The 53,776-nt window shown below is 73.3% G+C and carries 58 protein-coding genes and 1 tRNA gene (2 of these 59 cut by a window edge); 33 read left to right on the top strand and 26 right to left on the bottom strand.

Annotated elements, in window-relative coordinates:
* Positions 1–1,838 carry the 3' portion of a DNA topoisomerase IV subunit A gene (gene parC / locus BLW43_RS12945; RefSeq protein ID WP_093254063.1) on the top strand. The gene continues 394 nt to the left of window position 1, outside the view, so 1,838 of the gene's 2,232 nt are visible here — the last part of the coding sequence; the start codon falls outside the window, past its left edge; its stop codon occupies positions 1,836–1,838.
* A 132-nt stretch (positions 1,839–1,970) separates the two neighbouring features.
* On the opposite strand, the gene BLW43_RS12940 is transcribed toward parC, so the two are convergent.
* The 3 genes from BLW43_RS12940 to BLW43_RS12930 form a co-directional block, all read right to left on the bottom strand.
* The gene (locus BLW43_RS12940) at positions 1,971–2,159 is read right to left on the bottom strand and encodes a hypothetical protein (protein ID WP_093254061.1); all 189 of its coding nucleotides are present in this window, start codon (positions 2,157–2,159) and stop codon (positions 1,971–1,973) included.
* Positions 2,160–2,435: 276 nt separating this feature from the next.
* On the bottom strand, positions 2,436–4,067 hold the full coding sequence (locus tag BLW43_RS12935) for a caspase family protein (protein ID WP_175478886.1): 1,632 nt from the start codon (positions 4,065–4,067) through the stop codon (positions 2,436–2,438).
* 153 nt (positions 4,068–4,220) lie between these two features.
* A tRNA-Lys gene (locus BLW43_RS12930) sits at positions 4,221–4,296 on the bottom strand.
* 159 nt (positions 4,297–4,455) lie between these two features.
* On the opposite strand from BLW43_RS12930, the gene BLW43_RS12925 reads away from it, so the two are divergent.
* The 13 genes from BLW43_RS12925 to BLW43_RS12865 all read left to right on the top strand — a co-directional run bounded on the left by BLW43_RS12925 (position 4,456) and on the right by BLW43_RS12865 (position 16,541).
* Positions 4,456–4,641, top strand: coding sequence for a Flp family type IVb pilin (locus BLW43_RS12925; RefSeq protein ID WP_093254057.1), 186 nt, complete (start codon positions 4,456–4,458; stop codon positions 4,639–4,641).
* Positions 4,642–4,737: 96 nt separating this feature from the next.
* Complete coding sequence (locus BLW43_RS12920; RefSeq protein WP_093254055.1) at positions 4,738–5,211, top strand: prepilin peptidase; 474 nt, start codon at positions 4,738–4,740, stop codon at positions 5,209–5,211.
* Positions 5,211–6,077, top strand: coding sequence for a Flp pilus assembly protein CpaB (gene cpaB / locus BLW43_RS12915; protein WP_093254053.1), 867 nt, complete (start codon positions 5,211–5,213; stop codon positions 6,075–6,077). The genes BLW43_RS12920 and cpaB overlap by 1 nt, the downstream gene beginning before the upstream one ends.
* Positions 6,074–7,414: a type II and III secretion system protein family protein gene (locus tag BLW43_RS12910; protein WP_093254051.1), complete on the top strand. Its 1,341-nt coding sequence runs from the start codon at positions 6,074–6,076 to the stop codon at positions 7,412–7,414. Before cpaB ends, BLW43_RS12910 begins: the two co-directional genes overlap by 4 nt.
* A complete protein-coding gene (locus tag BLW43_RS12905; protein WP_093254049.1) occupies positions 7,411–7,869 on the top strand; it encodes a hypothetical protein in 459 nt (152 codons plus the stop codon). Before BLW43_RS12910 ends, BLW43_RS12905 begins: the two co-directional genes overlap by 4 nt.
* Before the next feature lie 31 nt (positions 7,870–7,900).
* On the top strand, positions 7,901–9,172 hold the full coding sequence (locus BLW43_RS12900; protein ID WP_093254047.1) for a CpaE/TadZ family protein: 1,272 nt from the start codon (positions 7,901–7,903) through the stop codon (positions 9,170–9,172).
* Positions 9,169–10,635, top strand: a complete 1,467-nt coding sequence (locus tag BLW43_RS12895; protein ID WP_093254046.1) for a TadA family conjugal transfer-associated ATPase — start codon at positions 9,169–9,171, stop codon at positions 10,633–10,635. The genes BLW43_RS12900 and BLW43_RS12895 overlap by 4 nt, the downstream gene beginning before the upstream one ends.
* Positions 10,636–10,637: 2 nt before the next feature.
* On the top strand, positions 10,638–11,639 hold the full coding sequence (locus BLW43_RS12890) for a type II secretion system F family protein (protein ID WP_093254044.1): 1,002 nt from the start codon (positions 10,638–10,640) through the stop codon (positions 11,637–11,639).
* On the top strand, positions 11,636–12,592 hold the full coding sequence (locus BLW43_RS12885) for a type II secretion system F family protein (protein ID WP_093254042.1): 957 nt from the start codon (positions 11,636–11,638) through the stop codon (positions 12,590–12,592). Before BLW43_RS12890 ends, BLW43_RS12885 begins: the two co-directional genes overlap by 4 nt.
* Before the next feature lie 59 nt (positions 12,593–12,651).
* Complete coding sequence (locus tag BLW43_RS12880; protein ID WP_093254040.1) at positions 12,652–13,473, top strand: tetratricopeptide repeat protein; 822 nt, start codon at positions 12,652–12,654, stop codon at positions 13,471–13,473.
* Positions 13,470–14,117 carry a hypothetical protein gene (locus BLW43_RS12875; protein WP_093254038.1) on the top strand — a complete coding sequence of 216 codons (648 nt, stop codon included), beginning with the start codon at positions 13,470–13,472 and terminating at the stop codon, positions 14,115–14,117. The genes BLW43_RS12880 and BLW43_RS12875 overlap by 4 nt, the downstream gene beginning before the upstream one ends.
* Complete coding sequence (locus tag BLW43_RS12870) at positions 14,104–14,712, top strand: TadE/TadG family type IV pilus assembly protein (RefSeq protein ID WP_139284050.1); 609 nt, start codon at positions 14,104–14,106, stop codon at positions 14,710–14,712. The genes BLW43_RS12875 and BLW43_RS12870 overlap by 14 nt, the downstream gene beginning before the upstream one ends.
* Positions 14,709–16,541, top strand: coding sequence for a vWA domain-containing protein (locus BLW43_RS12865; RefSeq protein ID WP_093254036.1), 1,833 nt, complete (start codon positions 14,709–14,711; stop codon positions 16,539–16,541). The genes BLW43_RS12870 and BLW43_RS12865 overlap by 4 nt, the downstream gene beginning before the upstream one ends.
* A gap of 11 nt (positions 16,542–16,552) precedes the next feature.
* On the opposite strand, the gene BLW43_RS12860 is transcribed toward BLW43_RS12865, so the two are convergent.
* Positions 16,553–17,098 (bottom strand): hypothetical protein, encoded by a 546-nt coding sequence (locus BLW43_RS12860; protein ID WP_093254034.1) that lies wholly within the window; start codon positions 17,096–17,098, stop codon positions 16,553–16,555.
* Positions 17,099–17,253: 155 nt separating this feature from the next.
* Here BLW43_RS12860 and dctP point away from each other — a divergent pair, with 155 nt between their 5' ends.
* The 4 genes from dctP (at position 17,254) to BLW43_RS12840 (ending at position 21,131) form a co-directional block, all read left to right on the top strand.
* On the top strand, positions 17,254–18,228 hold the full coding sequence (gene dctP, locus BLW43_RS12855) for a TRAP transporter substrate-binding protein DctP (RefSeq protein WP_093254033.1): 975 nt from the start codon (positions 17,254–17,256) through the stop codon (positions 18,226–18,228).
* A 232-nt stretch (positions 18,229–18,460) separates the two neighbouring features.
* On the top strand, positions 18,461–18,961 hold the full coding sequence (locus BLW43_RS12850; RefSeq protein WP_093254031.1) for a TRAP transporter small permease: 501 nt from the start codon (positions 18,461–18,463) through the stop codon (positions 18,959–18,961).
* Between the two features lie 5 nt (positions 18,962–18,966).
* The gene (locus BLW43_RS12845) at positions 18,967–20,241 is read left to right on the top strand and encodes a TRAP transporter large permease (protein ID WP_093254030.1); all 1,275 of its coding nucleotides are present in this window, start codon (positions 18,967–18,969) and stop codon (positions 20,239–20,241) included.
* The gene (locus BLW43_RS12840) at positions 20,238–21,131 is read left to right on the top strand and encodes an isocitrate lyase/PEP mutase family protein (protein ID WP_093254029.1); all 894 of its coding nucleotides are present in this window, start codon (positions 20,238–20,240) and stop codon (positions 21,129–21,131) included. Before BLW43_RS12845 ends, BLW43_RS12840 begins: the two co-directional genes overlap by 4 nt.
* A 120-nt stretch (positions 21,132–21,251) precedes the next feature.
* Here BLW43_RS12840 and BLW43_RS12835 read toward each other — a convergent pair whose 3' ends face one another.
* From BLW43_RS12835 to BLW43_RS12825, 3 genes are all read right to left on the bottom strand, one after another.
* Positions 21,252–21,881: an NrsF family protein gene (locus tag BLW43_RS12835; RefSeq protein ID WP_093254027.1), complete on the bottom strand. Its 630-nt coding sequence runs from the start codon at positions 21,879–21,881 to the stop codon at positions 21,252–21,254.
* Positions 21,878–22,543 (bottom strand): sigma-70 family RNA polymerase sigma factor, encoded by a 666-nt coding sequence (locus BLW43_RS12830; protein ID WP_093254026.1) that lies wholly within the window; start codon positions 22,541–22,543, stop codon positions 21,878–21,880. The genes BLW43_RS12835 and BLW43_RS12830 overlap by 4 nt, the downstream gene beginning before the upstream one ends.
* Before the next feature lie 224 nt (positions 22,544–22,767).
* Positions 22,768–23,559, bottom strand: a complete 792-nt coding sequence (locus BLW43_RS12825) for an IclR family transcriptional regulator (RefSeq protein WP_093254025.1) — start codon at positions 23,557–23,559, stop codon at positions 22,768–22,770.
* 151 nt (positions 23,560–23,710) lie between these two features.
* On the opposite strand from BLW43_RS12825, the gene BLW43_RS12820 reads away from it, so the two are divergent.
* A complete protein-coding gene (locus BLW43_RS12820; RefSeq protein WP_093254024.1) occupies positions 23,711–24,655 on the top strand; it encodes a hydroxymethylglutaryl-CoA lyase in 945 nt (314 codons plus the stop codon).
* Complete coding sequence (locus tag BLW43_RS12815; RefSeq protein WP_217632172.1) at positions 24,652–25,875, top strand: CaiB/BaiF CoA transferase family protein; 1,224 nt, start codon at positions 24,652–24,654, stop codon at positions 25,873–25,875. The genes BLW43_RS12820 and BLW43_RS12815 overlap by 4 nt, the downstream gene beginning before the upstream one ends.
* 25 nt (positions 25,876–25,900) lie before the next feature.
* On the opposite strand, the gene BLW43_RS12810 is transcribed toward BLW43_RS12815, so the two are convergent.
* Together BLW43_RS12810 and BLW43_RS12805 are read right to left on the bottom strand one after the other, a co-directional pair.
* On the bottom strand, positions 25,901–28,534 hold the full coding sequence (locus BLW43_RS12810) for an AAA family ATPase (protein ID WP_093254022.1): 2,634 nt from the start codon (positions 28,532–28,534) through the stop codon (positions 25,901–25,903).
* Positions 28,535–28,568: 34 nt separating this feature from the next.
* Complete coding sequence (locus tag BLW43_RS12805) at positions 28,569–29,696, bottom strand: metallophosphoesterase family protein (protein WP_093254021.1); 1,128 nt, start codon at positions 29,694–29,696, stop codon at positions 28,569–28,571.
* Positions 29,697–29,836: 140 nt separating this feature from the next.
* Here BLW43_RS12805 and BLW43_RS12800 point away from each other — a divergent pair, with 140 nt between their 5' ends.
* Positions 29,837–31,090, top strand: a complete 1,254-nt coding sequence (locus tag BLW43_RS12800) for a HAMP domain-containing protein (protein WP_093254020.1) — start codon at positions 29,837–29,839, stop codon at positions 31,088–31,090.
* Between the two features lie 219 nt (positions 31,091–31,309).
* A complete protein-coding gene (locus tag BLW43_RS12795; RefSeq protein WP_175478885.1) occupies positions 31,310–32,074 on the top strand; it encodes a Crp/Fnr family transcriptional regulator in 765 nt (254 codons plus the stop codon).
* Between the two features lie 51 nt (positions 32,075–32,125).
* On the opposite strand, the gene BLW43_RS12790 is transcribed toward BLW43_RS12795, so the two are convergent.
* The 5 genes from BLW43_RS12790 to BLW43_RS23560 all read right to left on the bottom strand — a co-directional run bounded on the left by BLW43_RS12790 (position 32,126) and on the right by BLW43_RS23560 (position 35,687).
* Positions 32,126–32,302, bottom strand: coding sequence for a DUF1328 domain-containing protein (locus BLW43_RS12790; RefSeq protein ID WP_093254018.1), 177 nt, complete (start codon positions 32,300–32,302; stop codon positions 32,126–32,128).
* 72 nt (positions 32,303–32,374) lie between these two features.
* Positions 32,375–32,983, bottom strand: a complete 609-nt coding sequence (locus tag BLW43_RS12785; RefSeq protein WP_093254016.1) for an exopolysaccharide biosynthesis protein — start codon at positions 32,981–32,983, stop codon at positions 32,375–32,377.
* Between the two features lie 117 nt (positions 32,984–33,100).
* Positions 33,101–34,897, bottom strand: a complete 1,797-nt coding sequence (locus BLW43_RS12780; RefSeq protein ID WP_093254015.1) for a sensor histidine kinase — start codon at positions 34,895–34,897, stop codon at positions 33,101–33,103.
* A gap of 44 nt (positions 34,898–34,941) precedes the next feature.
* Positions 34,942–35,502, bottom strand: a complete 561-nt coding sequence (locus BLW43_RS12775) for a sigma-70 family RNA polymerase sigma factor (RefSeq protein WP_093254014.1) — start codon at positions 35,500–35,502, stop codon at positions 34,942–34,944.
* Positions 35,499–35,687, bottom strand: a complete 189-nt coding sequence (locus BLW43_RS23560; RefSeq protein ID WP_245731041.1) for a NepR family anti-sigma factor — start codon at positions 35,685–35,687, stop codon at positions 35,499–35,501. Before BLW43_RS23560 ends, BLW43_RS12775 begins: the two co-directional genes overlap by 4 nt.
* A 186-nt stretch (positions 35,688–35,873) precedes the next feature.
* Here BLW43_RS23560 and BLW43_RS12765 point away from each other — a divergent pair, with 186 nt between their 5' ends.
* Positions 35,874–36,695 (top strand): response regulator, encoded by an 822-nt coding sequence (locus BLW43_RS12765; RefSeq protein WP_425441181.1) that lies wholly within the window; start codon positions 35,874–35,876, stop codon positions 36,693–36,695.
* A gap of 323 nt (positions 36,696–37,018) precedes the next feature.
* Entirely contained in the window at positions 37,019–38,137 is a 1,119-nt protein-coding gene (locus tag BLW43_RS12760) for an AI-2E family transporter (protein WP_093254012.1), read from the top strand.
* 84 nt (positions 38,138–38,221) lie between these two features.
* Here the strand turns inward: BLW43_RS12760 and BLW43_RS12755 are convergent, their stop codons facing one another.
* Positions 38,222–38,419, bottom strand: coding sequence for a CsbD family protein (locus tag BLW43_RS12755; protein WP_093254011.1), 198 nt, complete (start codon positions 38,417–38,419; stop codon positions 38,222–38,224).
* A gap of 179 nt (positions 38,420–38,598) precedes the next feature.
* Between BLW43_RS12755 and BLW43_RS23555 the strand changes: the two genes are divergently transcribed.
* The 3 genes from BLW43_RS23555 to BLW43_RS12745 all read left to right on the top strand — a co-directional run bounded on the left by BLW43_RS23555 (position 38,599) and on the right by BLW43_RS12745 (position 40,028).
* Positions 38,599–38,754: a hypothetical protein gene (locus tag BLW43_RS23555; protein WP_175478884.1), complete on the top strand. Its 156-nt coding sequence runs from the start codon at positions 38,599–38,601 to the stop codon at positions 38,752–38,754.
* On the top strand, positions 38,751–39,047 hold the full coding sequence (locus BLW43_RS12750; RefSeq protein ID WP_093254010.1) for a hypothetical protein: 297 nt from the start codon (positions 38,751–38,753) through the stop codon (positions 39,045–39,047). Before BLW43_RS23555 ends, BLW43_RS12750 begins: the two co-directional genes overlap by 4 nt.
* Before the next feature lie 195 nt (positions 39,048–39,242).
* Positions 39,243–40,028: a PRC-barrel domain-containing protein gene (locus tag BLW43_RS12745; RefSeq protein WP_093254008.1), complete on the top strand. Its 786-nt coding sequence runs from the start codon at positions 39,243–39,245 to the stop codon at positions 40,026–40,028.
* Positions 40,029–40,191: 163 nt separating this feature from the next.
* Here BLW43_RS12745 and BLW43_RS12740 read toward each other — a convergent pair whose 3' ends face one another.
* Positions 40,192–40,368, bottom strand: a complete 177-nt coding sequence (locus tag BLW43_RS12740; protein WP_093254007.1) for a DUF1328 domain-containing protein — start codon at positions 40,366–40,368, stop codon at positions 40,192–40,194.
* Between the two features lie 151 nt (positions 40,369–40,519).
* Between BLW43_RS12740 and BLW43_RS12735 the strand changes: the two genes are divergently transcribed.
* The gene (locus BLW43_RS12735; protein ID WP_093254006.1) at positions 40,520–41,032 is read left to right on the top strand and encodes a Dps family protein; all 513 of its coding nucleotides are present in this window, start codon (positions 40,520–40,522) and stop codon (positions 41,030–41,032) included.
* Between the two features lie 99 nt (positions 41,033–41,131).
* Here BLW43_RS12735 and BLW43_RS12730 read toward each other — a convergent pair whose 3' ends face one another.
* From BLW43_RS12730 to BLW43_RS12720, 3 genes are read right to left on the bottom strand one after another with little or no spacing between them, the layout of a single operon-like run.
* The gene (locus BLW43_RS12730; protein ID WP_093254005.1) at positions 41,132–41,518 is read right to left on the bottom strand and encodes a hypothetical protein; all 387 of its coding nucleotides are present in this window, start codon (positions 41,516–41,518) and stop codon (positions 41,132–41,134) included.
* Positions 41,519–41,521: 3 nt separating this feature from the next.
* Positions 41,522–41,827 carry an ElaB/YgaM/YqjD family protein gene (locus BLW43_RS23550; RefSeq protein ID WP_093254003.1) on the bottom strand — a complete coding sequence of 102 codons (306 nt, stop codon included), beginning with the start codon at positions 41,825–41,827 and terminating at the stop codon, positions 41,522–41,524.
* Between the two features lie 29 nt (positions 41,828–41,856).
* On the bottom strand, positions 41,857–42,006 hold the full coding sequence (locus tag BLW43_RS12720; RefSeq protein ID WP_093254002.1) for an entericidin A/B family lipoprotein: 150 nt from the start codon (positions 42,004–42,006) through the stop codon (positions 41,857–41,859).
* A gap of 266 nt (positions 42,007–42,272) precedes the next feature.
* Here BLW43_RS12720 and BLW43_RS12715 point away from each other — a divergent pair, with 266 nt between their 5' ends.
* Positions 42,273–42,461, top strand: a complete 189-nt coding sequence (locus tag BLW43_RS12715) for a hypothetical protein (protein ID WP_093254000.1) — start codon at positions 42,273–42,275, stop codon at positions 42,459–42,461.
* A 16-nt stretch (positions 42,462–42,477) separates the two neighbouring features.
* Here the strand turns inward: BLW43_RS12715 and BLW43_RS12710 are convergent, their stop codons facing one another.
* Both BLW43_RS12710 and BLW43_RS12705 read right to left on the bottom strand, forming a co-directional pair.
* On the bottom strand, positions 42,478–43,080 hold the full coding sequence (locus BLW43_RS12710; protein WP_093253998.1) for a hypothetical protein: 603 nt from the start codon (positions 43,078–43,080) through the stop codon (positions 42,478–42,480).
* A complete protein-coding gene (locus BLW43_RS12705; protein ID WP_093253997.1) occupies positions 43,059–43,511 on the bottom strand; it encodes a hypothetical protein in 453 nt (150 codons plus the stop codon). Before BLW43_RS12705 ends, BLW43_RS12710 begins: the two co-directional genes overlap by 22 nt.
* Positions 43,512–43,763: 252 nt before the next feature.
* Between BLW43_RS12705 and BLW43_RS12700 the strand changes: the two genes are divergently transcribed.
* Positions 43,764–44,633, top strand: a complete 870-nt coding sequence (locus tag BLW43_RS12700; RefSeq protein ID WP_093254141.1) for an AAA family ATPase — start codon at positions 43,764–43,766, stop codon at positions 44,631–44,633.
* A 352-nt stretch (positions 44,634–44,985) separates the two neighbouring features.
* Here BLW43_RS12700 and BLW43_RS12695 read toward each other — a convergent pair whose 3' ends face one another.
* Genes BLW43_RS12695 through BLW43_RS12685 form a run of 3 tightly spaced genes read right to left on the bottom strand, consistent with a single transcriptional unit; the run spans position 44,986 to position 49,004 of the window.
* Positions 44,986–46,188 (bottom strand): cytochrome P450, encoded by a 1,203-nt coding sequence (locus BLW43_RS12695; RefSeq protein WP_093253996.1) that lies wholly within the window; start codon positions 46,186–46,188, stop codon positions 44,986–44,988.
* Positions 46,189–46,215: 27 nt separating this feature from the next.
* Entirely contained in the window at positions 46,216–47,682 is a 1,467-nt protein-coding gene (locus tag BLW43_RS12690; RefSeq protein WP_093253994.1) for a glutamine synthetase family protein, read from the bottom strand.
* Entirely contained in the window at positions 47,682–49,004 is a 1,323-nt protein-coding gene (locus BLW43_RS12685; RefSeq protein WP_175478883.1) for a type I glutamate--ammonia ligase, read from the bottom strand. Before BLW43_RS12685 ends, BLW43_RS12690 begins: the two co-directional genes overlap by 1 nt.
* Positions 49,005–49,340: 336 nt before the next feature.
* Here BLW43_RS12685 and BLW43_RS12680 point away from each other — a divergent pair, with 336 nt between their 5' ends.
* From BLW43_RS12680 to BLW43_RS12675, 3 genes are all read left to right on the top strand, one after another.
* Complete coding sequence (locus BLW43_RS12680) at positions 49,341–50,690, top strand: ammonium transporter (protein WP_093253992.1); 1,350 nt, start codon at positions 49,341–49,343, stop codon at positions 50,688–50,690.
* A gap of 105 nt (positions 50,691–50,795) precedes the next feature.
* Complete coding sequence (locus BLW43_RS23545; RefSeq protein WP_175478882.1) at positions 50,796–50,963, top strand: hypothetical protein; 168 nt, start codon at positions 50,796–50,798, stop codon at positions 50,961–50,963.
* A 216-nt stretch (positions 50,964–51,179) separates the two neighbouring features.
* Positions 51,180–53,072 (top strand): sensor histidine kinase, encoded by a 1,893-nt coding sequence (locus tag BLW43_RS12675; RefSeq protein WP_093253991.1) that lies wholly within the window; start codon positions 51,180–51,182, stop codon positions 53,070–53,072.
* Between the two features lie 37 nt (positions 53,073–53,109).
* Here the strand turns inward: BLW43_RS12675 and BLW43_RS12670 are convergent, their stop codons facing one another.
* Entirely contained in the window at positions 53,110–53,529 is a 420-nt protein-coding gene (locus tag BLW43_RS12670; protein ID WP_093253989.1) for a hypothetical protein, read from the bottom strand.
* A gap of 125 nt (positions 53,530–53,654) precedes the next feature.
* Positions 53,655–53,776, bottom strand: the final stretch of a protein-coding gene (locus BLW43_RS12665; RefSeq protein ID WP_093253988.1) for a GlxA family transcriptional regulator. The gene runs 835 nt beyond the window's last position; 122 of the gene's 957 nt are visible here — the last part of the coding sequence; the start codon falls outside the window, past its right edge; it ends in the stop codon at positions 53,655–53,657.

Genomic DNA, 53,776 nt, shown 5'->3' with positions numbered 1-53,776 from the left:
TGGCGGCGGCGATGCTCGACGGGCTCGACGCCGACGCGGTGGACATGCGCCCGACCTATGACGGCTCCGAGGAGGAGCCGGTCGTGCTGCCGGCGGCCTTCCCGAACCTGCTGGCGAACGGGGCGAGCGGCATCGCGGTCGGCATGGCCACCTCTATCCCGCCGCACAACGCGGGCGAGCTGTGCGCGGCGCTGCTGATGCTGCTCGACAACCCCGAGGCTGGCGACGACGCGCTGGCGCTGAAGGTGCAGGGGCCGGACTTCCCGACCGGCGGCGTGCTGGTCGAGCCGCCGGAGGCCATCGCGCAGGCCTATGCGACGGGGCGCGGCGGCTTCCGGCTCAGGGCGCGCTGGCAGGTGGAGGACCTCGGGCGCGGCGTCTACCAGATCGTCGTCACCGAAATCCCCTATCAGGTGCAGAAGTCGAAGCTCGTGGAGCGGCTGGCCGAACTCGTCACCACCCGCAAGGTTCCGCTGCTGGCCGACGTGCGCGACGAGAGCGCCGAGGACGTGCGGCTGGTGCTGGAGCCGCGCGCCCGCACGGTGGACGCCGCGGTGCTGATGGAGACGCTGTTCCGCCTCAGCGACCTGGAGCTGCGCTTCCCGCTCAACATGAACGCGCTGATCGACGGGCGGACGCCCAAGGTCTGCTCGCTCAAGGAGCTGCTGCGCGCCTATCTCGACCACCGGCGCGAGGTGCTGCGGCGGCGCTCGCGGCATCGGCTGGCGAAGATCATGGCGCGGCTGGAGGTGCTGGACGGCTACATCATCGCCTTCCTCAACCTCGACCGCGTCATCGAGATCATCCGCACCGAGGATGAGCCCAAGCCGGTGATGATGGCCGAGTTCGGGCTTACGGACGTGCAGGCCGAGGCGGTGCTGAACCTGCGGCTGCGCGCGCTGCGGCGGCTGGAGGAGATGGCGCTCAGGCGCGAGCGCGACGAGCTGACCGCCGAGCGCGGGGCGCTTGAGGCGCTGCTCGGCTCCGACGAAGCGCAGTGGCGCGCCATCGCCGACGAGATCCGCGAGACCGACCGCCGCTTCGGCCGCGACGCGCCCGGCGGGGCGCGGCGCACGGCGCTGGCGGAGGCGCCGAGCGTGGAGGCGGCGAGCCCGGAGGCGATGATCGACCGCGAGCCGGTGACGGTGATCTGCTCGCAGAACGGCTGGATACGCGCGCTGCGCGGTCATCAGCCGCTCGATGCGGAACAGAAGTTTCGGGACGGCGACGGGCCCCGCTTCGCGCTCCACGCCGAGACGACGGACAAGCTGCTGGCCCTGTCGGCTTCGGGGCGCGTGTTCACGCTGTCGGCGCATCTTCTGCCCGGCGGGCGCGGCATGGGCGAGCCGCTGCGGCTGATCGTCGATCTGGCGCAGGACGACGACATCGTGGCGCTCGTGAAGCACCAGCCGGGGGAGAAGCGGCTGCTGGCCTCCTCCGCCGGGGACGGCTTCGTGGCGGCGGAGGTCGATCTCGTGGCGCAGACGCGCGCGGGCAGGCAGGCGCTGAACCTCGGCCCCGGCGCGACGGCGCGGGTGTTCGCGCCGGTGGCGGGCGATGCGGTGGCGGTGGTGGGCGAGAACCGCCGGCTGCTGGTGTTCGCGCTGGAGGAACTGCCGGAGATGACGCGCGGCAAGGGCGTGCGGCTGCAGAAATACAAGGACGCCGCCCTGAGCGACGCCGTGGTGATCGACATGGCGGCGGGCCTGAGCTGGAAGGAGAACGGCGGGCGCACCCGCACCGTCGCCGGCGACGACCTCGCGGAATATGTCGGCAAGCGCGGCTCGGCGGGGCGGATGGCGCCGCGCGGCTTCCCGCGCGACAACCGCTTCGGCTGACGCCGGCTCAGGGGAGCCCGACGGCCAGCGCGTCGCAGTGGCCGTCGATCAGGTCGACGCGCCGGCGCAGCACCTCGGGATGGCCCCGGTTGACGCGGCGGCGGCCATGGACGGCATTCCTGACCACGCCCGTCAGTCGCGCCTTTTCAGGAGCTTGAAGGCGCAGATGCGGACGAGCGCATGGCCCTGCGCCGGCAGCGCCTCCGGCGCGGCGCGTTCGCCCGGCGCGGCGCTCTCCGCCTCCAGCCGGGCGAGGAGCAGGGCGGCGCCGTCGGCGAGGCCGGGGGACGTCGCTGGCGCCTCTGCAGGGATTTCTGTCATGGCCTGCGGCGACCCCGACGCGCGGCCCGCCGGCGGACGAGGGGACGCCGGGCATCGCGAGGAACGCCTGGAGTTGGCCTTATCGGCCGAGGCGTCGCCTCCGCCTGCGGGAACGGCGGCGATCCGGGTCGGGCAAGGCCCTGACGGCCCGCCGAAACCACCGGCGCAGCGTGCGCCGACGCGCTGGCGCGCGCATCGACCTGCTTCGCGACGCATTCCGGGCGCGCTGGGCGGCTGCGGGGCTTCGCCGGGGCGGCCCGCGCCCCGGCGAAGCCGTCAGCGCGTGGGCGTGGGCTTGATCAGGTCGCCCACGTCTCCGAGGAATCGCTCGATCAGCGTGCCGCCCCTCGGGTTCGACGCTTCCTCGGTGGTCGCGCTCGGCGCGACGGCGCGCTGGTAGGTCTTCTGCGGGGTCTGGCGGGCCTGGCGTGCGGCGCGCGCGCGCCAGGCGTCGAAGGCCGGCTGGCTCTCGCTGAGAAGGTGCGCGTGCTGCTGCGCGCCCAGCACGCCGGTGGCCGCGTAGCCGCGCGCGCCCTGCCACGCCGAGATGGCGGCGTAGGTGTTCGCGCCGAACACGCCGTCGACCCCGCGCGGGTCGAAGCCGACGAGGTCGAGCCGCCGCTGCACGTCGAGCCTGTCGGACCGGTTCAGACCTTCCTGGTAGGCGAGCGCGGCGGCCTCCGGCGACGCCTGAACCTGGGGCGGCGCCGGGACGGCGAACTGCTGCGGCGCGAGCTGCGGGGGAGCCGCGCCGCCAGGCGGGGCGCGGTCCTGCGGCTGGGTCAGGGCCGCCATGTCGAAGAGCGTTGGATGCAGGGCGGCCGCCTTGCGCTCGGCCGTCGTGACAGCGGCGGCGCCGGACACTTCGGCAGCCGCCATCGACGCGACGCTGGCTTCGGCGAGCGCGCAGCCATGGCCGCCGGGGCAGTGCGTGGCGATGTAGGCGCGGAAGGCGGCGGCGGTGTTCATCTGCGTCGCAAGCCGCCAGTCGAGCAGGTCGGTGTCCACCGGAGACGGCGCCGGCTGCGCGCCGGCGGCCGCCCGGTCCTGGCCGTCGCCGCCGAGGGCGGCGAAAAGCTGTGGGGCGGCGGGCTCGGCGGCCGGCGCCGGCCCGGCGAGCTGGATGACCTCGCGCAGCGACGAGTTCATCCATGGGATCTGCGCGCCGCCGGTCGCGTCCTGCACCGCGGCGTTCACCCGCGTCATCGCGTCTGTCAGGCTGACGCCCCGCGCGCCCAGATGCGTCAGAAGCGCGGCGGTGTAGGGGCTGTGCTCGCCGGCGCCGTCGCTCGCGACCGCGCCCGGCGAGGTGGCGTAGCCGAGCAGCGAGCCGGTCTCGACCTGGTCGATCTGCGCGAGGCCGCGGCCGATGCCGCGCGTGCCCTGCGACACGGTCATGCGCGCGGCCAGCGGGTTGTCGCGGCAGGCGTCGAGCAGGACGATGCGGGTGGACGCGACGGAGGCGAATCGCATCATGGTGTCGAGATCGACGGCCTCAAGCGGCAGGTCGAGCTCATCCTGGAGCCTCGCGTCGACGGGCAGCAGGTAGTTGACTCCGCCGACCTCGAGACCGTGGCCGGCGTAGAACACCGCGGCGATCTCGGACCCGCGGGCCTGCCGCCCGAAGAGCGCCAGGGCGCGGTTCATGCCCGCGAGGTCGAGATCGACGAGGCCGGGACCGTCGGGCCCGGTGTTGACGACCTCGAATCCCATCCCCTCCAGCAGCGCCGCCATCGCCCGCGCGTCGTTAGCGGGGTTGGCGAGACCGGGGCTGTAGGCGTAGGCGCCGTTGCCGATCACGAGCGCGACGCGCCTACCGGCGTCTCCGGGCGCGGCGGCGGCGGCTAGCGCCAGGGTCAGAAACGCGGCTGTCGAAAGAACGACGCCGAGACAACGCGCAAAAAACATGGGCGACCCGCCGACTGCTGGAACAAAGCGGCATTCTCCGCCGATCGGCCGTCGCACGCAACGATTCGGGTCCGTGCCCGACACGCCGCGCATGGAGGCGCGCCTCGCGGGAGCGGGCCCCATTGCTCTGAAGCCTCAGGGTTTCCGCGGTCGTGGTGAGCCGGGTGGGACTCGAACCCACGGCCGTTCGATTAAAAGTCGAATGCTCTACCAACTGAGCTACCGGCTCGACCGACGCGGGGAGTACGCCGCGCGCCGCGACGGGTCAAGCGCGGCGGCGGGCGGCGGCTGTCAAGTCGTCCAGGGCGCAAGGCGCCGCAGTGAAACCAAAACTTCACGCCTTGTCGGCTAGGACGACTGCAGATCTTTTGAATCGGAGCGTCGAACCATGAACATCCTGATCCGGCTGCACGCGCTGCTTTGCGACCGTCGCGGCATCTCCGCCGTCGAGTATGCGATCCTGATCGGCGTCGTCGGCGTCGGCCTCGCCGCTACGCTCGGCAGCGTCGACGACAGCATCGGCACCTTCGTGCAGGCCCAGATCACCGCGCTGACCGCCGCAACAGCGGAGTAGCCCGGGCTGGCGCCCGCTCGCCGAGAACAGAAGCGGCCGCGGCGCGCGACGCCGCGGCCCATGGCTGGGTAGTACGCCCGACAAAGGACGACCGACTTGGAGCAACCGTCGATCATCGCGCTTGGTCTACTCGCCGCCGCCGCCGCGTGCGACGCGGCGCGCCGGCTGATCCCCGACGCTGTGAGCGTCGCGCTGGCGATCTCGGGCGCGGCGTGGAGCGTGTGGCACATGGGGCCTGCGGGCTTCGGCGCGACCGCACTTGCGGCGGCGGCGGTGTTCGCCGGCGGCGCGGCTCTGTTCTTCGTTGGGGCGATGGGCGGCGGCGACGTCAAGCTGGCCGCGGCGGCGACGCTGTGGCTGCCGGTCGCGGCCGTCCCCGATTTCCTGCTGCTCACGAGCCTGTTCGGAGCGGCGCTGGCGCTCGCCTACGGGGCGGCGCGCTTCGCCGCCGCGCTGGCGGGCGGCGCGCCGGGCGGGGCTGCGCTAGTCCTCGCGCGCCGCGCGCAGGCGCCCTACGGCGTCGCCATCGCCGGCGCGGGCGCGCTCATCATCTCGGCGGGAGCGGTCTGATGGGCGCGCTCTCCCGCATTCTGATCCTCCTGCTGCTGATCGCGGCGGCGGGCGTCGTTTACGTCGCCTATGGGCCGCGCCAGGCTGCCGAGGCGATCGAGGCGCCCCGCGCGCGGGTGCGCGTCGCCGCCGAGCCGCTGGTGGTGGGCACCTTCCTGACTGACGCGCGGGCCCCCTTCGCGCCGATCGAACCGGCGCTCGTCGAGGACGACTGGATCGTGGAGGGAGAGTCGGACCCGCTGGGCGCCGTCATCATCGCCCCCGTGCCAGCAGGCGTTCCGGCGCCTCGGTCCGCGCTGCTGGCGCCCGGCCAGGACGGCTTTCTCGCCGCTGTGCTGCGGCCGGGCTACCGCGCCGTGGCGCTGGCGGTGAACGAGGTGACCGGCGCGGCGGGACTGATCTTCCCCGGAGACCGGGTCGATCTGCTGCTGACGCAGGAGATCGAGGTCGGCGCCGACGTGGCGCCGGGGCGGCGCTGGGCCAGCGAGACCATCCTGCGCGACGCCCGCGTGATCGCGGTCGACCAGCGGCTCGGCGGGGCCCTCGCCGCCCGCAACCGGGAGGACGAGCGCGAGGCGGCGCCGCGGACCATCACGCTGGAGGTCACGTCGGCGGGCGCGGAGCGGATCGCCGTGGCGCGCAACCTCGGCTCGCTGTCGCTGACGCTGCGCTCGCTCATCGTCGAGGGCGAGGCCGCGCCCGACCCAGACGACGAGAGCGGGCCGACCTGGGCGCAGGACGTCTCCGCCGCGACGCGCGCGGCTTCGGGGCGGGCGGCGCCGGCCGACGACGGGCCGGCGCCCCCGGCCATCAGCCCGCGGGTCACGGTGATGCGCGGCGGGCGCAACGAGGAGATCGCGCAATGAAGTTGGTCATGGCCGCGGCCGCAGTCCCGGCGGTGGCGCTGGCGCTGGTTGCGACGCAGGCGGCGGCGCAGGTTCGCGGCGCGCTGACGCTCACGGTCGGCGAGGCGGAGCTGGTCTCGCTGGCCGCGCCGGCGGCGACCGTCTTCATCGCGCATCCCGACGTGGCGGACATCCAGATCGCCGGGCCGCAGTCCGTCTTCGTGTTCGGCCAGAGGCCCGGCCGTACGACGCTCTTCGCGCTCGACGAGGCGGGCGCGCCGATCGCGGTGCGCGACGTGCGCGTGGAGGTGGAGCTGACGCAGCTGCGCGCGCTGCTGGCGGCGCGGTTTCCGCGCACGCCCGTGCGCCTCTCCTCCGCGCCGGGTTCGGTGATGATCGAGGGCGACGCCGCCGACCCGCTGGAGGCCGAGGCGGTCGCCGCGACCGTCGCCGGCGCACTTGGCGAAGGGCTTTCGGTGATCAACCGCATGACCGTCAGCGCGCCGACGCAGGTGAACCTGCGGGTGCGGGTGGCGGAGGTGACGCGCGACCTCGACCGCCGGCTCGGGATCAACTGGCAGGGCGTTCTGAACGTCGGCGCCGTGACCTTCGGCATCGCCACGGGGACCGGGCTGGCCGTGCCGCTCACGGCGACCGCGGGCGCCTACGGCCTGATCTCCGGCGGCGTCTCGACGGACTATCTCGACCTCAACGCGCTGCTCGACGCGCTCGACCGCGAGGGGCTGGCGCGCACGCTGGCGGAGCCGAACCTCACCGCGCTCTCGGGCGAGACGGCGAGCTTCACCGCAGGCGGGGAGTTCCCGATCCCGGTCGCGCAGGACGGCAACCGCACCACCATCGAATTCAAGCCCTTCGGCGTGATCCTCGACTTCACGCCCACCGTGCTCTCGCCCGACCGCATCAGCCTGCGGGTGCGCCCGGAGGTGAGCGACATCACCTCCAACGGCGCGATCGAGGCGGAGGGCTTCGAGATACCCGCGCTCATCGTGCGCCGCGTCGACACGACGGTGGAGCTGGCGAGCGGCCAGAGCCTCGTGATCGGCGGGCTGCTGCAGCAGAACACGCGCGACGTGGTCGAGAAGCTGCCGGGACTCGGCGACCTGCCCGTGCTCGGCGCGCTGTTCACCTCGACGCGCTACCAGAAGGCGGAGACGGAGCTGATCGTGACGGTGACGCCCTATGTGGTGCGGCCGACCCGGCCCGACGCGCTGCCGACGCCGGTCGGCGGGCCCGCGGCGGGGCAGTCGCTGGAGGCGCTGCTGGCGCGGCGCGCCCGCGGCGGCGGCGCGGGCGCGACGGCGGGGCGTCTGCACGGCCAGGTGGGGTTCGTGTTTTGAGCGCGCGCGCGGCATCGGCCGGCGCGGCGGCGCTGGCGCTGGCGGCTCTTTCGGGGTGCGTCGCGCCGCCGTTCCCGGATCGCGCGCCCTACGCTTATGGCTGGGCGCCGAAGATCGCCGAGGCGCGCGCGGCGGCGGAGGCGGCCGGCGACCTCGATCGTCTCGAGGCGCTGGACCATGTCGACGCCTCGATCTGCCCCTCATGGGACGACGTGCGGATGGATCACCCGTTCGACGCCGCGCTCGGCAACCCGTCGCCGGCCGACGGCCGGACGCTGGGCTGCCACACCGAGCGGGCGCTCGACGCCATGATCGCACGCCGCGAGGATCTCGCGCCCCGACCGCGCGCGGAGAGCCCGGCGCCAGCGGCGGCGCTGGCGCGCTCGGTGACGCGCCATCGCGAGACCGGTCCCGCGCCGCTGCCGGAACGGACCGCGACAGTGGAGGGCCTGTGATGGCCGCGCCGCACGGGTCGGGGAGGCCGTCGTGACGGAGGGAGCGAGCGACGCCAAGGCCCCGGGCGAGGCCGCGGGGCGGCCGGCTCCGGCGAGCCGCGCGACCGCGCCGCGCAAGGGCGCCGGTCCGCGTCACGAGGTGCTCGCCGCCGTCGCCGACCCCGCGACCGCAGCGATGCTGTCGGACTATCTCGCGGCGGCGGTCGGCCCAGGGCGGGCGCTGGCGTTCCGCGGCGGCGTCGACCGGCTGATCGATCAGCTGGAGAAGGCCGACGCGCCGCCCCGGCTGGTTATCGTCGATCTCAGCGGCATCGACACGCCTCTCAGCGAGATGGATCGGCTCGCCGAGGCCTGTGACCCGGGTGTGACCGTGCTGGCCATCGGCGACCGCGACTCGGTCTATCTCTTCCGCGAGCTGGTGCGGGCCGGGGTCGCCGACTACCTGCTGAAGCCGGTCTCGCCCGAGCTTCTGGCGCCCTATGTCGAAAGTGTCCAGCCGGCGCTGCGCGAGGCGGGCCTCGGCGCGCGCCGAGGACGGCTGATCGCCTTCGCCGGCGCGCGCGGCGGCGTCGGGACGACGACGCTGGCCGTGGCGACGGCGTGGCGGCTCTCCGCCGTGCGCAAGCGCCGCGTGGCGCTTGTCGACCTCGACCTGCATGGCGGCGCGGCGGGCGCGCAGCTCGGCGTGCAGACCGGCGGGCTGATCGACGCGCTGGCCAACGCGCAGCGCCTCGACGCCGTCTATCTTGAGCAGGCGATGGCGCAGGCGGGACCGCGGCTGTCGCTGCTGGCCGACGAGGCGCCGCTCGGCGCCGCCGCGGCCATCGACCCCGACGCGCTGGAGACGGTGCTGGAGCGCGTGGCGGAGCAGTTCCATTTCGTGGTCGTCGACATGCCGAGACGCTTCGGGCCGGTGTTCGCCGGCCTTTTCGGCCGGGCGCGCAACCGGGTGATCGTGACGGACCGGACGCTGGCCGGCCTGCGCGACGGCGCGCGCCTGCTCGAGCTTGCGAAGTCGGGCACCGGCGGCTCGATGCTGGCGCTGAACGACCACCATCCGGGCCTGCGCGGCGCCGTCGACGAGGCGCTGACGGCGGAGGCGCTGGGCCGCGCGCCCGACCTCGAGATCGCCTACGACCGCACGGCCGCCCAGCGCGGCGACAATCTCGGCGAGCCGCTGGCGGCCGGGGGCGGGCCGATCGCGCTGGCCGCCGAGCGCATCGTCGCGGGCATCTCGGGGCTTGCGCCGAGCCGGCCGACCGGCGTGCGGCGGTTGATCGCCAGCGTGCTGGGACGGCGATGAGCTTCGGCCGCCGTCAGCCGCGGCGCGTCGAGCCGCCGGAGGCCCCGCCGGCCGTCGCCGCGCCCGGCGGCCACGGCGGCGACGCCGACGGCGCGGCGGCGCGTCCGGCCCAGCAACACGCTGTGTCGGCGGCCCCGGCGGCCCCGGCTGGGTCGGCGGCGCCGCGCGCGGATCGCGCGCCGCTCCCGATCGAGGAGGGCGCCGTCAGCGACGCCGCCTATGGCGCGGTGCGCGCGGCCATGATGGCGCGCATCAACGTCTCCGCCGCGGTGCTGGGCGGGCGCGACGCGATGGAGCGCGAGCTGCGCCCGCTGGTGGGCGAGATCGTCGTCGACCAGCGCCTGCGCCTCAGCCGCGCCGACCAGGACGCGCTCGCCAAGCGCCTGCTCGACGACATGTTCGGCCTCGGCCCGATCGAGCCGCTGCTGGCCGATCCGACGATCACCGACATCATGATCAACGGCCCCAAGCAGGTCTATGTCGAACGCGCAGGCAAGCTGACGCTGACCGACGTGACCTTCGCCGACAACGCCCAGCTCACCAACATCGCCCAGCGCATCGCGGCCTCGGTGGGCCGGCGGGTGGACGAGGCGAGCCCGCTGGTGGACGCCCGGCTCGCCGACGGCAGCCGCGTCAATATCGTCACGGCGCCGCTGGCGATCGACGGCACGGCGGTCTCGATCCGCAAGTTCGCCAAGAATCGCATCTCGCTGGCGCAGATGGCGCGGCAGGGCAACCTCTCGCACCAGATGGCGCATGTGCTGGAGATCGCCTCGCGCATCCGCCTCAACGTGATCATCTCGGGCGGCACCGGCTCGGGCAAGACCACGCTGCTGAACGCGCTCTCGGGCTTCATCGGCGCGGGTGAGCGCGTCGTCACCATCGAGGACGCCGCGGAACTGCAGCTGCACCAGCCCCATGTCGTGCGGCTGGAGACGCGGCCGATCAACATCGAGGGCAAGGGCGGCATCGACCAGCGGCAACTGGTGGTCAACGCGCTGCGGATGCGGCCCGACCGCATCATCCTCGGCGAGACGCGCGGGCCGGAGGCCTTCGACGTGCTGCAGGCCATGAACACCGGCCACGACGGCTCGATGACGACGATCCACGCCAACACCGCGCGCGACGCGCTGGTGCGGCTGGAGAACATGGTGATTTCCGGCAACCCGAACCTGCCGCTGCGCTTCGTGCGCGCGCAGATCGTCTCGGCCGTGCATCTGGTGGCGCAGGTCAGCCGGATGCGCGACGGCGTGCGGCGCGTGACCGAGATCGTGGAGATCAGCGGCGCCGAGGGCGAGGTCGTCACGACGCAGCAGCTGTTCCGCTTCGTCAACGAGGGCGGTGCGCCGGGCGAGGGGATTCGGGGCCATTTCGCGTTCACGGGCATCCGCCCCGCCTTCGCGCGCCGCGCGTCCGACTACGGGCTCGACGCCGAGCTCGAATCGCTGATGCAGGCGGACTGAGCATGGCGGTCGAGGCGCTGCGCACCGTCGCCGAGCAGCTCGCGCTGAGGCCCATGCCGGCGCTCGGCGCGATGATGGTCTGCGCGCTGGCGCTGGCGCTCTGGAGCGAGGTGCGGCGGCGCGCGGGGCCTCGGGCGCGCATGCGTGCGCGGCTCGCGGCGCTCGCGCTGCGGCGCGCCGGGAGGGGGCCGTCGAACTCGGCGCTGGCCGAAGAGTGGCGCATGTTCGAGAACCGCGCGAGCGGCTTCGGCGGCGCGGCGCTGCAGCGGATCGAGGCGTTGGCGGCCGGCGTCGGCGGCGTCAGGCCCTTCGCCTGGCTCTGCGGCGGCGCCGCCTTCGCCGGGCTGGCGGCCGGAGGCGTATCGTTCGCGCTGGGGCTGCCCGGTTTCCACGACGCCCTCATCGCGCTGGGCGCCGCTTTGGCGGCGGGCTGGATCGGCCATGGCGAGCTGCGCCGGCGCTGGGCGGTCGCCTTCCTCGACCAGCTGGTGGAGGCGGTCGAACTGCTCGGGCGCGCCGTGCGCGCCGGCAACCCGGCCAGCGGCGCGGTTCGGCTGGCGGGGCGCGAGCTCGAAGCGCCGGTCGGTCCGGTCTTCACGCGCATCGCCGATCTCGACGACCTCGGCGTGGACCTGCGCCGGGCGCTGCGGCGCGCCGCCTACGAGGTGAACCTGCCCGACTTCACCTTCCTCGCCATCGCGCTCGTCATCCAGCGCGAGACCGGCGGCCAGATCTCCGACAGCCTCGACAACCTCCACACCGTGCTGCGCAAGCGCAAGGAGACGCGGCTCAAGGCCCGCGCGCTGACCGCCGAGGGGCGGATGTCGGCCACCATCGTCGGGCTGATCCCGCTGGTCGCCGGCGTCGCGGTCTATCTGCTCGACCCGGCGCAGTTCGGCCTGCTGCTGGCGGAGGGACCGGGGCGAACGATGCTGATGGCCGCCGTCGGACTGCTCGCGGTCGGGATGCTGATCGTGCGCGCGATCGTGACGGCGCGGCCATGACGGACGCGGCGACGACGGACGCGGCGACGACGATCGCCCTGATCGGCGGGCTGGCGGCGCTGGCGGCGGTGGCGATGCTGGTCGATCGGCGCGCCGCGCGGCGCAGGCGGGTCGCGGCGCGGATGGCGCTGGCGCTGCGCAGCGCGGACGCCGACCCCGCCGCCGACCTGCGCGGCGCGCTGGCGCGCGCGGCGCAGGACGCGCTCGGGCCGCTCGGCGCGATGCTGTCGCGCGCCTTCTTCCCGCGGGAGAGGGAGCGGGCGGAGATCGCGGCGCTGCTGGTCTCGGCGGGTTTCCGCGACCCCGGCGCGCTGCGCTGGCTGGCCGCGGCGAAGTTCGTCGTCGCCGGGCTCGGGGCGGTCGCCGGCTATGCGGCCACGCGCCATGCGCTGTTCGAAGCGCCCTCGACGATCCTGATCGCCGCCGGGGCAGGCTTCGGGATGATCGTCGGCGCGATCCTGCCGGAGCTGGCGCTGCGCCGCCGGCGCGAGGCGCGGCGGCGGCGGCTGCGCGACGCGCTGCCCGACGTGATCGACCTGATGGTGATCGCCTCCTACGCGGGGCAGAGCCTCGACATGGCGCTCGACCGCATCGCGCGAGAACTCGCCGCCTTCTCGCCGGACATGGCCGGTGAGATCGCGGTGACGACCGCCGAGCTGCAGGCGCTGCCCGAGCGCGCCGACGCGCTGAGCAACTTCGCCGCCCGTCTCGACATGCCGGAGGCGCGCGCCTTCGCCATGACGCTGACGCAGACCATCCGCTACGGCTCCCCATTCTCGCAGTCGCTGCGCGCGCTGGGCGCCGACCTGCGGCAGGCGCGGATCATCGCGCTGGAGGAGCGCGGCGCGAAGATGCCGGCGCTGCTCACGCTGCCGCTGATCGTCTTCATCATGCCCGCGGTCTTCGTGGTGGTGGTGGGGCCGGCGGCGCTGTCGATGATGGCGCTGTTCTGACATGGCCACCGCCGCCGCCCGCAACCCTTCCCCGACCGGGGCCGACCGAGGAGAACCTCATGACGGATGACCTCACGCGACCGCAGATCGCCGCCGTCGGCGGCGCGCCACATCGGCTGATGCGCGCGGCGTGGGCGGCGGGCGCGGCGCTGGCGCTGGCCGGCTGCGCGTTCGGCGCGCCGGGGCCGGGCTTCGGCGCGAACCTGGGCGCCGCCGCCGATGAGCCTGCGGTCGGCTTCGAGAGCGCGATGCGGCTGGGCGAGGCCGCCGCGGCCGGCGGCGACCTGGCATCGGCGGTGCGCATCCTGCGCGGCGCGGCGGAGGCCGAGCCGCTGGCGCCGGAGCCGTGGCGCGCGCTGGCGGACGCCTATTACGGCGCCGGGCTCTGGCCCGAGGCCGCCGACGCCTATCGCCGGCTCGCCGTGCTCGACCCGGCCTCCGCCGCGGCGCGCACGGGGCTGGGCCGCACGGCGCTGGCGCAGGGCGACGCGACCGGGGCGGAGGCGCATTTCGACGCGGCGCTGGCCCTCGCGCCGGAGGACGTCGCGGCGATGAACGGGCTGGCCGTCTCCTTCGACCTGCGGGGCCGCCACGACGCGGCGCAGCGGCTCTATGACGGCGTGCTGGCGCGCGACCCGACGAACCGGGGCGTGATGTCGAACCGCGCCCTGTCGCGGGCGCTGGGCGGCGACGCGGCCGCCGCGGCGGGCGAGCTGGACGCGCTGGCCCGGGCCCGCGCGCGCGCGCCGCAGGCGACCCACAACCTCGCGCTCGCCTACGCGCTCAACGGCGAGATGGACAAGGCCGAGATGGTGCTCTCGGCGGCGCTGACGCCGCAGGAGGCGGCCGAGAACCTCGCCTTCTACCGTTCGCTCAGATGACGGCGGCGCGGTCCTTCCCGGCTGCGGCGGGCGCGCGCGCCGCCTTCGGCGCGCTGCTGCGCGACCGAACGGGTCTCGCGGCCGTGGAGTTCGCGCTGATCGCGCCCGTCGCCGTGCTGCTGACGACGCTCGGCGCTGCGGCGCTGGCGCTGCATGCGGGCGGCGTGGCCCTTGAGACCGGCGCGGCGGCGGCGGCGCGCCAGGCCGCCATGGGCGACGCTCTGCCGGGCGAGACCCGGCAGGAGGCGATCCGCCGCATCGTCGCCGCCCATGTCTGCCCCGACGTCGCCGGCGTCTGCCACTGGTCGACCCGCTGGAGCGCGCTGAGCGGGGACGGCGTGACCTCGCCCCTGCTGATCGAGAGCCGCGCCTACGTCGACCCGCGCAACATCGGCGCGCCCGAGCCGTTCGTGGACGCGCCGCCTGCCAACGGCGTCTATGACGCCGGCGAGGACTACGACGACGTGAACGGCAACGGGCGGTGGGACGCCGACATGGGCCGCTCGGACTTCGGCGGCTCGGGCGACTATGTGGTGTTCACGCTGACCATCGCGCAGGACGTGCGGCACCCGCTGCTGTGGCCGGTGACGGGCGACATGACTTTCCGCAGCGCCGAACTCGTGGTGCGCAATGAGCCCTATTGAGCGCCTGACCCGCCTGCTCGGCCTGCTCGGCCGGAGCCTGCGCTGCCGGCGCGGCTCGGTAGCCATGGAGGCGGCGTTCATGCTGCCGCTGGCGCTGCTGATGGCCGTCGGGTGCCTCGACGCGGCCCGCTATCTCTCGCTTGCCGCGAGCGCCGACCAGACGGCGCTGGCGCTCGCCGACGCGGTGTCGCGCGCGGACGCCGTGCGCGACCGCCCGGCCGAGGACGACCTCACCCAGAGCACGGACACCGGGGCGTATTTCGCGCTCGCGCGCATCCTGGCCCAGCCGCTCGACCTCGGGACGAGCGGCGCGGTCACGATCAGCTCGGTCACCGGCGGGGGCGCCGGCGCGGCGACGGTCAACTGGATGCGGGCGACGGGGCCGGCGGCTGGCGCCGACCCCGGACGGCTGGCGACGCTGCCGCCGCTGCCGGCGGGGCGGGCCTTCATCGTGGCCGAGGTGTTCTTCGAGTTCGAGCCGGCGGTGGTGGGGCGGGCGGCGCTCGCGAGCCTGCTCGGGGAACAGCCGACGATTTACCGCCGGGCGCTCTTCCGCACCCGCAGCGCGCCGCTCACCACGCTGGCCGCGCCATGACGGGCCGGACTTGGAGCGGCGGGGCCCAAAGCGGCGGGGCCCAGAGCGGCGGGGCCCAGAGCGGCGGGGCGGGGAACGCGCCGGCGCCCGCCGGCCCCCGCGGGCTGCGGCGGCTGCTCGCCGCGCGCGAAGGCGCGGTGGCGGTGATCGCGGCGGCGTCGATCGGGCTGACCGGCCTCATCGCCGCCATGGTCACCGACATGACGCGGGTGGAGGTGACGCGGCTGCGGCTGCAGGGCGCGGCGGACGCGGCGGCGCTGGCGGCGGCGCGGGAGGTCTCGCTGGAGGAGGCCGACCTGAAGGCGCTGGCGCGCATGGTGTTCGACGCGTCCCTCGACGGCGGCGTGGGCGGCGTGGCGGTGGCGAATTTCGGCGTCGTGGTGGAGCCGGCCACCAAGGGCCTGACCGAGACGGTGCGGGTGACGGTGGACGCCGACATAGGTCTCGCGGCGCTGAGGCTGCTGAGCTATCTCGGCGGCGACGACGTTCAGAAGGTACATGTCGACGCCGCGGCCTCGCGCACCGCGCTGTCGATCGAGGTGGCGCTGGCGCTCGACAACACCGGCTCGATGACCGGCGCACGCATCGCGGAGCTTCGCGTCGCGGCGCGCCTGCTGGCGGAGACGCTGTTCGCCGGGGAGGACGCCTCGCCTAACCTGCATGTGGGCGTCGTGAACTACAGCGCCTCGATGAACATCGGGCGCCAGCATGCCGGCTGGCTCGACGCGCCGCTCGCCGACGTCGACGCCGCCTATGCGCCGAGCACCTGGAAAGGCTGCGTGCGCGCGCGCAGCGCCGCGCTGGGCGAGACCGACGATCCGCCGGGGCCGGGCGCGATGTTCACGCCGCTGCTCTGGCCCTCCTCGGTCGTCGACGACGACCCGATAACCTTCGACCAGTATCTCCAGTCCAATCCGGCGCATCGGAACATGTGGCCGCCGGAGGCCTACTTCGATGCCGCCTTGGCCGCGCTGGCGGCCGGGGACGGCGACGGCGACGGCAACAGCGGCTCGGGCGGGAGCGACGGCCTGGGCAAGTGCGACGAGGACAACAAGAGCCAGGGCGATGGGAGCGGCAAGAAGGAGTGCCCGGCGCCGACCTGCTCCTATCTGGTGCAGGGCAACGCCGGTTCGTACATCGCGAAGGGCCCGGCCATCGGCGCCTGGTGCCCGGCCGACCCGAGCGATTTCGACCCCTTCATCGACGAGCGGCAGACCAGGGGCAATGACGGCTACGGCCCGAACCTCGGCTGCCCGGCGCCCTCGACGCCGCTGACGAGCTCGCGCGCGGCGGTCATGGCGGCCATCGACGGCGACGCGGCGGCGGGCGTGGAGCGGGTGGACGCGTGGTCGCGCGGCGGCACCTACGGCAATGTGGGGCTGGCCTGGGCGTGGCGGATGGTGTCGCCGCGCTGGACGGGGCTGTGGCGCGACGCGTCCGGCGTCGCCGCGCCCGACATGCCGCGCCCCTACGACACGCCCTATCACCACAAGATCATCGTCATGATGACCGACGGCCAGAACGGCCACTACCAGACCGACATGACCGCCTATGGCCGGCCGGACGAGGTGCTCGCCAAGAGCCAGATCGACCCGTCGATGCTGCGGCTCTGCTCCAGCATCAAGGCGGCGGGCGTGATCCTCTACACCATCACCTTCGGCAATGTCGGGGACGCGACGCGGGCGACCTATGGAAGCTGCGCGTCGGACCCCGAGACCGACACCCGCATCGCCGGGCAGAAGTACTTCGACGCCCCCTCCGGCGCCGCGCTGTCGGACGCCTTCGGCGCCATCGGCGGCCAGCTCCAGGCGCTGCGGCTGGTGCCGTGAGGGCGCGGCGCTCAGACCGCGCCGATCCCGCGCGCGAAGGCTTCGAAAAGCCTTAGCAGTGCGTCGAGCGCGGGCCGCCCGAACAGTGCCGCGACCTGCCAAAGAAGAAAAACCGGCGCCGAGAGCGCAAGGGCGCCGATCGCCGCGAGGCGCCCAGGGACGGCGTGCTGCGCTTCGATCACCGTGAGGTCGCCGATGCGGCCGGGTTCGCCGGTGGCGGCCCACCAGATCAGCACCGAGAGGATCGGGTAGGCGACGGCCAGCAGCGGGCATTTGTCGAGCAGGCCGTGGCTCCACGCGCGCGAGACCTCGGCCTTGGGCGCGCCGGGCGTCGGGTCCGCCTCTGGCGAGAGGCGGCGGTCGAGCTGGTCGAGCGCGGCGGCCAGCATCTCGCGGTAGCGCCTGGCGAAGCCGTCGTGGCGCAGGCGGGCTATCCAGCGGCCCTTGTCGGGCTGCTTGTAGAGGTCGTGGAAGTAGCGTCGCGCGAAGCCGTAGCAGACGCCGAAGAAAACGCCCCAGACGCCCAGCTTCGCCAGCAGCTTGAGCAAGTCTTCCATGCGGCTCGAAATCCCCCGGCCACCGCACGAGACATAGCCGGCGCGGGAACGCGGCGCCACGCATTTGGCGTGCGAGGTTGCGGCCGCAGCGCTTGACGGCGGGGCGCAGGCGCGCCTCTATCGCGCCCAACAAGAAACCGTTGGGAGGTATGACCATGATGAGGACGCTTCTGGGCGCCGGGCTGGCGCTGGCCATCTCTGGCGCCGCGCAGGCCGAGACGACGCTGCGCATCACCCTGCAGCTGCCGCTGGCGAGCCATCTCGGGCAGAACCTGCTGCTGTTCAAGGAGGAGGTCGAGAAGACCTCCGACGTGAAGATCGAGATCTACGACAGCGCGCAGCTCTACAAGGACAACGAGGTGCCGGAGGCGGTCGGCTCGGGCCAGATCGAGATGGGCGTCGCCTCGCTCAGCCGCTTCGTGGGCGACATCCCGGCGGTGGACATCTTCTACATGCCCTTCGTGCTCAACACCGAGGCGAAGGTGCGCGCCGCGACCGCGCCGGGCTCGCCCGTGCGCGCGCCGCTCGACGCCGCCATCGCCGAGACCGGCGCCAAGGTGCTGTGGTGGCAGGCCTATGGCGGCAACGTGCTGCTCTCCAAGGGCGAGCCGCTGATGGGGCCGGACGATCTGCAGGGCCAGAAGGTCCGCGTGTTCGGCAAGTGGCTCGGCGAGTGGGTCAAGGAGCTGGGCGGCGCGCCGACGCTGATCTCGGGCTCCGAGCAGTTCCTCGCATACCAGCGCGGCACGGTGGACGTGGGCATGACGGGCCTCTCGGGCGTGCAGTCGCGCAAGCTGTGGGAGGTGATGGACGCCGTCACCCTGACCAACAACGGCGACATCGAGTTCCTCGTGGTCATCAACGAGGACGCGTGGGACGACCTGACCAACGAGCAGCAGGCGGCCGTCGAGGCGGCCGCGCTGAAGGCCGAGGCCGACGTGCGCGACCGCATGAGCGAGATCGAGAAGGAGGCGCTGGCCGACGCCGTCGCCGCCGGCATGAAGGTCCACACGCCGACGGCCGAGCAGGTCGCGGCGTGGAAGGCGGCCTCCGCGCCGGTGATCGACGCTTGGCTGGCGGAGGCCGGGCCGCTCGGCCGCGAGGTGCTAGACGCCGCCAACGGCCTCTGACGCCGCAAGGGGCGCGGCCCCGGATCGGGTCCGGGGCCGCCCGGTCTGCGGGCCTGCCGGTCGCCCGGTCTCCGGGTTTCTGGACGCCGCGGCGCGGGGCTGGCGCGCGCGCAGGAGAAAGCCGCCGGCGTCGCGCGCCGTTCGTCGGGGCCCCGGATCGGGGTCCGGGGCAGCGCCGCTTTCCCCGCTCGCGCGGCGCCGGCGCGCATCGCCCATCTCAGGGAGGCCCGCCATGGGGCTTGTCGACCGCCTGTCCGACGCGCTCGCCGCCTTTGCGGGCTGGGTGTATTTCGCCGTCGGGCTGATGCTGAGCTACGAGGTGGCGGCGCGCTACTTCTTCACCGCGCCGACGATCTGGGCCGAGGAGCTGTCGCGGCTGTTCTTCGTGTGGGCGACGCTGCTGGCGGCGCCGGCGCTGCTGCGCCACGGCCAGCACATCCGCGTGACGGTCGTGACCGCGCTGCTGGGCGAGCCGGCGCGGCGCGCGGCGCGGCTGATCGCGCTGGCGGTGGTGCTGGCGGTCTGCGTCGTCGTGGTCTGGGCGGGGCTGGACGCGCCGCTCAACAGTTTTGCGCGCGGGCGCACGACGGGCTCGATGCTCGACATGCCGGCGTGGTGGCCGCAGGCGGCGGTCCCGGCGGCCTTCGCGCTGCTGGGGCTGCAGACCGCGCTGGAGATGGCGCGCACGGCCATGGGGGCGCCCATGCCCGACGACAGCCCGGTTCAGGAGTAGGCGCGATGGAAGTCGTCCTGATCCTGCTGGCGCTGTTTTCGCTGCTGCTCGTCGGGGTGCCCGTGGCCTTCGCGCTGGGCGGGCTGGGGCTGGGGCTGCTGCTGGTCGGCGGCTTCGCGCCGTCGATGGCCTCGACCGGGCTGCTCTCGGCGCTCGACAGCTTCATCCTGCTCGCGATCCCGCTGTTCCTGCTGATGTCCAACATCCTGCTGAGGGGCGGGGTGGGGCGCGACCTGTTCGCCGCGGTGCAGGCCTGGGTCGGTCACTGGCCCGGCGGTCTGGCGGTGGCCACGGTGCTGAGCTGCGGGCTGTTCGCGGCGATCTCCGGCTCCTCGGTCGCGACGGCGGGGACCATCGGCTCGGTCGCCATTCCCGAGATGACGAGGCGCGGCTACCCGCGGCCCTTCGTCTTCGGGCTGCTGGCGGCGGGGGGGACGCTTGGCATCCTCATCCCGCCCTCGATCATCCTGATCGTCTACGGCGTGATCACGGAGAGCTCGATACTCGCGCTGTTCATGGCCGGGGTGGGGCCGGGGCTGCTGATGATGGCCCTCTTCATCGTCTATGCGATGCTCTACGCGAAGTTCTCGTCCGACTACACGCCGAGCCCGCGGGCGGCGAAAGGCGAGCGGCGGCGCACCGGCCTGCGCGCCCTGCCGACGGCGGCGCTGGCGGGGCTGGTGATCGCCGGCATCTACCAGGGCTGGTTCACGCCGACGGAAGCCGCCGCCATCGGCTTCATCGGCGCGCTGTTCCTGACCGTCGTGGTGCTGCGCTCGCTGAGCTGGGCCGACCTCAAGGCGGCGGTGGCCGACAGCATGCGGTCCTCGGCCTCGATCCTGCTGATCGTCGCCGGGGCGAAGGTGTTCGGGAAGGCGATCGCGCTGTGGCGCGTGCCGCAGGATCTCTCGGCCTTCATCACGGCGAACGTCGACACGGCGGGGGCCTTCATCATCGCGGTGGCGCTGGCGCTGCTGGTGATGGGCCTGTTCATGGAGGCGCTGTCGATGATGCTGATCATGATGCCGGTGCTGGCCGGCACGATGGCGGCGCTGGGCGTCGACCCGATCTGGTTCGGCATCTTCTTCATCATCATGGTGGAGTGCGCGCTGATCACGCCCCCGGTGGGGCTGAATCTCTACGTCATCCAGAGCATCGGGCGGGCGCAGATGGGGGAGGTGGCGCGCGGCGCCGCGCCCTTCGTGTTGCTGATGCTGCTGACCGTCATCCTGATCTACCTGTTCGAGGACATCGCCCTGTGGCTGCCGAGAAACCTGTGACGACCCCGCAAGCCTTCCCCGGCGCCTCTCCCGGCGCGCGGCTGCGCGCGCTGCTTGAGAGCGGCGAACTGCTGGTCACGCCCTCCTGCGGGGACGCGCTGACGGCGCGGCTGATCGGGCAGGCGGGGTTCCGCGCCGCCTTCATGTCGGGTTTCTGCGTCTCGGCCCAGCGGATCGGGGCGCCGGATGCAGGGCTGATCTCCTACGCCGAGATGGCCGGCGCCGTGCGCGACGTCTGCGCCGCGACGGCGCTGCCGGTGCTGTGCGACGGCGACACCGGCTACGGCAACGCGTTGAACGTGAAACGGACGGTGAAGGGCTACGCGCAGGCCGGCGCGGCGGCGGTGATGATCGAGGACCAGCTGGCGCCCAAGCGCTGCGGCCACACGAAAGGCAAGCTGGTGGTGGACCGGACCGAGGCGGTCGAGCGCATCAGCGCGGCGGTGGACGCGCGCGCCGAGATCGGCTCCGACATCCTGATCATCGCGCGCACCGACGCGCGCCACGGCCACGGGCTCGACGAGGCGCTCTGGCGCGCCGAGGCCTTCCACAAGGCCGGCGCGGAGATCCTGTTCGTGGAGGCGCCGAAGTCCGAGGCGGAGATGCGCCGGCTCTGCGCCGAACTGCCGGGCTGGAAGATGGCCAATCTGGTGGAGGGCGGCGAGACGCCGATCCCGAGCCAGGCGACGCTGAGCGAGATGGGCTACGGCGTGGCGGCCTGGCCGCTGACGCTGATGGCGACGGCGATGCGGGCCATGACCGACGCGCTGGCGGCGATGCGCGCCGACCGCGCGCCCGAGGGGCTGATGGGCTTCGCCGAGCTTCGGGAGCGGGTGGGCTTCGAAGCCTACTACCTCGACGAGGCCCGCTACGCCGGCGCGCGTGACTAGGGCGCCCGCAAGCCGCGCCGGTGGCGGCAGGGCGCCGGAGCCGCGCGCATGTGTGGCAGGGGCCGGATCGTGCGGGGCCGGAGCGCGCCGCGCCTTGACCGGCGGCGGCGCGGCCCCCGCTCACCAGCGCAGGGCGCGCGGGCCGGCCAGCGCGCCGAGCGCGGCGAGGGCGAGAATCGCGCCGCCATAGGCGACGGCGACGAAGAGCGGATCGTCGGCGGGGCAGGAGAGCGCGTAGGCCAGCGCCGAGACGCCCCCGGCGGCGACGCCTGCGACGGCGCCGGCGGCGCGCGGCCGCGTCGCCGCGCCGGCGCGCAGGGCGAGGAGCGCGGCGCCGAGCGGCGCCAGCCCGAGCGCCCAGATCGCCCAGACGCAGGCCGGGGCGTTGGCCAGCACGGCGCCCATCGGCGAACGGACGTCGGAGAAAGCCACGGCGCCGGCGGCGAAAAGCGCCGCAAGGCCGATCAGCGCGAGCGGCGCGGCGTCCGGCGGGGCGGCGGGGCGCGACAGGCGGCAGGCGGCGAGCGCGCCGCCGGCGGCCAGCGCGACCCCGCCGACGAGCTTCACCGCGCCGCCGCCGGTGGCGAGCCCGGCCGCGAGGTCGGACCGCAGGCCGAACACCGTCAGCACGAGCGCTGCGGCGGCGAGGAACGAGAGCCCCAGCGCCAGCGCCAGGCGCTGCGGCGCGCGCAGAGGGTCCACGGGCCGCAGGTCCGCGGCGAGCCGGCGGATGAGCGCGTCGGTGCTCATCGCCGCGCGCTCGCGTCCGCGACGCGGGCCGCGACGCGCGGCGCCGACGCCGGGAGGCCGCGGCCCTCGCCTTCGCCCTCCGCCGCGGCGGATGCGCGCAGCCGCGCCAGCCCGCGATGGAAGGCCACGCGCACCGCGCCTTCGCTGATCGCGAACCGCGCCGCGGCGGCGGCGACCGAAAGGCCCTCAAGGCCGAGCGCGGCGACCACGCCGCGCTCGCGGCCCTTCAGCGCCTCGGCGAGCCGCGCCCGGACGACGCCCTCCGGCGCGGCCTCGGCCGCGGGTTCGGCGTCCGGGGCGCCGGCCAGGATGTCGGCCCAGTCCTCGACCGGCTGGGCGTGGGTGCGCGCGCGCAGCCGCCCGAGCCGCCGGGCGGCGTCGAGCGCCTTGTGGCGGGCGATGGCGCGGATCCAGGGGAGCACCGGCCGCACGCCGTCCCAGGTGGCGCGCTTGAGGTGCAGGGCCATCAGAGTCTCCTGCACCACGTCCTCGGCCTCGTGGGCGCCGAAGCCAAGACGCGAAAGCCGGGCGCGGGCGCCGGCGCGCAGCAGGTCGGCGGCCTCGCTCAGGAACGTCTCGTAGGCGGCGGCGTCGCCGGTGTTGGCCGAGCGCAACGCCGTCGCGAGCCGCGTCTCGGTCGCGTCGCCTCCGTCATCGGCCATGGCCGGTCCCTCCGCCTGCGCTGCGAGAAGCTGGCCGGCGGGTGGGCGCGCGGTCAAGTCATCTCGCCGGGTTCCGCCGGCGCCGCGGCGTCACGGTCGCGTGACCCCTCCGCCCCGGCGCAGGCGGCGGCGCGGACCTGCGCGCGGGCGTGTCCGAACCGTGCCGAGCGTCGCGTCAGCGCCCCGCGCCGCCGGCGGCGGGCCGGCGACGGAGGTTCGGGCGCTCACCGCCGCGGCCGGGCCCCGAGCCTTTCGCTCAGCGCCGCCGCCTCGGCCTTCACGGCGCGGAAGATCGCGGCGGCGCGCGCCTCGCTGAAGCGGGCGCGCAGGCCGGCGACGGTCAGCGCGCCGGCGAAGGCGCCGCCGGCGAGGAACACCGGGGCGGCGGCGGCGGCGGCTTCGGGCTCGCGCTCGCCGAAGGAGACATGGCCGCCGGCGGCGCGCACGACGTCATGGGCGGGACCGGCGTCGCCGGTGAAGGCGCGCAGCACGCGGGCGCTGGCGCCGCTGTCGAGCGGCAGCTCGGCGCCCTCCTCGACATGGTGGCGGATCTCCTGCGCGCCGTGGCGACGGTAGAGGCAGACGCGCCGCTCGCCCTCGCGGACGTAGAAGGCCGACGTCTCCCCGGTCGCCTCGGCCAGGCGGTCGAGCGCCGGGCGGACCTCCGCGGCGAGGTCGAAGCCGCGCTGGTAGAGCGAGCCCAGCCGCCACAGCGAGGGACCGAGGCGGAAGCGGCCGTCGGGATCGCGCAGCAGGAAGCCCCCCTGCTCCAGGGTCGCGGCAAGGCGCAGGGCGGTGGAGTTGTAAAGGCCGGTGCGGCGGGTGAGCTCGGCCAGCGTCAGCCGCGAAGGGCCGTCGGCGAAGGCCTCCAGGATGGAGAAGGCGCGTTCGAGCGCCTCGACGCGCTGCGCCTTCGGACGCGCCGGCGCAGCGCGCGCGCCCCCGCGCCGCGCCGCCTGCGGTTCGGGGTGCGCGGCCGGTCGCGCCTCGGGTCTGTTTCCGCCTGAGCCGTCCATGACCTCGCCTCTCGCCTCTCGCCCCTCGTCCCTCGCCGCCCGGACCGCCCCGCTTGCCTCGCGAGCCGATTCGCCGTGTAAGTATCCATCAGACAGAACAGTAGTCTGTCAGGCAGACTGCTACAAATAGAGAATGCGTGGAGAAGCCGGGATGGTCGATGCGACACGGGAGACCGCGCTGGTCAGCGAGGTCGGGCCGCGCGACGGGCTGCAGATGGCCGCCGGGCGCATGGCGACGGCCGACAAGCTGGCCTGGATCGACGCCCTGGCGGCGGCGGGGCTGCGCGAGATCGAGGTGGGCGCGTTCGGGCCGGCGAAGGCGCTGCCGATGATGGCCGACATCGAGGCGGTGGTCGCCCATGCGCTGGCCATTCCCGGCCTGACGGTCGCGGCGCTGGCGCCGAACCTGAAGGGCGGCGAGCGGGCGCTGGCGGCGGGGGTCCACAAGATCACGCTGCCGGTCTCGGTCTCGCGGTCGCATTCGACGGCCAACGTCAACAAGCCGCCGGAGGCGGCGGTCGCCGAACTCGCCGCGCTGCGCCGGCTGTGCGACGCGAGGCCGGAGGGCGCGCGGCCGGCGATCGAGGGCGGGCTCTCCACCGCCTTCGGCTGCACCATCGAGGGCGCCGTCGCGGAGGACGCGGTCGTGCGGCTGGCGGCGATGCTGGCGGAGGCGGGGGCGGACGCCATGGGCCTCGCCGACACCGCCGGCATGGCCCATCCGCGGCAAGTGGCGCGGCTCGTGGCGCGCGTGAGCGCGGAGGTCGGCCCTCTGCTCGACGGGGTGCATCTGCACAACGCCAACGGGCTGGGGCTCGCCAACGCCTGCGCCGCCTTCGAGGCCGGCGTGCGGACTTTCGACGCCAGCCTCGCCGGGCTCGGCGGCTGCCCCTTCGCGCCGGGGCCTTCGGGCAACATCGCGACGGAGGATCTCGTGCATCTGTTCGACCTGATGGGGGTGGAGACCGGGGTGGACCTCGAGAAGCTGCTGGCGGCCCGCGACGTGCTGGCGCGCGCGCTGCCGGGCGAGCCGCTTCACGGCGCGGTCGCGGCGCTGCCGCCGAAGCTGCGCGCTGTTTCGGGGCGCGCGGCGTGAGCGGCGCGGGGCTGACCGTGCCCGAGGGCGATCTGCCGCTCGCCGGGGTGCGGGTCGTCGAGATCGCGCACATGGTGATGGGGCCGACCTGCGGGATGATCCTGGCCGATCTCGGCGCCGACGTCGTCAAGATCGAGCCGGCCGGCGAGGGCGACGCGACGCGACGCCTGACCGGCTCAGGCGCCGGCTACTTCGCCGCCTACAACCGCAACAAGCGCTCGGTGGCGCTGGACATCCGCTCCGACGCGGGGCGGGAGGCGGCGCTGCGGCTGGTGGACCGGGCGGACGTCTTTTCGGAGAACTTCCGCCCCGGCGCCATGGATCGGGCGGGTTTCGGCTGGGAGGCGCTGTCGGCGCGCAACCCCGGCCTCGTCCACGTCTCGCACAAGGGCTTCCTCGATGGGCCGTATCAGGAGCGCACGGCGCTCGACGAGGTGGTGCAGATGATGGCGGGGCTGGCCTGGATGACCGGCCCGCCAGGTCGGCCGCTGCGCGCCGGCGCCTCGGTCAACGACGTGATGGGCGGCATGTTCGGCGCGATCGGCGCGCTGGCGGCGCTGCGAAAACGGGAGGTCACGGGGCGCGGCGAGCAGGTCGCGTCGGGCCTGTTCGAGAACTGCGCGTTCCTCGTGGCGCAGCACATCGCGCAGGCGGCGGTGAGCGGCCAGCCGCTCCAGCCGATGAGCGTGCGCACGCCGGCCTGGGGCGTCTACGACATCTTCACCGCGCGGGACGGCGCGCAGATTTTCGCCGCGGTCGTCAGCGAGCCGCAATGGGCGGCGTTCTGCGCGGCTTTCGGCGCGTCGGACCTCGCAACCGACCCCGCGCTTTCGACCAACACGGCGCGGGTGGCGGCGCGGGAGCGGCTGATCCCCGACGTCGCGGCGCGGCTCGCGGCCTTCGACGGCGACGTGCTCTGCGCGAAGCTGGGCGCGGCGGGGCTGCCCTGGGCGGCGGTGGCGAGTCCGGAGGCGCTGGCCGACGACGCGCATCTGCGCGCCTCCGGCGGGCTGGTGGAGGTCTCGGTCGCGGACGGCCGGGCGGTCGGCCTGCCGGCGCTGCCGCTCGGCTTCGGCGGCAGGCGGCTCGGCATGCGGCGCGACGCGCCGACTGTGGGCGGCGACGGGCGCGAGGTGCTCGCGGAGGCGGGCTTCGACCCCGGCGAGATCGCTGCGCTGGAGCGGGCCGGCGTGCTGACCGTCTCGGACCGGCGGCGCTAGGACCGGCGGCGCCAGGGCCGGGCGGTCACTCTCCCGACCAGTCCTCGAAGCGCAGGACGGTTCCGCCGAGGCGCTCGAAGGCGCGCTGGCGGCAGGTCAGCACGACGATCTGCAGATCGCCCGCCTGTCGGTGCAGCGCGTCGAACATGCGCTCGATGCGGTCGTCGTCGGAGAAGGCGAGCGCGTCGTCGAGGATGACGGGGGCCGCGCCGCCGCCTTTCGCGATCAGCCGCGCGAAGGCGAGCCGGGTGAGGACGGCGAGCTGCTCGCGCGTCCCGCCGCTGAGGCTCTCCACCGGCTCCGCGCGGCCCGCGCGGGTCATCTCCGACGGCAGCAGCGCGGCCTCGTCGAAGGCGATCTCGGCGCTGTCCATCAGCATCGCGAGCAGGGGGCGCAGCTCGGCCAGCACCGGCTCGAAATAGTGCGCGCTGGCGCCGGCGCGGGCATCGTCGAGCGCGCGGGCGAGGCGGGAGAGCGCGTCGGCCTCGGCCTGAAGCGCCGCGGCGCGGGCTTCGGCGGCGGCGCGGCGCCCTTGGGTCTCGGCGAGCGCCGCTTCGGGGGCGGCGCCGGCCACCGTCTCCACCGCGCCGTCGAGCCGCGCGATCTCGACGCCGAGCCGCGCGATCTCGGCGTCGGCGTTGGCGGCGGCGGAGACGGCGCGGCGCTCGGCGGCCTCCGCCGCAGCGAGATCGGGGGCGGCCGCGCGCAGGCGCTCCAGCGTCGCGCGGGCCTCGGCGTCGGCTTCGACGGCGGCGGCGCTTTCGGCGGCGAGCGCGGTTTCGCGGGGCGTGCGGGCCTCGGACGGGCCGAGCCGCCGGTCGGCGGCCTCCGCTGCGCGGCGGGCGTCCTCGAGACGGGAGGCCGCCACGGCCTGCGCGCTTGCGGTCCCGGCGAGGCGCCCGCGCGCGTCGCTCTGGCGCTGGCGGGCGGCGGCGAGCGTGGCCTCGGCGGCGCGCGCGGCCCGCTCGGCGGCGTCTGGGTCGGGCGGCGCCTGCTCGTCGGCCTCGGCCGCGCCGGCGCCGGCCCGGCGCAGCGCGGCGAGTTCGGCGCGCAGGGCGTCGAGGCCACGCGGCGCGAGCGCCGAAAGCGTCGCCGTCGCGACGTCGGCCCGCGCGGCGCAGTCGCGGGCGGCCGCGGCGCGGGACTCAAGCGCGGCGCGGTCGGGCGCCCCGGCCTCCGCCAGCGCGCGGGCGAGCGCGGCCTCCGCGCCGGCCAGCTTCGCCCCGCCGTCCGGAGGTCCGGCGCCGGGGCTCACGGTGACGACGCCGCGGCCGGCGATCTCGATGCGCAGCGGCGTGGCGACGCTGAGCGCGCGGCCCGGCGCGACGGCGCGACCTGAAACGGTGAAGGCGTCCTCGGCGCCCGGCACGGGCTCGACGACGACGCGCGGCGCGGCGCCCTCGGCGGCGGTCCGCAGCGCGCGCAGGGCGTCGTCCGCCTTCGCGACGCGCGCGACGACGCCCTCGGGCGGAGCGAGGGCGGCGGCCTCGGCGCTTGCGGCGGCGGCCTCGGCGCGGGCCGTCTCGGCGCGGGCCAGCGTCTCCTCTCGCGCAGCCAGCGCGTCGGCGGCGGCGCGGGCGGCCGTGGCCGCGCGGGCGGCGGCCAGCGCGTCCGCCGCGGCGCGGGCCGCGGCCTCGGCGGTCGCGAGGGCCTGCGAGGCGGCGGCCTCGTCGCGGCCGGCGGCCTCCGCCGCGGCGTCCGCCTCGCCCATGGCGCGGAAGGCCCCGTCGAGCGCGTCTGCGCGGCGGGCGGCCTCGGCCAGCGCCTCGCGCCAGTCCGCGAGCGCCCGCGCCGTCTGCGCGGCGGTAAGCGCGGCCAGCTGGGCCGCCTGTCCGGCGGCGGCCGCGCGCGCGGCGTGGTCCTGGGCCGTTCTGAGCGCGGCGCGGGCCTCGGTCAGCGCCGCCGTTCGGGCCTGCGCGGCCTGCGGTTCGGAAATCTCCGCGAGCCTGCGGCGGGCTTCGCGGCGGCGGGCGAGATCGGCGCGGAGGCTCTCGACCTGCGCCGCGAGCTCCGCCTCCCGCTCGGCCAGCCGCGCCGCCTCGGCCAGGGCGTCGGAGAGCGGGCCGCCCTTCTTCGGGCGTCGGCCATCGGTGAGCAGCGCGCCGAGCGCCTCGGCGCAGCGGCGGCGCGCACGGTCCATCCGCCGCCCGCCGGTCAGCGCCTCGACTTCGCCGGCGACCGCCGCAAGCGCGTCGCGGCGGGCCTCGTGGGCCGGGGCGGGCTCGCCCCTGCCGCCCAGCTCGACCGCGCCCTGCCGCACCCAGAGCAGGCCCGCGGGCGCGCCGGGGCCGCCGAGCATCTCCGCGATCCACGCCTCGGCGTCGTCGCCCTGCGCGACGATCCCGCCGCCCGCGAGGTCGCTCACCAGCGCCCGCTTTCGAGACAGGAACTGCTTGCGGACGCGGAAAAGGCCCCCGGCGGTCTCGACGTCGGCCTCGACCGTCACGCTCTCGCCGCTCCAGGGCTGCAGCGATTTCAGCGCCTTGCCGGTTCCCGTGCAGCGTTCGAGAAACAGCGCCTGCAGCGCGTCGAAACAGGTCGACTTGCCGGCCTCGTTGGGCGCCGCCAGCACGTTCACGCCGTCGGCTACGCCTTCCAGCGCGACGCCTCGCCCCTCGAAGCGGCGGACATTGTGCAGGCGCAGGGCGCGCAGCCTCATCGCGGGGCGCTCACGGGGGCGGTCATGGGGGCGCTCATGGGGCGTCGGCCATGTAGCCGTAGAGGATCGACAGCGCGGCCTCGGCGGCGGCGCGCTCGCGCACGGGGCGGCCGGCGTCGCGCGCCTCGGCCAGCAGCGTCTCGGCGGCGTCGCGCAGGGCGCCGGCGCGGTCGATGGCGTCGAGGTCGGCCGCGTCCTGCGCGACGCAGAGCCCTGTGAAATCGGGCTCGAACAGCGCGAAGTCCGGCGCGACGGCCTCCAGCGCGGCGAGCAGCGCGGCGCGGGCGGGCAGGCGCGCGCGGCCCTCCACGGCGAGGCGCAGCAGCGTGCGGCGGCGGTCGGGCGTCGGCGGCAGCGCGGCGGCGAGCGCCGCGGCGGGGTCTTCGTCAGCCGTCAGCCGCAGCGCGCGCTCGGCCCAGAAGTAGCGCCCCGTTTCGACCGGCGAGACCTGCGGCGGGGCGTCGGGCCCCTCGATAGAGACGACGAGCGCGCGGCCCGGCTGGCCGTGCCGGTGACGGTCGGGCTCGGGCGTTCCCGCATACCATGTCCGCGCGTCGATGCGCGTCTGGCCGTGCCAGTCGCCGAGCGCGAGATAGGCGAGGCCGGCGCGGCGGGCGCGGTCGGGCGCGATGGCGGCCGAGCCGGCCTCCTCGCCGAAATCGGCGACGGCGCCATGGGCCAGCCCGATGCGCGCCGCACCCGGCGGCGTCGGCGCGGCGTCGAAGCCCTCGGTCGTGTCGCGGCCGGGGCGGCGGCGCGGGCAGGGCGCGGGCAGCAGGACGGCGCCCTCCAGCGTGCCCCCTGGCGTGACGGGCTCGGGCGTCAGCGCCAGCGTCACGTTGGCCGGCGCCTCGGCCCGCGCCCGCGACCACAGTTCGTCCGCGGCGAGCGGGTCGTGGTTGCCGGGCAGCAGCACCCAGCGCAGGTCGGCCGCCTCGGCCATGATCTGCAGCGCCTGGCGGATCACCTGCGGCGGCGGGGTCTCGGCGTCGAACACATCGCCCGCGACCAGCACGACGCCGGCGCCATGGGCGCGCGCGGCCCCGGCCAGCCGCTCCAGCGCGCCCATCCGCGCCGCCGTGAGCGCGCCCGAAAGCGCCTCCGGCGCCGCGCCGAAGCGCTTGCCGAGATGCAGGTCCGCCGTATGGAGAAAACGCGCCATGGCGACTTGTCCCATGGCGGCGGGCCGGGCTCAAGCGAACCTCCGTCGCGCATCGACATCGACCCGGTCCGCGTTATGTTGCCGCAGGCTGGCGGGCGAACGAGACGCGCCGGGCGGGTACAGGGCGCGGGGAGAGCGGCATGGCGGCTGGCGGGGCTGACACGGCGCGGGAGGCGCCGCTGGGCGGGTTCGACCGCTCGTTCCTCGTGACGATGATCCGCGATTTCTTCGTGATCCTGGTGCTGGTGACGGCGGCGGAGTTCGCGCTGAAGGCGGGACTCGTGGTCTACGAGTTCCGCGCCAACGGCGAGGCGAAGGCGCAGGCGAAGGCCGCCGAGGTGGCCGACGACGTGCGCGCCATCATGCTCAACGAGGGCGGGCCGGTGGCGGCGCGGGCGCTCTACCCGATCATCCAGGAGAACCTGCGCGAACTGGGCTGGGCCCTGGCGATCGAGCCCAGCGCGGTGACGGTGGCCTCGATAGAGGAGGCCTTCGGCTTCACGCCGCTCGGCGCGTCGCGGGCCTCGTGGCCGGAAGGCGCCCACGCCGAGGGCCGCGTCGAGATCCGCGCGGAGGCGTTCTGCCAGACCTGCCATGTCAGGGCCGAGATCGGCGAGGTGCTGGGGGTGGTGACGGCGCGCAGCTATCTCGACCGCGAGCTCGCCGCCTGGTGGTCGAGCCTGCAGCTCACCGGGATGCTGTCGATCGGCAAGATCGTGCTGCACACGCTGCTGCTGTTCGCGATCCTGCGGGCGCGCATGGCGCCGCTGCTGCGCCTGCGCTCGGTGGTGTCCGACCTCAGCCGGGCCTTCGGGGGGCTGGGGCGGCGGGTGGAGGTGGCGAGCCTCGACGAGTTCGGCGCGCTGTCGCGCGACCTCAACATGTTCCTCGACCGCATCAGCCGCGTCGTGGGCGAGCTGGACGCGGTGCTGCGCCGGGTGGTGGCGGTCAACGACGACATCGTGCGCATCCAGACCGGCCTGCGCGGCAAGCTCGACGACTTCGCGGCAGGCATGCGCCGGGTGGAGCGGGACGCGATGCTGGGCGCGCGGCGCGAGCCGATGCTCTCGAACGAGTGGTTCGACGCGATGGGCGAGAGCATCGAGAGCCTGCGCCGCGCCGCCGAGGGCGGCGGCCACGCGCCGGACGTCTCCGCGATCCAGGACCGGCTGCGCGCCGTCGTCAGCCACGCTGAACGGCAGGTCGAGACGAACATGGCGCTGTTCCGCGCCCTGGCCGATCTCGGCGACCGCAGCGAGGGGCTGCGCGGCGACCTGGCGGAGATGGCGCGGCTGGAGGAGCGGCTGCGCGGCGTGATCGACAGCGGCGCGGCGCTGCTCGGGCGGCTGCAGGGCGACGCCCCGCCGGCGGCCGGCGCCGCGCCGGCGGCGTAGGAGGGTGGGCCCGGGGGCGCCGCGAAGCCCGGGGCGCGGCGCGGCGGGCGGCGCGTCCCGTATTGCCGCGGCGCCCCGAACGGACTAGCAGAATCAGGTCCGACGCGGCGCATCCCGGCGCCGGTCGGAGCCATGGCGAAGCTGGTCGCGCCTGCGATCCGCGCGGTCTCGCCCCCCAGCCTCCGGGGCGAAGCGGGGCGGGAAGGGAGACCGACGTCGATGCTGCACGAGGGCCGGCATGAACGTCTCGGGACGATGAGCAAGGCGCTCGCCCAGAAGCTCGAGGGTTTTTTCCCCGTCACCGACGCGGTGCGCGCGGTGCTGGAGGAGCTGTGCGTGCGGGTGCGCGAGTTCGAGCCCGGCGCCTCGATCATCCGCGAGGGGCAGGACTACGAGGCGATCTTTCTCGTCGATTCCGGCTGGACAGTGCGCTCGCGCACGCTGGAGAACGGCGCGCGGCAGATCGTCAACGTCGCGATTCCGGGGGATTTCGTCGGGCTGAACGCGATGCTGTTCCGCAGCTCGGAGTTCGACCATGTCGCGAAGAACTTCGTGACGGCCTTCGAGATCAATCCCGACGCCGCGAAGGACGCGCTGGGCCGCATCCCCAACCTCGCCACGGCGCTCGCCTGGGCGAACGCCCACGAGGAGAGCATACTCGCCGAGCGGATCGTCTCGCTTGGCCGGCGCAGCGCGCGGGCGCGTGCGGCGCATGTGCTGTGCGAGCTGGTGTCGCGACTCGAGATCATCGACCTGGTCACGTTTCCAGAGCTGCTCGTCCCGCTCAGTCAGGAGGATTTCGCCGACATCCTCGGCATCAGCCTCGTGCACATGAACAAGGTGCTGCGGACCTTCGACCGGGACGGGGTGATCTCGTTCCGCAACGGGATGCTGATCATCTACGACCGCAAGGCGCTGGAGCGCATCGCCGGCTTCGACGGCGGCTATCTCCAGTTCACGCGACGCCCGCACCTCATCCGGTGAGGAGCGGGCAGGCCGCCGCATGGCGGCGCGGCGGCTGGGTCGACGCGTCCATCAGATCCGCGGGGAGCGGCCACGGACGGCATTCGCGATGATGGCGATCACGAACAGCACGATAAACACGAAGAACAGAAGCTGTGCAATGCCGGCTGACGCCGAAGCGATGCCGCCAAAACCAAATAGTGCCGCGATCAGTGCGACGACAAGAAAAGTAAGAGCCCAGCCCAGCATGGGAACCTCCTGGAAGTTGACCGATACACTGAAAACGCTCCGGCTTTGGATTAGTTCCAGGAACGATCTTTTTCAGAGCATCAGCGCGGCGATGGCGACGGTGGCGGCGGCGAAGCCGTAGCCCACGAGCGCCATCGCACCGTCGCGCGTCATCAGCGCCAGCCCCAGCGCGACGAGGCCGACCGCGGGGGCCTGCACGCCCCAGGGCACCACGGCGAGCGGCACGAGGCTGAGCCCCAGCACCGCCGCGCAGGCGATGATGACCCAGCGCGCCGGCTCGGTGCGCGTCAGCGCCTCGGCGCGCGGCTTGAGGCGGCGGTCCACCCAGTCGGTGTAGGGCCTCACGCGGTCCACGGCGGCGTCGAACTCCGCGTCGTCCATGGCCCGGCGGCGGATGAAGGCCGGCGCCCAGAGACCCTTGCGCCCTCTCAGCGCCTGCGCCACCGCGATCAGCACCAGAAGGCCGATCGTGACCGATACGCCGGGTATGGCGCCGACCACCGGCAGCGCGGCGATGAGCCCCAGAGCGGCGATGATCACCCCAAGAGAGCGGTCCTCCAGGGCGCCGAGCACCTCGCCCACCGATATGTCGTCGCCGTGGTTGGCCTGCTTCAGCCCATCCAGCACGTCTCCGATCGCTTCCGCGCCGCGCGTCGCGCCCTGCGCCATGACATCCCCCATCCCGACTGTCTCCACCCCGGCCCAACGCGCCGGAGCCCGAAGCGTTCAGGCCCGCGCGCGGCGGCGTCTTCGCGGGGACGGCGGGGCGCGGCTGGAGCGGCGTTCGACCTGAGCGCGTCAGCTCCGGCGCTGAACGCTGTCGCCCTGTCGCGGCGTCTCTGCCGCCGACTGATCCTGTCGGCCCGGAAAAACGTTCCGGGCGGGGTCGGCCCCGGCGGTCTGCGTCGGGCCGTGCGCGGCGCCGACGCGGCCTCGGGGCGGGGCGCCCACGGCGAGGGTGACGACGTAGCGATCCCCCATGAGGCCCGAGCTGGTCTCGGCCCGCAGCTGGCGCGCGAAGCCGCTCATGATGCGCGAGCCCAGCGCGCCGCCGGCCGCCGACGGGTCCGACGGCCGGCCGGCCGCGTTGGCGATCTCGACGACGTAGCCGCCGGCGCCGTCGCGCCGCAGCGACAGGTCTATGGGCGCGTCGCGGCCGCCATGCTTCACCGCGTTCACCATGGCCTCGTTGACGAACATCGCCACGGGGGTCGCGCGCTCGGGCGTCTCGCTGACGTCGTCGAGCGCGGCACGCAGCCGGCTGGAGCCGGGCCCGTCGAGCGCCCGCGCGCTGACCACGTGCACCGCGATGTCGCGCAGCAGGGCGCCGAGGTCCACCGCGTTGAGATCCTTCGCCTCGTAGAGCTTCTCGTGGACCAGCGCCATGCTGTGCACGCGGCCGCCGATCCTCTCCAGCGCCTCGCGCTCGATGTCGGTCTCTGCCCGGCGGGTCTGCAGCGCGAGCAGGCTCACGATCATCTGGAGGCTGTTCTTGACGCGGTGATAGACCTCCAGCAGCAGGATGCGGTTCTGCTCGGCGGAGCGGCGCAGCGCCGCCTGGCGCTCCGCGAGGCTGCCCGCCATCGAGCCGAGGTCGGCGGCCAGCGAGGCGATCTCCTGCGGCGCGCCCTCGCCCACGGCGGGCCTCAGGTCTAGCTTGCCAGAGCCGTAGATCCGCGTGATCCGGGCCAGGTGGATGAGGTGGCGGATCACCAGCCGGTCCAGCGCGAAATAGGCGACGAACACCGCGATCACGAGCATCATGAACGGGGCCGAGATCGGCAGCACCGTGCGCCAGAGCGCCCGTTCCACGACGAGGTCGTCCGGCGCGGCGGCGACCAGCCAGCTTTCCCCGCGGATCAGCGGCGCAGTGGCGTAGAGCATGCTGCGCCCGTCCCGCGAGGTCGCCGGAAAGACGCGCTCGCGCGCGTCGAGCACGGCGCCGGCGCCGTCCGGGGCCGGCAGCCACGCCGTGGTCCGCGTCCCGCCTGCGGCCTCCACGAGCACGTCGCCGTTGTAGTCGATGACGGCGCGGCGCCGCGCGATGCCGCCGTCGCCGCCGGGCCCCATGAAGAAGCGCACCTGCGTCACGGGCATCGACATGGCGAGCATCCCGCGGATATCGCCCTCGATCCTCAGCGGCGCAATCGCATAGACGACCTCGCGGCCGGAGATGACGCCGCGCGCGGAGACGCCGAGGCCGAAGGCCGGGCGCTCGCTGAAGCTCCGGAACGAGGGGCTGGCCGCCATGTCGACGCCGCGGGCGTCCTCGTCGGAGGCGCATCTCACGAGGCCCGACATGTCCGTGGCGACGACGCGCAGGATCATCGGCCAGCCCGTCTCGAAGCTCTCCAGCACGGCGTCGCAGCCCAGGCCGAACCGCGCGATCTCGGGATTGAGCGACAGGGTCGACACGGCCGACTCCAGCCGCACCAGCGCGTCCCGCGCGCCCTGAGCCTCCACGATCGCGTCGCTCATGAACGCCGACCGCGCCTCGTCGACGGCGTCGCCGTACCTGCGCACGCCGTCGGCGACGGCGAGCGCGACGGCGGGCAGGATGGCGAAGCCGAGCATCACCGCGAGCTGGCGCCGCACGGTCGGCCGTCTTGGCGGAGACCCCTCCGCGCTGCGCTTCGTGGTCAGGCCGCGGCTCCCGCGATCGAGCGGGCCACCGCCGCGTCCATGGCCGCGTCGGCCACGAGATCGGCGCCGTTCTCGACGCCCATGATCTCCGCGATCCTCGCGCGGGCCCGACTGACGCGGCTCTTCACGGTGCCGACGGCCACGGCGCAGATTTCCGCCGCCTCCTCGTAGCTCAGCCCGGCGCCGCCGACCAGCACCAGCGCCTCGCGCTGGTCCTCGGGCAGCGTGTGCAGCGCGGCGACGAAATCGTTCAGCGCCAGCGCATGGTCCTGGGTCGGCCGCGAGGCGAGCCGCGCCGCGTGCTCGCCGTCGGTGTCGGAGACCTCGCGGCGGCGCTTTCGGAAATGCGAATAGAAGGTGTTGCGCAGGATCGTGAACAGCCACGCGCGCAGATTGGTGCCCTGCCGGAAGCTGTCGCGCTTCGCCCAGGCTTTCATCAACGTCTCCTGGGCCAGGTCGTCAGCCAGGGTCGCGTCGTGGCACAGCGAGCGCGCGAAGGCGCGCAGCGCGGGCGTCTCGTCGCCGAGCAGAGCGTGGAAGGCGTGACGATCGCTCATTCGAGAGGCCCCTCGTCGCGGGCAAGCCGGTCGAGCAGCGTCCTGAAGCGGTCGGGCAGCTCCTCCTTCTCGGCGTCCTGGAACAGGCGGCGCAGGTGCGCCCCGATCAGATCCGCCTCCTCGGGGCGGGCAGTCTCCGGCGCGGCCGGCGCCGCGGGTCGGTCCTTATCGTCAGACTGCGCCAAGACACCCTCCAGACCGCCCATCGTTGATCGCCTTTCGCATAACCGGCTTTGCGACGCATCCCGCCCCGTGGAAGCGACGCATCCCGCCCCATGGAACCAACTCGGCCGGGTCCGCGTTGGTTCCCCGGCGACAGGCGAAAAACCGCCGTCGAGGTCGACGGGACGCTTCGCGACAGGGAGTTGAGCATGAAGATGCCGTCTGAGGCGACCCGGCCATCCGGTCTGGCGGAGCGGATCGCGCCGCATCTGCCGCACCTGCGCCGCTATGCGCGCGCGCTGACCGGGTCGCAGGGCGCCGGCGATCGCTATGTCGCGACGCTGCTGGAGGCGCTCATCGCCGACCGCGGCGTGATCGACCCGGCGCTTACGCCCAAGATCGGCCTGTATCGCGCGTTCCAGCGCCTCTGGGCCTCCGCCGGCGGCTCCGAGGCGGTCGCCGATCAGGCCGTCGAGGACGACGAGGAGATCGTGCGCGAACGTCTCGGCCGCCTCGCGCCGCAGTCGCGGCAGGCGCTGCTGCTGACGGCGGTGGAGGGTTTCTCCGCCGAGGACGCCGGCGCGGTCATGGAGCTCGGCGCGGCGGAGATCGATGCGCTCGTCGCCCTGGCCGTTCAGGAGCTGCGGCGGCAGACGCGGGCGCGGGTGCTGGTGATCGAGGACGAACCGATCATCGCGATGGACATCGAGCAGATGGTCGTCGACATGGGCCATGACGTCATCGGGATCGCAGACACGCGCGACACCGCGGTGGACGCCGCGATGAAGCAGCGGCCCGACCTGGTGCTCGCCGACATCCAGCTTGCCGACGGCTCCTCCGGCATCGACGCGGTGCGCGACATCCTCGCCTCGTTCAGCGTGCCGGTGATCTTCATCACCGCTTATCCAGACCGGCTCCTGACCGGCGCGCGGCCCGAGCCGACCTTCCTCATCGCCAAGCCCTTCAGGGCCGGCACGGTGCAGGCGGCGGTGAGCCAGGCGCTGTTCTTCCGCCAGTCGGCGACGGTCTGAGAGCCCGCCTCGACGCAGGGACGGCGCCGCCGGCCGCGATCGGGAACTGCGGGCGCGACGGCCTTGAACGCGCGGCGCGCATCCGCCGCGCAGCGATGGAGGTGTGCGGTGACGGCTGAGAACGAGGCGCGGCGCCTGCGCGCAGGCGCGCCCGCCGCGCCACGCTCCCCGGGGCGCGCGGCGTGAGCGGCGCGCCGGAGCGGCCCGGGGCCCCTCAAGCGGCGTCGCAGGCGGCGGACGCCGCGTCCGGCCCCGCGTCCGGCCCCGCGTCTGGCCCCGCGTCCGGCCCTGCGTCCGGCCCTGCGCCGCCGCCCGACGCCGCAATGATGCGCGGCGTCCTGCGATGGGGTGGGCATGGGGTATCCAGCGGACAGGGCGCGTCGGCCGACGCGGCGTCCGCAGCGGCGGTCGCGCTGGCGCTGATCGCCGTCGTCGTCGTCACGGCGGCGCTGTCGCAGGCGCGGATCTTCGCGATCCCCACCGTCCTGGCGGGGCTCGTCGCGGTCAGCCTCGCGCCGGTCGCGCGGGCCTGCGAGCGCATCGGCGCGCAGAGGGCGGCGACGGCCTTCGTGCTGGTGTTCGGGGGCCTCGGCGCGCTGGCGGCGGTCGCCTATGTGCTGGCGCCGCGATTCGAGGCGCTGGCCTCGGAGGCGCCCGACATCGTCCGGCGGCTGGAGTACATCGTGCGCCGCTTCGAGGCGGAGATGGCGCAGCTCGGCGGCGCCCCGAGTTCAGGGGAGGGCGGCGACGAAAGCGGTTCGCTGGTGGAGTCGGGCCGCCGCCTCGTCACCGACACCGCCATGGCGACCCCCGCGCTGGTCGGCGCGGCGGCCTATTGCGTGTTCCTGACGTTCTTCCTGCTCGCGGAGCGGTCGCGCATCGCGCGGCTCGTGCTGTGGTCGGCGCAGCGGACGGCGACGCGCCGCGCTCTGGGGCGCGCGATGCGCGACGTGAGGCTGCAGGTCTCCACATATCTCTTCGCGATCACCATCGTGAACATCTGTCTCGGCGTGGCGACGGCGGCGGCGTTCTGGGCGCTCGACGTGCCGAACGCGATGCTGTGGGGCGCGGCGATGACGCTGTTCAACTACATGCCCTATCTCGGCCCGGTGCTCGTCAACGCCGCCGTCTTCACCGTGCAGCTCACGAACACGCTGAGCGTCGACGCGGCGCTGGCGCCGGTGGCGGCGCTGGCGCTGCTGAACACGATCGAGGGATACTGGCTGACGCCGGGCCTGATCGGGCGGCAGGTGAAGGTCAGCGCGCTGGCGATATTTCTCGCCATCGCCTTCGGGGCGTGGCTGTGGGGCGCGGCGGGGGCGCTGATCGCGACGCCGGCGCTGATCTTCCTGCGCGCCTTCGCGCTGCGCCTCGCCGCCGGCCCCCAAAAGCGCGCGCCCCTAGAGCGCGCGACCCGAGAGAGCCGGCGCCATAAGAGCTGACCGCCGCGCCGCGCGCCGGAGCGCCTGACGCGAAACGGCCGCGCGAGGCGCGACCGTTCGCATGTTGCGCATGCGGTTCAGGCGTCAGGACGCGTCGCGCCAGTCGTCCACCTGACGCTCGGCCTCTGCGCGCGCCATCCCGTACTTCTCCTGAAGCTTGCCGACGAGAACCTCGCGATCGCCCTCGATCTGGTCGATCTCGTCGTCGGTCAGCTTGCCCCACTGGGTGCGGATGGCGCCCTTCATCTGCTTCCAGTTGCCTGCGATCTGATCCCAGTTCATCGACTGCTCCCATGCCTGCGCGTCACAAGCCGTGACGGTTGGGAAACGCCGGCCGTCCGTGCGGGTTCCATCGCAGGGCGGGCGCAGGGCGGGCGCAGGGCGGGCGCCGCGCCTGCTTCAGGGGCTGGAACGGCGCGCGCGGTTGCGCGTTTCGACCATGCACATTCAGGGAGCACGGCATGGACGACATTCCGAAACATCTCCGCGAGAAAGGCGAGAGCCCCGAGACGGTGGGCGGGCGTCATGGCCGGCCCGAGGGCGTGTGGCGCATTCTGGGCTGGAGCATGCTGCTGGCCGTCGTTGCGCTCATCGCCGCCGCGCTGGTGGTCGGATGACCGCCGGGGGCGGGGCGCGCGACCGTGTCGAGGAGGCGGCGCGCGGGAGCGGCCGCGCGCCCGGCGCGCTGTTCGATGCGCCGCTAGAGATCGTGGACGCCATCGACGCGCCCTACGAGACGCGTCTGGCGGCGCTGCAGAGATGGCGCGCGCACGCGGCCGACGACGCCGAGCGTCGGCGGGTCGGAGAGGCGGTCACGGCGCTGGAGTACGGCGCCGCCGAGCGCACCGACGAACCCGACGAGGCGCCTGCCTCGACGCGCTACGGCGGCGTCGCGCATGACGACGCGTGACTGTGTCCAATTCCGGACCTGGCGTCTATGCATTCTAAATCATTACGTCAGGTAAGCATTAGATATTCGGTTTCATCCGCTATAAAGAAATATAATCGACAAAATATGCGCGGCAATGGAACTTATTGTTCGTGAATATGTTCACCATCATGAGGGCGCCGGCGCTGCTGGCGCGCTTCACAGCAGGAGAACAACATGAAACGTCTTTTGATCACCACTGCGCTTGTCGGCCTCATAGGCGGCGCTGGCGCGGCGCAGACGCAGGGCGGCTATGTGACCGCCGTTTCGAGCGGCGAGATGATGGCGTCCGAGCTCATCGGCGCGCGGGTCGAGGCGGCCGACTTCGAGGGTGACGCCGCGACCTATGCCGAGAGCGCCGACGCCGTGTGGTCGGACATCGGCGAGATCAACGATCTGATCGTTTCGCGCGACGGCGAAGTGCGCGGCGTGCTGGTGGACGTGGGCGGGTTCCTGGGCATCGGCGAGAAGCCGGTCGGCCTTGAGATGAGCGCGCTCAACTTCCTGATGCGCGACGAGGGCGAGGACTTCCGCATCGTCGTCGACCGCTCGCGCCAGATGCTCGAGGATGCGCCCGAATTCGGGGACGATGCGGCCCGCGTCGGCACGATGAACTCGGCGATGAACCGGGACGCCGGGCGCGAGACGGCCGGGCACGCCATGTCGGACGGCTGGATGACGGTCGAGAAGGCCGGTCTGACCGCCGAGGAACTCGAAGGCGTGCGGGTCCATGGGGCGAACGACGACGACATCGGCGAGATCAGCGACATCGTGCTGACCGACGGCGGCGAGGTTCGGTCCGTCGTGCTCGACGTCGGCGGGTTCCTCGGCATGGGCGAGCACCGGGTCGAGATGCCGTTCGAGGAGGTCGACATCCTCCGCGAGAGTGACGGCGACGACTATCGCGCGCGGGTGAACGCCTCGCTCGAGCGCCTGAAGACGATGCCGAACTACGAGGGCTGATCCCGACACCCTCGCGGCCGCCCGCGCCCTGACGCGGGCGGCCGCTTTCCGCGCGGCGCTGCGAAGCGCGGCGCTGCGAAGCGCGGCGCCAGGATGCGCGTCAAGCTGAAGCGCCGCCTCTGTCCGAACACATGGTCCGAGCAGCAGGACGATGGCCTGCCGGTCAGAGCGGCGGCCTGCGCCCGCGAAGCGCGTTCGCCAGCAGCGCGATGGCGAACAGGACGATGAAGATGAAGAAGATGATCTTGGCGATTTCCGCAGAGGCGGCGGCGATGCCGCCGAAGCCAAGAACGCCGGCGATGACGGCGACGATCAGAAACGCGATGGCCCAGTTCAGCATGGTCCCCTCCGGTCTGGTGGCGCACAAGATCAATGCGCTGCGCCGCCCCGCGGTTCCATGACGTCATGCGGGGAACAGGAACCCGCGCCGCGCCGGCGCGTTTCATGGACATGCGCGACGAGCGCATGAACCCGAACGACAAGGAGCGACCATGAACACGCACGCCCAGCCTGCGGCCCTCGACGTGGTTTCGAGGCCGCATGATCCGAAGATCGGCGTGGAGCATCGCAAGGCGGTCGCGGGCGCGCTCGCCGACTGTCTCGCCGACACGTATCTGCTGATGATCAAGACCCACGGCGTCCACTGGAACGTCATGGGCCCGCTGTTTCACGCCATCCACGAGATGACAGAGGAGCATTACGGCGACATGTTCGAGGCCGCCGACGTGATGGCCGAGCGCATGCGGGCGCTTGGCGCGCTGGCGCCGTCCAACGTGCGCGCGATGCTCGACCGCAGCGAGATCCGCGAGAATGGCGAGGCGTCGAGCGCCGGCGCCATGATCGAGGAGCTGGCGCAGGATCATGAGACGCTCGCGCGGCGGATGCACCGCATGGCCGAAGCGGCGGGCGAGGCCGGCGACATCGTCAGCGAGGATCTGGCGGTCGGGCGTTCGGCGTTCCACGAGAAATCGGCCTGGATGCTGCGGTCGCTCGCGGCGTCCTGACCCACGTCGCCGCGATCCGTCGCGGTCCGCCATGCGCATGAAGATCGCCGCGTCTCGCTTGAGACGCGGCGATTCATTTTCGGGCAGGTCGCGAGAGGCTCAGCGGCGGGCGGCGAGAAAGGCCGCGGCGAAGGCGAAGACCGGCCCGGCCAGCGAGGCTCCGCGCAGCGCCTTCGCCTGGGCTACGTCCATTTCAGCGCGCAGTCGCGCCTGCGCCTGCGTCATGTCGCGCCGTCGGCGCCGCCTGAGAAACCGGGCGGCGCCGGCCAGGCCGAGGGCCGCGCCAAGAAGCCCCAGCCCGAGCGTGAGTCGCGCCGTCTGCGCTCCGTGGACGGTCTCGATCTCGATAAACAGCGCCACGCCGAGCAGCGCGAGCCCAGCCGTCGCGGCGAGACCCGCGCCGCCCATGAGCGCGACGCGGGCGGCGATGGCGGCGGTCGAGAGTCCGCCGGCCCGCGCGGCAAGCTCCAGCCAGCGGACCGCCACGCCTCAGCGCCTCGAGATGAGGCCGACGAGCAGGCCCACGCCGGCGGCCACGCCGAGCGCGGTCAGCGGATTGTCGCGAATCGTCCGCTCCACGGCGACGCGCGTCTCGCGGCCCTTGCGGTCGGCCAGCCGCGTCGCCTCGTCCGCCACCCCGCCCAGATCGGCGCCGAGCTTCCCGGCGCTCTCCCCGGCCCCGGCCGTCAGCCGCGACAGGATCGCGGCGACGTCGCGGCGCAGGCCGTCGACCTCGCGGGAGAGCGTTCCAAGATCGGCCTCCGCCGAAGCGGCTCGCGACTTCTGCATGTCCATGATCGCATATCCCTCAATATGACCTGAAATTACTGCGAGATCTCGGTCTCGACATCGCGGGCGGTGTCGGACACGGCCTCGCCGCCGGCCGAAATGTCCCGCCCGGCGCCTTCGACGGTGTTGCAGGCGGCGACGGACAGCGCGCCGAGCGCCGTCAGCAGGGCGAAAAGGGTTTTCATTCTGTCGGCTCCATACGGATGTGTCTGACGCAGCAACGTCGGAGCCGCCGCTCTGGTTCCCCCGGCCGCTTCCGGGCGGCGACCGCCACAATCAGGGCGCGAAGCCTCCGCATCATCGCGGTCCGCCGCCGCGGCGACGGCGCGGGATGCGCGCAGGGTTAATCTAGTTTGTATCGAGACCACGCCCTCTCTGCTACTTGAGACCCATGCCGCGAGGGCCTGCTGCAGAATCGGCGGGGGCCTTCCGGGGCGGCGAGAGGTGATTGATGACCCATGACAGGCGCAGGATCGTGACCACCGTGGCCTGGGGCGCGCTCTGCGTGTCCCTGACGCTCATGGCGGGCGCCTACCTGTTCCCCGGCGACGTTTTCTCGCCAAGCTTCCGCGACGTCGCCGCTCTCGGCATGGCGGCCGTGGCCAGCATGGCGGCCGCCGTGATCGCGCTGGGCTTCTGACGCCCCGGCCGGCGCGTCAGCGGCTGAACCAGACCTCGATGTGGCCGGGGTCGATCCAGCTCACCCCCGCGAAGTCGGCGCTGTAGTCCGCGGCGCGAACGCCCGGCAGGAAGGGCGCCAGCCGCGCCGCCAGCGCCTCGGCGGTCTCTCTGTCCTCAGCCAGGAAATAGCGCACTTCCGGCGTGGCCGGCCCGCCGTCGACGCGCTGGATCGACTGCATGGCGAGCGCACGCTCTCCTTTCGCCAGCGCGAGGCTGTCGCCGACATGGGGTACCAGCCCGGCGGCCTCGGGCCACTGGGCCGGCGTGCTGACATGGAGCCAGATGCGCGCGGGCCGGTCGGCGCCGAGGACGAGGTTCCGCGGCTTGGGGTCCGGCAGCGGCGGCGCGACGCCGATGCTGCGCATCTCGCCGGGCGCGAGCGGCGTGCGCGGCGCCGCGATCGCCAGGCCGCGGGTGCGCAGGTTCTGCTCGATGATCGCGCCGAGCGCGGGGTCGGGGGAAAGGTCGAGCGGCGCCGCCGGCTTCTGCGCCGCCGCCGGAGCGGCGCAGGCGAGCGCGGCCGCGAGCGCCGCGGCGAGGGGGCGGAACGGGCCGCTCATGCGCCGAGCCGGCCGCATTCGTGGCGCTCCAGCCGGTCGGTCGTGTCGGCCATCGCCTGGCGCAGCGCGCGGCGTTCGGCGCGCAGGGCCCCAAGTTCGTCCTGCTTGCGCTCGAATTCGATCATCATGGCGGGGGACCGCGCCGCTTCGGCCACGGCTTCGAAGGGCGCGGTGAGGGCGCGGGTGTTCTCGGCGATCATGCGCTCGACGTCCATCGCGCGCATCTGGCGCTGGGTCAGCAGCATGTAGGCGTTGAGCAGGCACGAGAGGGTCTGGACATCCTCGATGCGGGCGTGCTCGGCGAGCCGCGCGTCCAGACCGGCGAGCTGGCGCTCGACGCCCGAGAGCGAGTCGCGCGACAGATAGGTTCGCTCCATCCACGCGAACCCGCCTGCGAAGAACAGCAGGATCGCAATGAACTCCTTGTAGGCCTTGAGCCGCTCCAGCATCGCGTGGCCCTCCGTCGCCGGGAATCCGCATGTTCCTGCTCAGCGAGCCTAGCATATCGCCGTTCGCGCCGCGCGGGCGATGACGGGCGACACACGCGCGCCGCGACCGTCGCCAGGGCGCGCGGGGTTGATTTCCTGCGCCGGGAAGCCTTGTGTGCAGGCGACCCGACGCCGGAGACAGCCCCAGTGACCGCCCCATCGACCGCCCCCGCGACGAAGCCGCTCCCCGCCTCCATCGACGCCGCGCAGGCGATGCTCGCGGAGGCCGGCTACGTCTGCGGCCGTGACCTCGCAACGGTGGTGTTCCTCGCGCTCAAGCTCGGGCGGCCCCTGTTTCTGGAGGGCGAGGCCGGGGTCGGCAAGACCGAGATCGCCAAGGCGCTGGCGGCGAGCCTGGGCCGGCGGCTAATCCGGCTCCAGTGCTACGAGGGACTGGACGCGGCCTCTGCAGTCTACGAGTGGAATTTTCCCGCGCAGATGGTGGAGATAAGGCTGGCGGAAGCGGGCGGCGACCGGGATCGCGACGCGCTGGCCAAGGACCTGTTCTCCGAGCGTTTCCTCACCCGCCGCCCGCTGCTGGAGGCGATGTCGCCCCAACCCGGCGGCGCCCCGGTGCTGCTGATCGACGAGCTCGACCGCACCGACGAGCCGTTCGAGGCGTTCCTGCTGGAGGCGCTGAGCGACTTCCAGGTGACGATCCCCGAACTCGGCGTCATCAAGGCGCCCGAGCCGCCCATCGTGATCCTGACCTCCAACCGCACGCGCGAGGTGCATGACGCGCTCAAGCGGCGCTGCCTCTACCACTGGGTCGACTACCCCAGCATGAGCCGCGAACTGGAGATCCTCCACAAGCGGGCGCCCGAGGCCTCCGAGCGGCTCTCGCGCGAGGTGGTGGCCTTCGTGCAGCGCCTGCGCACCGAGGACCTGTTCAAGAAGCCGGGCGTGGCGGAGACGATCGACTGGGCGAAGTGCCTCGTGGCGCTTGACGTTCTGGCGCTCGACCCGCAGGCGGTGACCGACACGCTGGGCGCGCTGCTGAAATATCAGGACGACATCGCCCGCTACCAGGGCTCCGAGGTCAAGAAGCTGCTGGACGAGGCGCAGGACATGGCCCCCGCCTGAGCGTGGCTGCGCGCACCCTGCCCCGCCACCGCGCGAAAGGCAGTTGTGCGCGGGATTTCAGCCATCCGCCCTGCGGCGCCGCTGAGCGACGAGGGCCGCGCCCTCCCTCGGGTGGGCGCTTCGCGACGGCTGAGCGGCGCGGTTTATGGCGCAAACAACTTCGACGGCGCAGCGGGTTGAGGCGTTGCAATGCGCCCTCCCTTGGGGGAGGGAGGGCGCGGCCCGTGCTGGTCGCACGGGCCAAGGGTCGAGCGATGCGCCTTCGGTCCACCGGCCGCCTTCCGCGGATACCCGACAATGCCGCCGCGCGCCGGTCCTGCAGGATCCGCCTGCGCAAGCGTCTGGCGGGGCTTCACCCTGCGTCGAACGTCACCGGCAGGCTGACGGGACCGGTGTTGCCGCTGTCGGGCAGCCATTCGGCGGGGCCGTCCGCGCGCGGGTTCGGCATCCGGAGGGGCAGGACGGCGAAGGCCACGGCCATGTCGCTGCGGGCGATGGCGTGGCCGAGGCAGTGGTGGACGCCGCCGCCGAAGCCGAAATGGCGCGCGCGCTCCGCCGTGATGTCGAAGCCGGGCGCGAACACGCCCTCCTCGCCCGCCGCGACGCCCGAGAGCAGATGCAGCGTCTCCCCGGTGCGGATCGCGAGACCCTGATATTCGAAGTCCTCCACCGCCTCGCGCGTGACCCAGGTGATGGTCGGGCGCGCGCGCATCACCTCCTCCACCGCCGCACGGGCGCGCTCGGGTTCTCGCGCCAGCAGCGCCCACTGGTCGGGGTGGTCGAGAAACAGCGCCATGCCGAGACCGAGCTGGTTTCGCGTGGTGTCGATGCCGGCCATCACCAGCATCACCACCATGTCGCGCAGTTCGCCCTCGTCGAGCCGGTCGCCGCCGTCGCGCGCCTGCACCAGCGCCGTCATGAAGTCGTCGCGGGGCCGCGCCCGGCGCTCGGCGATGGCCTCGTCGGCGTAGGCGAAGAGCGCATCGGTGGCGGCGTCGACGCGCTCGGCGTGCTTGCGCCACTCCACGCCGAGCGCGAGCCCCATGTCGGCGGCGTAGCGCAGGATCTCCGGCGCCGCCTCCTGTGGGAGGCCAAGCATGAGACAGAGCACCCGCGTCGCGTAGGGGTCGGCGAACTCGGCCATGAAGTCGCAACGCCCCGCCGGCGCGAAGGCGTCGGCGAGCTGCGCCGCCATCGCTTCGAATCTCGGGCGCATGGCGTCCAGCAGGCGCGGCGCGAAGGCGGGGTTCACCAGCCGACGCAGTCGGCTGTGGTCGGCGCCTTCCTGGCTGATGATCGAGCGCGACCACCACTCCGCGAAGGGGCCGCCGATCTTGTTGTGGGCGGGCCATGCGTGGCTGCCCTGCCTCAATGAGCGGTGCAGCAGCAGCTCGCCCATCTCCCGGTGCCGCAGCACCGCGAGGCCGTAGGGCGTGCGCGCGAACCAGCTCTCGCGCCGCGCCGCCGCCACGCTCCCGGCCCTGAGCGAGAGCCGCGGGTCGGCGAGGTCGATGAAGGGCGCTGCGTCGCGCGCGGCATCGTGGATCGCGTCCATCGCGGGCCTCCCGGTTCTGGCGCCGCCTCAGGGCAGCGCGTGGAGGTAGGTCTTCACGTCCCAGTCGGAGACGTCGTGGTTGAAGCGCTCCCACTCGTCAGTCTTGTACTCATGATAGAGGCGGAACATCTCACCGGGCAGGGCTTCCTTGAGGATTTCGTCGGCCGAGAGCGCCTTCAGCGCGTCGCCCAGCGTCATCGGGAGCTTCTGGACCAGCTTGCCGGCCTCCATGGCGGCATAGATGTTGCGCTCCTCGGGCTCGCCGCACGGGATCGCATCGTCGAGCCCGTGCTCGATGGCGCGCATCAGCGCCGACGCCATCAGATAGGGGTTCACCATCGAATCGACCGAGCGGAACTCGAAGCGCCCGGGCGCCGAGATGCGCAGTCCGGTGGTGCGGTTCTGGAAGCCCCAGTCCTTGAACACCGGCGCCCAGAAGCCCGTGTCCCACAGCCGGCGGTAGCTGTTGACGGTGGAGCAGCCGATGGCGGTCAGCGCGTCGAGATGGGCGACGATCCCGCCGATGGCGTGCTGGCCGACGACGCCCGGCATCTGCCGGTCGGCGCCCTCCGGCTCGAAGGTGTTCTCGCCGCCATGGCGGTAGTGGAACACCGCCTCCATCGCCGCGCGGTCGGTCTTGCCGAGGGTCTTCGGCTTGTCCTCGCCGCCGCGCCAGAGCGAGAGGTTGTGGTGGCAGCCGTTGGCCGAGACGCCCATGAAGGGCTTGCACATGAAGCAGGCGATCAGCCCGTGCTCGCGCGCCACCTGGGCGCAGATCTGCCGGTAGGTGCTGAGCCGGTCGGCGGTGCGCAGCGCGTCGTCATAGGTGAAGTTGAGCTCGATCTGGCCGGGCGCGTCCTCGTGATCGCCCTGGATCATGTCGAGGCCCATGGCGCGGCCGTACTTGATGACCTGCATGTAGACCGGGCGCAGCATCTCGAACTGGTCGATGTGGTAGCACCACGGCTTGGTGACGCCGCCATTCGGGTTTCCGGCCTCGTCCTTCTTCAGCCACATCATCTCCGGCTCGACGCCGGTGCGCATGTGCAGGCCGGTCTTGGCGGTGAAGGCGGCGTGCTGGCGGCACAGGTTGCCGCGGCAGTCGGCGGTGAGGAAGGCGCCGGGGTCCTCGCGCTCCTCGCGGTTGCGGAACAGCGTGCACCAGACGCGCGCCACCCGCTTGTCCCACGGGAGCTGGCAGAAGGTTTCGGGCTCGGGGATGCCGATGAGCTCCGCCGCCTCGGGGCCGTAGCCGAGATAATCGCCATGGCGGTTGACGAATAGGTTCATCGTGGCGCCGTAGACGAGCTGGAAGCCCTTGGCGGCGATGGCTTCCCAATGGTCCGACGGGATGCCCTTGCCCATGATCCGCCCGTTCACCGAGACGAACTGCAGGTAGAGATACTCGATCCCGAGCGCGTCGATCATGCGGCGCACCTCGGCGACATGCTCATGGCGGCCGGGGGCTTCGACGAAGGCTTCGAGATCGGTCATCACAGCGTCTCCAGATAACGGGCCCGCTCGTAGGCCGCGACATGGGCGTGGAAGGCGGCGGCCTCGGCGGCGACGTAGGCCGCGTAGTGGTCCGTGAAGGCGTCTCCGAAGAGCGCGCGGGCGGCGGCGGAGCCCTTGAGGCGCCTTCCGGCCTCCTCCAGCGAGGTCGGCAGCGCCTGTTCGTCGGGCACGGGCGCGAGGCGGCCGTTGCCCGTCGTCGGCGGGCCGGGGTCGGCGCCGTTCTCCACGCCCCAGAGGCCGGCGCCGAGCATCATCGCGGCGGCGGTGTGAGGTGCGACGTCGGCGCCGGGCAGGCGGAACTCCAGCCGCGTCTCCTCCGGCGAGGTCGTCACCACGCGCACGCCGCAGGAATAGTTGCCGATCCCCCAGGTCGCCGAGCGCGGCGCCCAGTTGCCGGGGCGCAGGCGGCGGTAGGCGTTCACCGTGGGCGCGAACATCGCCATCAGCTCGGGCGTCAGCTTCACGATCCCGCCGAGGAAGGCGCGGCCCAGCGCGCTCAGCCCGTCCCTGGCCTTCGGGTCGGCGAGCGCAGGGCGGCCCTTGCGGTCGGTCAGCGAGATCGACAGGTGGCCACAGAGCCCCGGATAACCCGCGTCGAGCTGCGCCATGAAGCTGGCGGTCATGCCGCGCCTGCGCGCCATCGCCTTGGTGAAGATCTTGAACAGCGCCGCGTCGTCGGCGGCCTTCACGATCGGCGAGGGGCCGAGGCTGTATTCGACGCAGCCCGGCCCCAGCTCCATGCAGTGATGGGCGAGGTCTATGCCCGCGGCGCGCAGGCCGTCATGGATCTCGGTGAGGAAACCGGCGTCGGCGGCCGGCGCCTGGCCCGACCAGCAACGGTTGTGCGGCAGCGCCGGGGTCAGGTCGCGCCAGCCCTTGGCGCGCAGAGACGCGCCGTCCTCGGCGAGGAAGATCGTCTCGAACTCGAAGCCGCAGGCCGTCTCCAACCCCATTTCCGCGGCCTTTGCCGCCATGGCCTTGAGCGCGGGGCGGGGCGAGATCGCCGCCGAGGGGCCGGCGTAGTCGGCGATCGCGAGCGCCGCGTCGGGCTCGAACGGGTAGGGGCGCAGCCCGTCGTCGAGCGTCACGGCCTCATCGACGAAGCCGCGCTCGGCGAAGCAGGTCTCGTCGTGCATCCAGAATGGCAGGCAGTCGATGAAGCGCCAGCCCCGGGCGCGGGCGCGGGCGTGCTCTGCAGCGGACAACCGCTTCTCGCGGAAGGCGCCGGTGAAGTCGAAGATGCCGACATGGACCTGCGCCGGGCCGTCGCCTGTCGATGCTGACTTCCTGCCTGCGGCCACGTCGCGCCTCCATCCCCCTGCGCGGGCAGTTTCATCTGATACGAAAATATTTATCAACAGGAAATCATGAGTGCGGCGCAGACTAACCGAATCACTGCGCCTCCAAGCCTGGCGCATATGCCGGATCGCAGCCATGCGAGGTATCTGACGCAGAGCCGCATTCTGCTGCCTGAAAAATAAGCGATACGGCGAATATGATTGGCATGTGGCAGGCAACTGTTGCTTCCGAGTGTGAAACACCTCGCGATGGGTTTCCTCATAGAAGATTGTTTGTCCTCCAAGGAAAATGCCCGGCCCCGAAGCGTCTCGGAACGCGCCGCGCGACAGGAGAGTGTGATGGAGCAACAGATCGCAGAATTGACGGCGAAGGTCGCGGCGCTCGAGGAGGGCGCCGGCTGGACGACGACGATCAACATGGAAGTCTACTACTGGTGGTGCATCGCGTTCATGTTCGCGATCCACGCGGGCTTTCTCGCCTATGAAATGGGCGCGTCGCGCAAGAAGAACGTGCTGGCCTCGGGCATCAAGAACATCCTCGCTCTGGCGTTCATCATTCCGACCTTCTTCTTCTTCGGCTGGTGGATCTACCTCGCGTTCCCGAACGGGTTCGTCCCCGACTTCGAGGCAGGCGCCGCGGGCCGGCCATGGGACATGGCGATGGGGCCGAACCTCTCCGACAACGCCACCGGCGTGTTCTGGGGCGCTTTCGCGCTGTTCGCCGCCACCACCGCCTCGATCCTGTCGGGCTCCGTGATCGAGCGCATCCGCCTCTCGGCGTTCATCGTCCTGGCCGTCGTGCTGGGTTCGGTGGCGTGGATCCTCGGCGCCTCCTGGGCCTGGCACGGGAGCGGCTGGCTGCTGACCGAATGGGGCTGGCACGATTTCGGCGCCGCGGGATGCGTGCACATGATCGCGGGCTTCTTCGCACTCGGCGTGCTGATGAACCTCGGGCCGCGCATCGGCAAGTTCAACCCGGACGGCTCGGCGAACGACCTCAGCCCGCACAACCTGCCCTTCGCGGTGTTCGGGCTGATGCTGCTGATCGTCGGCTTCTTCGGCTTCCTCGGCGGCTGCATCATCTACGCCGGCAACGGCCAGTGGGTCTCGATCTTCGGCAACCCGACCACGCTTTCCGCCGTCGCCTTCAACACGCTGATGTGCTTCGCCGGCGGCATCATGGGCGGCTGGATCGCCACGCGCGACCCGTTCTGGATGATGTCGGGCGCGCTGGCCGGCATCTTCGCCGCGGCCCCGGGCCTCGACCTCTATTACCCGCCCCTGGCCTTCCTGCTCGGCGTGGCGGGCGGCGCGATCGTGCCGCAGATCGACAAGCTGCTGGTGAAGTTCCGCATCGACGACGCGGTGGGCGCGGTGGCGGTGCACGGCGGCGGCGGGCTGTTCGGCGTGCTGGCGTTCGGCGTGTTCGCCGCGGGCTATCCGAACACCCCCGAGGGAGCGCCCGACACCAACTTCATGGGCCAGCTGATCGGCGCGGCCTCCATGGCGCTGCTCGGCTTCGTCCCCGGCTTCGGCGTCTCCTGGGTCATGAAGACGATGGGCGCGCTGCGCATCCCCGAGAAGGCCGAGCTGATGGGCATGGACAAGGCCAAGGTGCCGGTCGCCGCCTACCCGGACGGCTGGTTCGACGCCCTGCCCGCGGGCCGGGCGGCCACGCCGGCCGAGTGACCCCAGCGGGGTCGACCGCGGGCGCGCGGCCGCGCGCCCGCCCCCGGAACAGCCCGGCCGGACCTGTCTCGCCCGGGCGTCCCCTCAAACCGAAGGAGCATCGCCATGGGTTCGCCCATCACCGCCTGGGAAGGCGCAACCGCCATCTTCACCGGGGCCGGCGGCGTCACGCCCGGCCTTTTCCTGCTGCTGTCGATCGTGGTCTGCCTCGCCGCCATCTACCACGGCGCCAGGCACGAGACGCATTCCTACGAGCGCAACCGGCTGGAATGACCTGCGCCGGCGGGAGGGCGCCGCGCGCGCCCTCCCGCGCCGCCGCCCTCCCGCCCCACAAATGAGCCTGGGCGAGGCAGAGCGGCATGGCCCATGCCGAAGAGAGCGGCCCTCGCCGTCCAGCCGGCGGGAAGTCGTTGCGGCGCAACAGCGGAAACCTTGCCTTAAAGTCGCCTGCCTTAGACATCGGCGGCGCATGGGCTTGGGGAGCGTGTTGTGGGCGGCTTGATCGTGCGGAATTGGTGGCGCGCGGTCTCCGCACTCCTTCAGCGTCATCGCTACCTGGTGTTCGCGACGGCGATCGTCGCCGGATGCGCGGCGGCCACGTGGACCTCCTTCGGCGACGTCGCCAGGCTTACGCTCGACCTCGCGGAGATGACCGCCGACGACACCGGCGGCTCCGCCATGCGGACGAACGCCGAGGCGCTGAACCTCGCAGTCTCGGCCGAGCGATACGCCCGCACCGGCGACGACGCGGATTTCCAGCGGATGAGCGCCAATCTCGACGCGCTCTTCGTCCGCCGCGACTGGTGGCTGTCGCAAGAGGGCGAGGCGTCGGACTATCGCGCGGATCTGCCGGACGGCCTCGCCGACTGGCCCACGCTGAAGGCGAGGCTCACGACCCTGACAGAATTCGGCGACAGCCTCATCGCGGCCGGGGCGCCGCCGGCGCGCTATGTGTCGCTCGCCGTCGAGGCCCGCGAGACGGCGAGCGCCTTCTTCGGGCTGGACGCCGCAATGGCGCATTACAGGACGCTGCGATCCGCCGAAATCGACGCCGCCCTCGCCCTGGCGTGGAACCGGCTCACGCTGTCGGCGGCGGGGTTCGTGATGTCCGCCCTGGCGCTCCTGATCGTGACGGCGCGGCGGATCGACTCGCTCGCCCGCAGCGAACGGCGCTATGTCACGGCGATCGAGGCCGCGTCGGACGGCGTCTTCGACTGGGATCTCGCGAGCAACCAGGTCTTTCACAGCCCGCGGAACCTGACCCTGCTGGGGTTGACCGTGGAGGAGGTGAAGCGGGGCGGCGACGCCGGCAGCCTCTGGACGTTCTTCCGTCGCTGCAATGAGGCCCTGTGGGACTGCGCCGGGAACTTCTGGCGACCGCGCATCCATCCCGACGACTGGCCCACGGCGCAGGCGGCCATCGAGGCGCTGCTTCGCGACGACGCACGTTACGACATCACCTATCGCATCCGCCACGCCGACGGGTCGTGGCGCTGGTGGCGGTCGCGCGGCGAAGCGGTGCGCGACGCGCGCGGCGCGCCGATCAGGATGATCGGCGTCAACAGCGACGTGACGGCGTTGCTCGAGGCCGAGCGCCGCGCAGCCCAGAGCGACGCCGAAGCCGCCTCGCTCGCCGAACGGCTCGAGGCAGAGCAGGCCAACTCGCGGCTCCAGCGCCAGTTCGTCGCCATGGTGAGCCACGAGTTCCGCACGCCGCTCAGCATCATGGACGGTCGCGCCCGCCAGCTCTCGCGTCGCGCCGCCCGCGATCTGCCGCCCGGCGGAGCGGTCTATTTCCACGAGCGGTGCCGCGACATCCGCGTGTCGGTCGGCCGGCTGATCGAACTCATCGAGAGCATCCTGACCGCCGCGCGCTACGAGGAGGGCCAGATCGAGTGCCGCCCGGAGCCGATGGCGCTGAACGCGCTCTGCGCAGAACTCGCGGGCGCGACGGCCGACATGAACCCGGAGCGAACCGTCCGCACCCGGCTCGCCCCCGAGTGCGAGAAGGCGGTCTGCGACCCCGTCCTGCTGCGCCAGGTCGTCTCCAACCTGCTGTCGAACGCGGCCAAGTATTCGGACGACGGCGGGCGGATCCTCCTGGAGACGCGGCGCGACGACGACGCCGGCGAATTCCGCATCGGCGTCACCGATAGCGGCGTGGGCATCCCCGAGGACGAGGTGGCGCAGCTCTCCCAGCGATTCTTCCGCGCCTCCACGGCGTCGGGCAGACCCGGAACCGGGCTGGGTCTGCACCTGATCACGCATTTCCTCGCCCTGCACGGCGGTCGAGTGGAGGTGCGGAGCAGGGTCGGCGAGGGGTCGACCTTCACCGCGGCGTTCCCGATCGGGCTCGCCGCGGCGGAGCGTTCGGCGGCCTGAAGCGCCCGGCCTCCGCGTCGCCTCAGACCGCCTCGGGTCAGGCGAGCCGTTGGACGGCGCAGGGGCGCGCCATCGCGCGGTCGCCTTCGGGGAGGCGGTCGACTTCGAAGATCGCCGGCGCCGGACCCCTGTCGCGCCGCGACAGGGGTCCGGCGCCGGCGCGTATGGCGAGAACCGGGTAGCGCTGCAGGATCCCGGCCATCGGGACGCGCGCCGCGTAGCCGTCGATCGCGTCCGCCGACGCCGTCTCGGCTGCGGCTGCGGCTGCCCCATGGAGGCGGAGCGCCTCGACAATGCGCGGGCCGGACCGTACCGGCGCGCCCTCGGTCCATGGCGTGGACCCGCGCGGTCCGGTCTGCGCCATCGCGCCGAGATCCGCGAGGGCGAGGCTCGCATGGGCGCCCTGCGCCGCGCCGAGCGTCGGAACCTGCCGCCCATCCTGCGCCGCGAGGGTCATTCCCGCGCCGAAGGTCGCGGCGCGGCCGGGGAGAAACAGGCGTCGATCCCTGCAACCCGCTCTGTCGAGACATCCGCGCCGACCGGCATGGGCGCATGTCGATGGCGCCGGATCATCGCCGGCGGCTACGCGGACGGCCGGCCCGGCCGCACGCCGAAGCGCCGGCGATAGGCGGCCGCGAAATGGCCTGCGCCGGCAAACCCCGTCGCCTCGGCCAGCGCGGCGGCGGAGAGTTCGACGCTGCGCG

This window comes from Rubrimonas cliftonensis (assembly GCF_900107585.1).
Lineage (GTDB): Bacteria > Pseudomonadota > Alphaproteobacteria > Rhodobacterales > Rhodobacteraceae > Rubrimonas > Rubrimonas cliftonensis.
The sequence above is the reverse complement of the archived record's forward strand: the minus strand, read 5'-3'. Positions and strand labels throughout refer to the sequence as shown.

Excerpts from the sequence above, each read along its gene's own strand:
- BLW43_RS12910 (WP_093254051.1), top strand. The coding sequence starts at position 6,074 with ATGAAGTTGGTCATGGCCGCGGCCGCAGTCCCGGCGGTGGCGCTGGCG.
- BLW43_RS12790 (WP_093254018.1), bottom strand. The coding sequence starts at position 32,302 with ATGCTGGGCTGGGCTCTTACTTTTCTTGTCGTCGCACTGATCGCGGCA.
- BLW43_RS12755 (WP_093254011.1), bottom strand. The coding sequence starts at position 38,419 with ATGAACTGGGATCAGATCGCAGGCAACTGGAAGCAGATGAAGGGCGCC.
- BLW43_RS12850 (WP_093254031.1), top strand. The coding sequence starts at position 18,461 with ATGGGGCTTGTCGACCGCCTGTCCGACGCGCTCGCCGCCTTTGCGGGC.
- BLW43_RS12745 (WP_093254008.1), top strand. The coding sequence starts at position 39,243 with ATGAAACGTCTTTTGATCACCACTGCGCTTGTCGGCCTCATAGGCGGC.
- BLW43_RS12820 (WP_093254024.1), top strand. The coding sequence starts at position 23,711 with ATGGTCGATGCGACACGGGAGACCGCGCTGGTCAGCGAGGTCGGGCCG.
- BLW43_RS12870 (WP_139284050.1), top strand. The coding sequence starts at position 14,104 with ATGAGCCCTATTGAGCGCCTGACCCGCCTGCTCGGCCTGCTCGGCCGG.
- BLW43_RS12670 (WP_093253989.1), bottom strand. The coding sequence starts at position 53,529 with ATGACCCTCGCGGCGCAGGATGGGCGGCAGGTTCCGACGCTCGGCGCG.
- BLW43_RS12735 (WP_093254006.1), top strand. The coding sequence starts at position 40,520 with ATGAACACGCACGCCCAGCCTGCGGCCCTCGACGTGGTTTCGAGGCCG.
- BLW43_RS12700 (WP_093254141.1), top strand. The coding sequence starts at position 43,764 with ATGCTCGCGGAGGCCGGCTACGTCTGCGGCCGTGACCTCGCAACGGTG.
- BLW43_RS12830 (WP_093254026.1), bottom strand. The coding sequence starts at position 22,543 with ATGGCCGATGACGGAGGCGACGCGACCGAGACGCGGCTCGCGACGGCG.
- BLW43_RS12835 (WP_093254027.1), bottom strand. The coding sequence starts at position 21,881 with ATGAGCACCGACGCGCTCATCCGCCGGCTCGCCGCGGACCTGCGGCCC.
- BLW43_RS12865 (WP_093254036.1), top strand. The coding sequence starts at position 14,709 with ATGACGGGCCGGACTTGGAGCGGCGGGGCCCAAAGCGGCGGGGCCCAG.
- BLW43_RS12940 (WP_093254061.1), bottom strand. The coding sequence starts at position 2,159 with ATGACAGAAATCCCTGCAGAGGCGCCAGCGACGTCCCCCGGCCTCGCC.
- BLW43_RS12710 (WP_093253998.1), bottom strand. The coding sequence starts at position 43,080 with ATGCGGCCGGCTCGGCGCATGAGCGGCCCGTTCCGCCCCCTCGCCGCG.
- cpaB (WP_093254053.1), top strand. The coding sequence starts at position 5,211 with ATGGGCGCGCTCTCCCGCATTCTGATCCTCCTGCTGCTGATCGCGGCG.
- BLW43_RS23545 (WP_175478882.1), top strand. The coding sequence starts at position 50,796 with ATGGGTTCGCCCATCACCGCCTGGGAAGGCGCAACCGCCATCTTCACC.
- BLW43_RS12680 (WP_093253992.1), top strand. The coding sequence starts at position 49,341 with ATGGAGCAACAGATCGCAGAATTGACGGCGAAGGTCGCGGCGCTCGAG.
- BLW43_RS12860 (WP_093254034.1), bottom strand. The coding sequence starts at position 17,098 with ATGGAAGACTTGCTCAAGCTGCTGGCGAAGCTGGGCGTCTGGGGCGTT.
- BLW43_RS12765 (WP_425441181.1), top strand. The coding sequence starts at position 35,874 with ATGAAGATGCCGTCTGAGGCGACCCGGCCATCCGGTCTGGCGGAGCGG.
- BLW43_RS23555 (WP_175478884.1), top strand. The coding sequence starts at position 38,599 with ATGGACGACATTCCGAAACATCTCCGCGAGAAAGGCGAGAGCCCCGAG.
- BLW43_RS12740 (WP_093254007.1), bottom strand. The coding sequence starts at position 40,368 with ATGCTGAACTGGGCCATCGCGTTTCTGATCGTCGCCGTCATCGCCGGC.
- dctP (WP_093254033.1), top strand. The coding sequence starts at position 17,254 with ATGATGAGGACGCTTCTGGGCGCCGGGCTGGCGCTGGCCATCTCTGGC.
- BLW43_RS12895 (WP_093254046.1), top strand. The coding sequence starts at position 9,169 with ATGAGCTTCGGCCGCCGTCAGCCGCGGCGCGTCGAGCCGCCGGAGGCC.
- BLW43_RS12795 (WP_175478885.1), top strand. The coding sequence starts at position 31,310 with ATGCTGCACGAGGGCCGGCATGAACGTCTCGGGACGATGAGCAAGGCG.
- BLW43_RS12925 (WP_093254057.1), top strand. The coding sequence starts at position 4,456 with ATGAACATCCTGATCCGGCTGCACGCGCTGCTTTGCGACCGTCGCGGC.
- BLW43_RS12885 (WP_093254042.1), top strand. The coding sequence starts at position 11,636 with ATGACGGACGCGGCGACGACGGACGCGGCGACGACGATCGCCCTGATC.
- BLW43_RS12760 (WP_093254012.1), top strand. The coding sequence starts at position 37,019 with ATGATGCGCGGCGTCCTGCGATGGGGTGGGCATGGGGTATCCAGCGGA.
- BLW43_RS12810 (WP_093254022.1), bottom strand. The coding sequence starts at position 28,534 with ATGAGGCTGCGCGCCCTGCGCCTGCACAATGTCCGCCGCTTCGAGGGG.
- BLW43_RS23550 (WP_093254003.1), bottom strand. The coding sequence starts at position 41,827 with ATGGACATGCAGAAGTCGCGAGCCGCTTCGGCGGAGGCCGATCTTGGA.
- BLW43_RS12720 (WP_093254002.1), bottom strand. The coding sequence starts at position 42,006 with ATGAAAACCCTTTTCGCCCTGCTGACGGCGCTCGGCGCGCTGTCCGTC.
- BLW43_RS12875 (WP_093254038.1), top strand. The coding sequence starts at position 13,470 with ATGACGGCGGCGCGGTCCTTCCCGGCTGCGGCGGGCGCGCGCGCCGCC.
- BLW43_RS12845 (WP_093254030.1), top strand. The coding sequence starts at position 18,967 with ATGGAAGTCGTCCTGATCCTGCTGGCGCTGTTTTCGCTGCTGCTCGTC.
- BLW43_RS12695 (WP_093253996.1), bottom strand. The coding sequence starts at position 46,188 with ATGGACGCGATCCACGATGCCGCGCGCGACGCAGCGCCCTTCATCGAC.
- BLW43_RS12785 (WP_093254016.1), bottom strand. The coding sequence starts at position 32,983 with ATGGGGGATGTCATGGCGCAGGGCGCGACGCGCGGCGCGGAAGCGATC.
- BLW43_RS12890 (WP_093254044.1), top strand. The coding sequence starts at position 10,638 with ATGGCGGTCGAGGCGCTGCGCACCGTCGCCGAGCAGCTCGCGCTGAGG.
- BLW43_RS12805 (WP_093254021.1), bottom strand. The coding sequence starts at position 29,696 with ATGGCGCGTTTTCTCCATACGGCGGACCTGCATCTCGGCAAGCGCTTC.
- BLW43_RS12880 (WP_093254040.1), top strand. The coding sequence starts at position 12,652 with ATGACGGATGACCTCACGCGACCGCAGATCGCCGCCGTCGGCGGCGCG.
- BLW43_RS12800 (WP_093254020.1), top strand. The coding sequence starts at position 29,837 with ATGGCGGCTGGCGGGGCTGACACGGCGCGGGAGGCGCCGCTGGGCGGG.
- BLW43_RS12750 (WP_093254010.1), top strand. The coding sequence starts at position 38,751 with ATGACCGCCGGGGGCGGGGCGCGCGACCGTGTCGAGGAGGCGGCGCGC.
- BLW43_RS12705 (WP_093253997.1), bottom strand. The coding sequence starts at position 43,511 with ATGCTGGAGCGGCTCAAGGCCTACAAGGAGTTCATTGCGATCCTGCTG.
- BLW43_RS12825 (WP_093254025.1), bottom strand. The coding sequence starts at position 23,559 with ATGGACGGCTCAGGCGGAAACAGACCCGAGGCGCGACCGGCCGCGCAC.
- BLW43_RS12935 (WP_175478886.1), bottom strand. The coding sequence starts at position 4,067 with ATGTTTTTTGCGCGTTGTCTCGGCGTCGTTCTTTCGACAGCCGCGTTT.
- BLW43_RS12715 (WP_093254000.1), top strand. The coding sequence starts at position 42,273 with ATGACCCATGACAGGCGCAGGATCGTGACCACCGTGGCCTGGGGCGCG.
- BLW43_RS12690 (WP_093253994.1), bottom strand. The coding sequence starts at position 47,682 with ATGACCGATCTCGAAGCCTTCGTCGAAGCCCCCGGCCGCCATGAGCAT.
- BLW43_RS12775 (WP_093254014.1), bottom strand. The coding sequence starts at position 35,502 with ATGAGCGATCGTCACGCCTTCCACGCTCTGCTCGGCGACGAGACGCCC.